This is a genomic window from Ornithinimicrobium murale (assembly GCF_003352835.1).
In the GTDB taxonomy this organism is placed as follows: domain Bacteria; phylum Actinomycetota; class Actinomycetes; order Actinomycetales; family Dermatophilaceae; genus Ornithinicoccus; species Ornithinicoccus muralis.
On sequence record NZ_QLVD01000004.1, the window covers coordinates 1 to 57,671 of the forward strand.

Here is a 57,671-nt window from a genome sequence, read left to right on the forward strand (position 1 = left end):
CTGCACTCAGCGTTGGGCTACAAAAGTCCGTTGGAGTTCACCAACGAGTACAACCAAACCTACGCAATCGCCTCATAAGGCAAGCAAAGCTGCTGTCCGCCCAGAGCCCCTCAGACCAGTCGGGTCGGATGCCGTTGCTTGGGCACCCTGCCGATAGTCCGACCTGCCAATCCCTGCAAGCCCGCCCCCTGGGCAACTCCGCCTTGCGGTAGTGGCGGCGAGGCAGTAGACGTCCAACGCTTGAACGGTCACGTCCGAGAGCCGTACGCGGCGTCGAAGTGCCACTGCGGTGGCCTGCGCTGAGGCACACGGGAAGGAGGGCTGCGACCACCAACTGATGCTGGATGTCCTCGTTCCTTCTAGTGGCCACGGCGCCTCCCTGGCTGCCCGTGCCGATGTGACGGGCTGGGTGCCGCGGTAAGGAGCATCGGGCGCTCGACTGGGCGAAGGCCCGGAAGGTTCGCGTCTTCCTGCGCATGGCTGGGGCTCATGCAGCGATGCTGAAGGAGCCACTGACCGTTGGTGATGTTGGGCGCCGCGGGGTCAGGACTTCCGGCTGGGTGCTAGGTGCGGGGACCTAGGCGCGTGCGGCGCGCCTGGAGGGCGGAGTAGAGGCGGGGCAGCTTCGGCTCAATGAGGTCGAGGTCGTCGTGGTTCATCCGGTTGGTTTGTAGTGCCCAGTCGAGTTTGTCGAGTAGGTACAGCCACTCTCGTGCTGACCTGGGGGCGCTCTGGTCCGCCACTCTGACGACGCGCTCTTCGACGACCGTGCGTAGGACCTCGACCGGGCGGTCGACGACTTCCACCGCGGAGAGTCCTGATTCTGCGGCCCGCCTCTGCTCCCAGGCTCGGTGTCGGCAGGTGTCCGAGCACCACTTCGGTATCCGTCCGCGGCTGGGGATGGGGGTGGCCTGCTGGCACCATCCACAGGACACTGTTTGGCCTGGCAGGCGTCGACCGGGCACCCCGACATCACTGGTGGGGACGCCCTCGCGTGAGTTCATATGGACACCTCCGTTGCCGTGCTGGGGGCTGATCCTTATCGTAACAACGATATGTCCGAGCCGTCGATGCAAGAGGTGTGTCGGACTTGGGTGCTCGAGTTTCGGGGTGGGGACGTGGACGGTCAAGAGTGTCGGCGGAGCGGCTTCGGCGGTGAGGCGTGGCCGATGTCGCGGCGGGGTGGTGGTCGCGGGACTTGATCGGTGGTAGTCAGCGACACGAAGCTGGGTGTGCGTGCTCTGTCAGAGTCGTGGGGCACGATGGGTCCATGAGCGTTGATGGGGTAGACACGGCTGCATTGAGGAAGGCTCGGGGTGCCTTCTTCACGCCGTCTCAAGTCGCGTCGTACATCACCGCGTGGGCAGTGCGCTCGGCTGAGGACTCAGTGCTGGAGCCCTCTTGTGGTGAGGCGGCCTTCCTGGTGCCCGCGGTGCAGCGCCTCAGGTCGATGGGCGCTCCTCAGGAGTTGTCAGGGCAGGTCGTCGGAGCCGAGTTGCACGAGACTTCGGCGCGTCTGGCCGTCGCGGCGGTCGCCGCGGCCGGCGCAGAGGTCACAGTTCAGGTCGGCGACTTTTTGCTGTCAGAGCCGGTGCCGCGCTTTGACGTCGTCGTTGGGAACCCGCCCTACGTGCGATACCAAGACTTCACGGGGGAGTCCCGCGCTGCTGCGAAGCGTGCTGCTCTGCGGGCTGGAGTCGCGCTGTCCAACCTGGCATCCAGTTGGGCAGCTTTCTCGGTGCACTCGGCCTTGCATGTGAAGCCAGGAGGCCGACTGGGCCTGGTCCTGCCGGCGGAGATACTTAGCGTCAATTACGCGGCCCCGATTCGCGAATTCCTCATGCGCGAGTTTGGCAGTGTCCGTCTGGTCCTCTTCACCGAGCGTGTCTTTCCTGGGGTCAGCGAAGACGTAGTGCTCCTCTTGGCAGAGGGACGCGGCGCAGGGCCCACAGATCACTGCGAACTCCTCCATGCGCGTAATGCTGCAAGTTTGGTCGACCTCGTGGATGATGACATTCGGCGCTGGTCACCCGCCATTGGCGATCGCTGGTCCTTGGCTCTGGTTCATCCAGATGCTGGGACGGCATACAGGGAGATCGTGAGCCGAGATCACTTCGAGCCTCTCCAGAGGTGGGGTGAGACCACCCTTGGAATGGTCACCGGCAACAACGCCTTTTTCACGCTCACTACTGCCGAAGTGCGCGCTCGAGGGTTGACGGAATCTGACATTGAGCCCCTATCTCCTCCGGGGAGTCGGCACCTGCGCCGCGTACTGTCTTTGAGGGATCTTGAGGCGCTGGACGACTCACTGCCTACCTGGCTTTTCAGGCCCCACGGAGAGCCCTCTCGAGCGGCACGGGCATACATTCGTGAGGGAGAGAAGCGGAACGTTCACGCTGCCTACAAGTGCCGTGTGCGAACGCCGTGGTGGCGTGTTCCGTACCTAAAGCCTGCTGACCTTCTGCTGACATACATGAATGCCGACGCGCCTCGGCTAGCTGGGAATCCGGTGGTAGCTCACCATCTCAACTCGGTGCACGGTGTGTACCTCTCGAACGATCGACGCGTTCTGGGCCGTGACTTGCTGCCGCTAGCAGCTCTGAACTCGGTCACGCTGCTCGGCGCAGAACTTGTCGGGCGGTCGTATGGAGGCGGGGTGCTCAAGATGGAGCCGCGTGAGGCGGACGTGTGGCCGATGCCCTCCCTGGCTCACATTCGAGAGCACGAGAACCGTCTTCGTGCGTGCCGTCCGGAGGTCACCAGGCTCCTCTCTGCTGGAAGCATCTTCGACGCGGTCGCACTTGTCGACGAGGTCTTGTTGGCGCACGTCCCTGAGGATCTGCTCCAGGTCGTCCGTGACGGTCGTGCTGCCCTCCATGACCGTCGTAGCGCGCGATCACGGTCCAAGTAGCAACCGTCAGGGCGCGACTGCCCTCAACTTTCGCGCTTGGGTGTGGAAGTTGATGGGGGTGTTGTCCAGGATTCGGCAACACATAACAGCGAAGAACCGTCCTGGGTCCAGCGCTGGCGGGACCTCGTCACGGTAGATCTCGATGCGCGGGACGTCTTCCAGGCGGTCCAAGCGCTCGGTCGAATCAGTTGGCTCGTCATGCACATCATCGACCGCGCCAGCGGGGAGGGGGCCCGCGTCTTCGGGCTCTTCCGTGCCAGCAGCTTCGTCCTGCCCCCGCAGGTCCGGCATTACCAGCGCAACGGCGTCGTAGGCGTCGTCCTCGCGACCAAGCTTCTGCAGGAGGTCAATGAGCCAGGCTGCCGTATCAGGCTCCTTCACCAAAGCAATAGCATTAAGGCTGTAGAGGAAGCCCAGCGCAGCCTGCGGATGGCGCAGACGCAGGTTTTTCGCGTCGCCATAACTCTCCTCAACTCGGTTGGCAGCGTTCTTGCCGAAGGAGGAATCCATTCGCTTCGTCGAGATCATCAATTCGGGACCGGTTGCCCACGAGCTCATGACGACATCAACTTGCTTCACGTAGTTCTTGCCCAGCAGGTTGGCGCTCTTCGCTGCGCCTCGGACCTTCCCTGCGTTCACGCGCGCCTCAACCTGCGCACGGAGCTTGGCGGGCAGGCCAGCGACGAATTCCGTAATCTCGTGTGCGATGACACGCGGTTCACGATTGCGTGGCCAAACCTTGTCGGCGTCAAACCCGGCGCGTCGAAGTTCATAGGACACCCAGACATCGAGGGCAAGTGCTGGGACGCCGGATTGAGAGGTGGCTCCGAGCAGCACGGGCACGCCCAGCAGCAGTTCGAGCGTCTCGTAGTCGGGCGTGAACCGAACCTCATCGTTCGTACGGCTCCAAGGGTTGACCTCGCGCAACTGCGCCTGGCCGATGATCTGATCGAAGAGCTGCCAACCGCGTTCCCGTAACGACACCGCCATGCAGGACACGCTAACCGACCGCTGGGGGTCCCCAGGGAGGGTCGCCATCGCTGGCTGTGGATGAGCCAGTGCATGCGACGGCCAGGAGCGCGAATATAGCGAAGAAGTCGCCCACTGGTGAGTCCCAGGCGTGGCTTCAGGGGCTTTAGGAGGTGAACGGGCGCAACGAGCGTCTGTTGACCGAAGGAGCGGTGCACATGACGATCCAGCAACGCCGACGCGGGAGTCATTTGGCGCCCAGGGAGCTTCGTTCGCAAGCGAGTCGGATCGACGACGTGGTTCAGCCGGAGCCGGTGTTCCTCACCGTCCAAGAAGTTGCCGACTTGCTGCGTGTCAGCGCCGGGACCATCCGAGCCTGGGTGGCCAAGGGTGACGGGCCGCCCGCGATGCGGTTCGGCAAACAGATTCGATACCGACCCGAGCGGGTCATGGAGTGGGTTGAGCAGCAGGAGGGAAGGTAGCCGATGATTGACCGCCGCCAGTCACCCGTCACCGGGCGGGTGGTCTGGCGTGTGCGCTGGTATGAGGTGGAACCGGCGGGTGGGCGGCGTGAGCGGAGCCGCACGTTCCCCGCCAAGAGGGAGGCGCTGGACTTTGAGCGGGAGCGTGCCGGGGCCAGGCGCGCCGGCGTCGTCGCGTCTAGCCGCGTGCCTGTGGCAGAGGTGGCTGAACGCTATTTTGAGAACCTGAGCGGGACGGTGGAGTCCCGCACGATCCAGGGATACCGGCAGCTCTGGAGGACGCACGTGGGTCCCGCGTTCGGCCACGTCCCGGTCGATGAGATGACCTCTCCGCTCATCCAGAGGTTCGTCTCGGGCCTTTCCGCGCAACGGTCGCCAGCAACGACTCGGCACGCGCACCGAGTCCTGAGCCTCATCCTCGACCAGGCCATGGCGGAGCGGCGGCTCGCGGTCAACCCAGCACGTGGCGTGCGGCTGCCCAGCCTCACGGATCAGTGGGGCGACCACGTGCTGGCGGTCGACCAGGTCGAGGACTTGGCCGCCTCCGTGCGACATCACGCCACCCTCGTTCGTGTCGCTGCCTACTGTGGGCTGCGCTGGGGAGAGGTAGCGGCGCTGCAGGTTGGCGACATCGACCTCAAGAACCGGCGGATCAGCGTCGAGCGTGCCCAGGTTGAGGTTTCTGGACGCGTCGAGGTCAAGGCGCCCAAGTCAAGACACGGGCGGCGGAGGGTGCCGATCCCCGGGCGTCTGGTGGACGAGTTGCGCATTCAGGCCGCCGGGCGGTCGGCGACGGCTCTGCTGTTCACGTCGCCGGAGGGAGAGAGGCTGCGGGCCTCGAACTGGAAACGCTGGTCGGGGTGGACCGATGCGGTGCGGGCCATGGGAGGTGGCATCAGGTTCCACGACCTGAGACACACGTGTGCCAGCCTGCTTATCCAGGCCGGGGCAACGCCAGTGGAGGTGCAGCGCATCCTGGGGCACAGCACGCCCGCCACGACGCTCAACCTCTACACGCACCTGCTGCCCGACGCGCTCGATGGCGCTGCCGCCAAGCTCGACGGCTACCTCGACGGTCGGCTGTGACGGCCTACGTGACGGCCTGCGGACCGAGATCCTAGCTGCTGGCGCACTCGCCAAGGCTGGTGAACACTGTGCCTGACCAGCAACGATTCAAAAGTGGGCCCCGTGGGATTCGAACCCACAACCTACGGATTAAAAGTCCGGAGCTCTAACCGTTGAGCTAGAGGCCCAAGCGCCATCGGTGTCGGTGGCGCATCGGGGAGCCAGTCTACGTGCGGCAGGAGGTGCTGCGCCCAACCCCGCGCTCCGGCGACCCAGAGGGCGGCGCAGGGACGTGCAGGACCGGTCATCGGACCGGTCCTGCACGTGCTCGACGGTGCTCAGCCCTGGTGTGGCAGGTGCACGTCCACCCAGACCAGGCGGTGGTCGCTGGAGGGGAACGGGTAGGTGCCGGTCAGCGCCGACAGCGGATCGCTCGACACGGGCCAGAAGACGCCGGAGTCCTGGATGCGCAGGCTCTTGCTGGGCAGCACGTAGTCGACGCGGATGTTGCCGGGGGGCTCAGCGAAGTCGGCGGTGTCGAACTGTGGGTCGCCGACGTGCTCAAGGTTGATGCCGCCCTGCAGCTCGCTCGCCTCGACGGCACCCTGGCTGGCCGGTGGGTTGGTGGCGTTGACCCGGGGGTGCTCCAGCAGCTGGTTGATCGCGCCGTCGTAGGAGTCGCCGTCCAGCGGGTCGGCGTTCTGGTCGCCGGCGATGACGAACCGCGCGCCCGGCCGGAGACCGCCGCTCCCGTCGTTGTCGTCGTAGATGTAGGACGAGTCCTGCGGCGACCCGACGTAGTCGGCCCAGAACCGGATCTCATCGTGGTTGCGCCGGCCGTTGCGGTCCTCCGGTCCGTCGAAGGTGGGGGGCGTCGGGTGGCTCACCAGGAAGTGCACCGTCTTGTGCTTGCCGACCCGGATCGGCACGTCCCAGTGGGACTTACTCGACAGGCGCAGAATCTCCTGCTCCTCGGGGGAGTAGAACCCGGTCGGCATCAGGTTCCCGGGCATGTCCTGCCAACGGAAGTTCTGGAAGGTGCGCACGCCATCGGTGTCGATGGGGTACTTGGAGTAGACGACCATGCCGTACTGCCCCGGGAAGAGCCCGAAACCGAAGGCGTCGTCGCCACCACCGACCACGCCGTCATTGTTGAGGTCATGACCTGACGGGACGCCGGTGTTGGACGGCGCCACGTAGTAGTAGGGGTAGTCGACGGGCGCGGCACCGTTCTGCCCGACCGCCAGGTAGTTGTCGCGGAACAGCTCGGCCGCCTGCCCGCCCTCGACGTAGTCGAACTCGTTGACCAACAGGACGTCGGGGTCGTTGCGCTGGATGATCTCGGCGATCACCTGCGCCTGCACGTTGTCCGGGGTGGACAGGTCGGCGAGCAGCTGCCCCTCGGCTCCTCGGTTGAGCGAGGCGTTGAAGGTCGAGAAGCGGACGTCCATGTCGGGCCTCCCGGGCTGGGACGCGGCCGCCGGGGCGGTGGTCGGTGTGGTCGGAGCCGCGGTCGCGGGCAGGAGCGCCGCACCGGAGGTGAGGGTGGCAGTCGCCAGGCCGACCACGGCGAGACGCTGCATGCGGTGAGCAGTCATGCAGGGCAGGTTAGACCCAGCCGTATGCCGTGTCACGCGTTCCGCGTGAACGTGCGGTGAACCCTCACAGGCCTGCGAGGGAGCCCTTCATGCCCTGGGCGGCACGGTCCCCGAGTCGCTTCAGCGCCACGGCGAGCAGCGGTGTGAGGAGGCGGACCCAGCCGCGGAACTCGAACCGGGCCGTGTAGTCGACGGTGGAGCCGCCTCTGGCGTCGGGCGTCACGGTCATCGTGTCGTGCGCCACGAGCGAGGCGTTCTCGCCGCGCAGCACGATCCGGCCCGCCGGGTCGAGCTCGACCACGGTGTAGACCACCTCGGTGGTCCGGCCCAGAAAGCTGCTGGTGTTGCGGTACCTGGTGCCCACCCCGCCGTCGCCGCTCTCGCGCACGGTGCGGACCGTCCCGGGGTCCCACTGCGTGGTCGTCTCGAAGTCGCTGAGGTAGGTGAAGACGAGCCGTGCGTCCTGTTCGGTGGCAATCCGTCGCTCGATCTGCATCGAAGCACTCCTGTCGCTTGCACTCGTGGCATGGTTGACCATAGTCTAGACAAACATTAGACACAACGGTTGGACGGAGCACGGATGGACAGCAGGACGCCGCGGGTTGCGGTCATCGGGGCCGGGATCTCTGGTCTCACGGCGGCTTATGTGCTGCGCGAGAGTCACACGGTGACCCTGTTCGAGGCGGACGACCGGCTCGGGGGCCACGCCCACACGCACGACGTGCCGACCGGCGACGGGGGAGCGGTCCCGGTCGACAGCGGCTTCATCGTCCATAACGAGCGCACCTACCCCACGCTGCTGCGGCTGTTCCGTGAACTCGATGTGCCCACCCGTCGGACCGAGATGTCGATGAGCATCACCTGCGACGGCTGCGGCCTGTCCTACGCAGGTGGCCGTGGCCTGCCCGGGTTGGTCGGCGGCCTCGGTCTGCGCGGCCGCGACGACGTCCGGCACGCCGCTGCACTGGCCCCTGTGTTGCGGCAGGTGCCGCGCTTCTACCGCGCCGCCCGCAGGCTGCTGGACACACCCGCCTCGACCTGGGACCCGACGCTGGCGCAGTTCCTGCACCGGCATCTGTTCAGTGATCACTTCGTGCGCCACTTCGCCGTCCCGCTCGTCAGCTGCGTCTGGTCCGCGGGCGACCTGGACGCCGAGGTCTATCCCGCCCGTCACCTGTTCACCTTCCTGGAGCACCACGGGATGCTGCGGATCAGCGGCTCCCCGACCTGGAAGACGGTCGTGGGCGGCTCGCGGACCTACGTCGACCGGGTCGCCGCCCAGCTGCCCGATGTCCGCCGGGGCTGCGCCGTGCGGGCCGTGGAGCGGCACGAGGACGCCGTGGTCGTGACCTCCTCCGGTGGCCGGCGCGAGACCTACGACCGGGTCATCGTGGCCACCCACGCCGACCAGGCCCTCGACCTGCTCGCCGACGCCGAGCCCGCGGAGAAGGAGGCGCTCGGCGCCATCGGCTACTCGGTCAACCAGACGCTGCTCCACACCGACGTCTCAGCGCTGCCGGCCCCGCGGGTCCGGGCGTCCTGGAACTACCGGATGAGCGGGTGCCAGGTCCCGGCGCCGGCCGTGCGGGTGAACTACTGGATGAACCGTCTGCACGGACTGGAGCCCGCCCTCGAGGACCACGTCGTCACCCTCAACGCTGGGGCGGAGATCGCGCCGGAGCGGGTGGTCGCCCGGATGACCTACGCCCACCCCGTCTTCACCCGTGAGTCGGTGGCCGCGGCGGCCGTGCTCCGGGAGGCCGGCGGTCCGCGCCTGGCGTTCGCGGGTGCCCACCTCGGCTGGGGCTTCCACGAGGACGGCGCGCGCTCCGGGCTGGCCGCCGCCCGCCGCGTGGGTGGGCGGTGGTGAGTCCAGTGGTGGAGACCAGCGCCGCGACTCAGGACACCACCGGGGCGGCCCGGGGCCGGCAGCGCGTCGCGCCGCCGCCGCTGCCCGCTCTGGTCGTCGGCACGGTGACGCACCGGAGGCTGCGACCGATCGGCCACCGCGTCGACCACCGGCACTACTCCTGGCTGGTTGACCTCGACCACCTGCCCGACCTGCCCTGGCCGCTGCGGTCGCTGGCCTCGTTCCGACCCGAGGACCATTTGGACGCAGGGCGCCTGGGGGGCGGCATCCGTGGTGACCTGGTGCGCTTCCTGTCGCGCCGCGGCGTCGCGGTCGAGCCCGGGGACCGGTTGCTCATGCTGGCCCACCCCCGCAGCATGGGGCACGGTTTCAACCCGTTGAGCGTGCACTGGTGCCTCACGGCAGACGACGAGGTGCGTGCGGTCGTGCTCGAGGTGCACAACACCTATGGGCAGCGGCACGCCTACCTGCTGCACCCCGACGCTCGGGGCAGCGTCCGGGTTGGCAAGGAGTTCTACGTCTCCCCCTTCAACGACAGCTCCGGGTCGTATGCCGTGCGGCTGCGCCTGGACGAGCGGGTGGCGGTCTCGGTCCGGCTGGAGCGCGAGTCTCAGGTGGTGCTCACCGCGACGCTGGCCGGGCGCACCAGGCCCGGGACGGTGCCGCACCTGCTCTGGACGGCCCTGACCCTTCCGCTGATGACCCACCGGGTCTCCGCCCTGATCCGCGCGCACGGCATCTGGCTGTGGCTTCGCGGGCTCCCGGTGCGGCCCCGGCCAAACCACGAGGACCTGACCCGATGACCACGACCGATGCTTCATCCCGCCTCCACCTGCCCGGTGTCGACGACCCGACCTGCCTGAGCCGCAGGGGTGGTGGTGTCTGCCGGCGCGCGCACCTCGCCCGCCTCGTGCTGGTGATGGCCGCGCGCCGGGCCGGCGTGGACCTGCTGTGGCCCGACGGCTCTCCCGTCGGGGGCGGCGAGCCGACCCCCGGTCGACCGGCCCTCGAGGTCGTCCGACCCCGTGACTTCCTGGAGCGCGTCGCCCACGACCCGAAGATCGGCATCGGTGAGGCGTATATGGCCGGTGACTGGCGCGCAGCACCAGGCACCGACCTGGCCTCGGCCATGGTGCCGTTCGCGGAGCGCATCGAGGCGTTCCTGCCCCCGTGGCTGCACCGGCTGCGCTTCGTGGTCGACCGGCGTCCACCGTTGACGGACAACAGCCCGACCGGTGCCCGGCGGCACATCGAGGCGCACTATGACCTGTCCAACGACATGTTCGCCACCTTCCTGGACTCCTCCATGAGCTACAGCTCAGCGCGGTTCGACCCGGCTCGCCCGCGCGCCGGGCAGGACCTGCAGGAGGCCCAGCTGCGCAAGATCGACGCCGTGCTCGACGCGGCGCGGGTCGGACCCGGCAGCCACGTGCTGGAGATCGGCACCGGCTGGGGCAGCCTGGCGGTCCGCGCGGCCCAGCGGGGCGCGCGAGTCGTGACCCTCACCCTGTCCGCAGAGCAGGCGTCGCTGGCCCAGGACCGGGTCAACCATGCCGGCATGACCGACCGGGTCAGCATCCGGCTCCAGGACTACCGAGAGGTGGACGGCAGCTATGACGCCATCGTGTCGGTGGAGATGGTCGAGGCGGTGGGCGAAGCGTACTGGCCGGCCTACTTCCGAGCCGTCGACGAGCGGCTCGCTCCCGGTGGCATCGCGGCAATCCAGGCCATCCTGATGAGCCACCAGCGGCTGCGCACCACGCGCCGCTCCTACGGCTGGATCAACAAGCACGTCTTCCCTGGTGGCATTATTCCGTCGATGGAGGCCATCGAGGCAGTCACCCTGGAACACACCGACCTGCGGGTCCGGTCCGTCGAGCGCTTCGGCGCGGACTACGCCGAGACGCTGCGACGCTGGCGCGAGCGCTTCCTGGCCGAGTGGGACAGCATCGAGGACCGCGGCTTCGACGCGGTGTTCCGGCGCCGATGGGAGTTCTACCTGGCCTTCTGTCAGGCTGGGTTCACCGGAGGGGCCATCGACGTGGGCCTGATCAGGCTGGAACGCCCGTGAGGGCCCTGGTCACCGGAGCCACCGGTTACATCGGCGGCCTGCTCGTCCCAGAGCTGCTCGAGGCCGGCTGGCAGGTGCGGGTGCTCACACGTGACGCGGCGCGTCTCGACGACGCCTGGCGGGGTCGCGTCGAGGTCGTCGAGGGAGACGCCACCTCCACCGACGATCTCGACCGGGCGCTCGCGGAGGAGGGCGCCGAGCCGCTCGACGTGGCCTACTACCTCGTGCACAGCATGGACGGGGACGGTGACTTCGCGGACCGGGACCGACAGCTCGCCACGGACTTCGGGGCGGCGGCCGCGCGCGGTGGCGTGCGACGCATCGTCTACCTCTCCGGGCTGCACCCGGACGGCGAGCTGTCCGCGCACCTGGCCTCGCGGGTGGAGGTGGGCCGGATCCTCCTGGACAGCGGCGTGCCGACGGCCGTGCTGCAGGCCGCGACGGTCATCGGGGACGGCTCGGTGTCCTTCGCGATGCTGCGTCATCTCACCACGCGGCTGCCCGTCATGGTGGCGCCGAAGTGGTTGCGCAACCTGATCCAGCCGATCGCCGTCGAGGACGTGCTGCACTACCTCCTCGCCACGGCCGGGCTCCCGCCGGACGTGAGCCGGACCTTCGACATCGGTGGGCCGGACGTCCTGACCTACGAGGAGATGATGCAGGTCTTCGCGGAGGAGACCGGCCAGCGCCGCAGGGTCATCGTCACCGTGCCGGTGCTGACGCCCCGCCTGGCAAGCCACTGGGTCGGTCTCGTCACGCCCGTCGACGCCGGGGTCGCCAAGCCGCTCGTCGGCTCGCTCGTGCATGAGGTGGTGTGCCACGAGGACGACCTGGTGGAGCTGGTCGGGCCACCCCCCAGCGGTCTCACGCCCTACCGGGAGGCGGTGCACGCCGCCATGAGGGGTGTCGCGCCCGACACCGCGTTACGACGTCTCGGTGAGGTGGCGACCGCGGTGACGGCCGCCGCCATCACCGGCAGCCTGGGGACCGATCCCGGCAGCCGCTGGTATCGCGCACTGGACAAGCCAGCGTGGCAGCCTCCCAGCATTGCCTTCCCGCTGGTGTGGTCGGCGCTCTATGCCGATCTCGCCGCGGTCTCGACGGCGACGCTGGTCGACCTCGACCAGCAGGGCGCTGCAGATCCCGGTCCCGCGAGCGCCGACGGCACCACGTCCGCGGCCAGGGCCGTGGGTTACGAGCGTGCCCTGTGGCTCAACCTCGCCCTGAACGCGACCTGGGGCCTGAGCTTCTTCCGGGCCCGGCGCCCGGCTCTGGCGGCGGTGCACAGCGCGGTGCTCACGGTCAGTGCGGCGGACCTGGCCCGACGAGCGGGTGCGGTGCAGACCCGACGTGGCTGGCAGCTGGCGCCGTATGCCGCATGGTGCGGTTTCGCGACCGCACTGTCGGGGTCCCTGGCCCGCCGGAACCGGTGAGGCCGTTCACGCGGCCCGGTGCACCATCGTGGAACCGGCCGACGACGCGGACCGCGCACGGTCGGACCGCGCACGGTCGGACTGCGCACGGTCGGACTGCGCACGGCCCCTCAGGGGGCGATCCCCTGCTCTCCCCGGGGACTCACGCGCAAGGCCGCGTCGACGGGGTCGCCGGTCAGGAGTGTGGCCCCCAGCCGCTCGGCGACCGGGGTGGTGGCCCCGGCCCCGGCGACCACGAGGTGGGCGGACCGCAGCGCCTGCGCAGCACTCTCGCTGAGCTGGTCGAGGTGGTCGGCGGTGTCGACGAGCGGTTGGGTCTGCACGGCAGACAGGACGACGAGCTCCGGGCCGAGAGTCTCCACGGCCGAGGCGAGGGTGGCCACGGGTGTGTCGGCGCCGAGGTAGCGCACCCGCCACCCAGCGCGTCCGAGCACCACGCCGAAGGCCAGGAGGCCCAGCTCGTGCTGCTCGCCCGGGGGGCAGGCCAACACCGCCAGCGGCCCCGTGCCGGCATCCCAGGCAAGGGCCAGGCTGGCGAGGCGGTGGCGCACCACATGGCTCGCGAAGTGCTCCTGCGCCACCGTGAACGACCCGCTCGCCCAACGCTCGCCCGTCTCGTGGAGCACGGGGAGGATCACCTCCTGCAGCGCCTCCTCGACCCCCAGCTGCTCCAGCGCGGCGTCGAGCACGGCGTGGGCCGCACCGTCATCGAACGCGCCGATGGAGGACAGCAGCCGCTCGCGGAGGGCGGGGGCCGCGCCGCCGCGCGCCCCGTGCGCGACCGAGCGCGTCGACGTCGGGTCGTCGGAGGCTTGGCGGGATGCGGAGAGGGCCGCGGCGGCGGCCTGCGCGGTGGCCAGACCGGTGGTGCGCAATCGGACGGTCTCGCGGACCCGCCACTCGTCCGAGGGCCCGTAGAGGCGGTAGCCGCCGGTGGAGCGGATCGGTGTGAGCAACCCGTAGCGGCGTTCCCACACGCGCAGCACGTGCGCGCTGACACCGGTGCGCGCAGCCAGCTCCCCGATGCGCATCGTCGCGGGGGCTGTGGTCACCCTGGCAGCGTACAACGTAAGACAAAGCATGCACAGGGGCACGGCAGCTCGTCCGTCACCCGGTCGGTCAGTCACCAGGTGCAGCGCAGGCCAGGCGCCGTCCTCGAGGTGTCCCCCGCAGGGGCGGACCGGTGACGGCCGGAGGCAGCAGGAGGCCGACGGCGCGGGCGCACGAGCTCCGGCGCTTCCTGCAGGCCGCCCTGCTGCGTCCGGTGCCACGAGACCACAGGGAGCCCGACCGTGCCTTTCGGCGGCGCCGGGTGGTGTGCACGGTCACCCTCGTCGTGGGTGCGGTGGTGCTCGGCCTCGGGCTCAACGCGCCGCCCGGTGACCCGCTCTTCCTCGTGCTCACCGCCGTGCTCGCCCTCGTCTGGCTCGGGGGAGCCCTGGCCGCGGGGCCCTTGCACCTGGGCAGGGCATGGACGCGCCGGGGCGGTCTGGTCCGGCCGGTGGTGCAGTCGCTGGCGCTGGGCCTCCTGGCCGTCGCAGTGTTCTGCGCCGGGGCCGTGCTCGTGGCCCAGGTGCCACCGCTGCGTGAGGCGGTCAACGAGGTGCTCGACCACGCTCGGTATGCCTCCCTCCCGCTCGTCGCCCTGATCACCCTGGTCAACGGGCTGGCCGAGGAGATGTTCTTCCGCGGGGCGCTGTATGCAGCGGTCGGCGCCGGGCGACAGGTGCTCGTCACGACCGGGCTGTATGTCCTGGTCACCGCCGCGACCGGCAACCTCATGCTCGTCGTCGCGGCCGCCGTCCTCGGTCTGCTCGTCGGCGCACAGCGTCGGGTCACCGGTGGCGTGCTGGGGCCGGCCCTGACCCACGTCGTCTGGTCCCTGTCGCTGCTCTTCCTGCTCCCGCCGCTGCTCGCGGCCCTGTCCTAGGAGAGACATGAGATCACCTGCTCGCCACGTCGGCTCGATAGTCGACACCGCGCTGGACCGGCTGGTGGTGCCGGGCTACACCCGGGTCGGCCACGCCGTGCGGCGCCGCCTGCCGGGCTGGCCGAGGGACCCGGACCCGGATGCCCTCGTCGGGCGGCACGTGGCGGTCACCGGTGCCACCTCGGGGCTCGGCGCGGCGACCGCGCAGGGAGCCCTGCTGCTGGGCGCACACGTCCACCTCGTCGTCCGCGACACGGCCAAGGGCGAGCAGGTGGCCGCCGGGCTCGGGGCTCCGGGTCGCACCACGGTCTGGCACTGCGACGTGGCCGACCTCGACAGCGTGCGGGCCTTCACCACCGCCTTCCGGGCAGAGGTGCCCAGGCTCGACGGGCTCGCGCACAACGCCGGCGCCCTGCCGGCCACGCGCACCGAGTCGGCACAGGGACACGAGCTGACCATGGCGCTCCACGTCCTGGGGCCGGTGGCGATGACCGAGGCCCTGCTGCCGGTGCTGTCCGGAGGGGCGCCGGTCGTCCTGGTCACCTCGGGAGGGATGTACGGCCAGCGTCTGCGCGCCGACGACCCCGACTACCACCAGGGGTCCTACTCCGGCACAGCCGCCTACGCGCGCAGCAAGCGTGCCCAGGTCGAGCTGCTGCCGTTGCTGCGGCGGCGCTGGGCCGGGAGTGACCCTGGTCCCGTCGTGCACGCCGTCCATCCCGGCTGGGCGAGCTCGCCCGGGTTGTCCGCAGCGCTCCCGGGCTTCACCCGGCTCACGACCCCGCTGCTGCGCACCCCGGAGGCTGGCGCAGACACCACGGTCTGGCTGCTGACGCGGCCGGGGCTGCAGGGTGGTCGGCTGTGGCACGACCGCCGCCCACGGCCGACACACCTGGTGCGCGCGACCCGGTCCGGGCCGGACGAGGCGGCGGAGCTGTGGGCCTGGGTCCTCGGTGCCGCCGGCCTGCCCGGTGCTGGCAGCAACCCCTGAGGGCGCAGCAACGCCTGAGGGCGCAGCCAACCCCTGAGGGCGCAGCCAACCCCTGAGGGCGCAGCAACGCCTGAGGGCGCCGTCGCGGCGATTCTGGCCACGCGAGGCGCCCCGAACCTGCAGCTGCGGGACGAGGCCCCCCCGTCAATGCGCGGTGAATTCTTCGTCTGGATTGGGTAGCCCACGTGCGCGAGGCCTGAAGTCACAGGCCTGTAGTTCCGGGACCCCTCTTGTCACACCAATCACTCCTGCCTCATATTGGTAGGGTCCCTCACCTCAGGAGCCACCTCGTGCGACCCACCCTTGCCGCTTCGCTTGCCCTGGCGCTGAGCCTCACGCTGCTGCCAGGCGCCGCGCTCGCCACCACCACCCCGGAGCCCACGGCTCCGCAGGAGGACACCGACGCATCGGCGGTGATCCAGGACGGGCAGGAGGGGGAGCAGATGAGCGAACCCGTGCCCGACGAGCACCTGGACAACAAGTACGGCGTGACGACCAGCGACCCGGAGGTCGTCCCGCCGGCGACGGTCACCCAGCTCACCTCGCTGCCCACGCCCGAGCCCGATGCCGAGGTCTACCCGGTGCCCGCCAGCGGGGAGTACTCAGTCACCGGCGGCGGCTGGGGCCACCGGCACGGCATGTCGCAGTACGGCGCGCACGGCGCTGGTGTGCAGGGCCTGAGCCACGGGGAGATCCTGGACTTCTACTATCCGGGCACGCAACTGGAGTCCTGGGAGACCGACGTCATCCAGATCGGCATCACCATCGACAACGACGGCGTCACCCGGGTGGACCACCGGCCCGGCCTGGTCGTCAGCCACGGCCCCGGCGCCACGGCATACCCCCTGCCCGAACGGGACCAGTGGCGTGTGCAGGCGTCCTCCAGCAACGCGAACAGCTGTGTCCTGCAGGCACGCGACAACGACGGCAACTGGACGGCCTATCAGCCCCAGGGCATGCCGACCGGCTGCCCGGTGACCTTCTCCTCCCCGCAGGAGAAGACGGTCGACCTCTACCTGCCCGGCGGGGAACGTCGGATCTACCGCGGCCAGATCACTGCCACCCACCACGGGAAGAAGGAGCTGACCACCGTCAACCGGCTGCCGATGCAGCACTACCTGTGGTCGGTCGTCTCCGCGGAGATGCCGGCCTCCTTCCACCAGCAGGCGCTGCGGACCCAGGCCGTCGCGGCCCGCACCTACGCCCAGCGCGGCGTGGGCGGGACCGGCTACTACGACACCTGTGACACGACCTACTGCCAGATGTACAAGGGACGCGGTTATCGCACCAGCGGTGGCGGCATCGAGTCCTATGAGTACGCGCCGAACAAGGAGGCGGTGAACGCCACCCAGGCAGAGGTGCTCACCTTCGACTTCCCGTGGGGTGAGGGGCTGGCGACGACGATGTACTCCTCGTCCACCGGCGGCTACACCATCCCGATCAACAAGGATCACCCCTATCTCGCGGCGCAGGTCGATCCCTACGACGACACCTCGAACAACGCGCGGCACCGGTGGGACGCCACCCTGTCGGCCAACGACCTGGAGCGGCGCTTCAAGATCCACGAGGTCACCCGGGTGCAGGTGCTCGAGCGGGACGGCCACGGCGCGTGGGGTGGCCGGATCGTCTCGGCCAAGGTCGAGGGTTTCAACGCGGCCGGGAACTACGTCTACCAGACCCCCACCGGCGTCAGTCTCTATCTCGCGAACGCCTGGCCGTTCAACTCCGACGGGCTGTCCACCGACTACTTCACGTTCAACGACCCGGGGCAGGCCCCGCCGCCGGACCCCGGGGAGGTCACCCGGATCTCCGGCACCGACCGCTATGCCACGGCGGCGGAGGTCGCCGAGCAGTGGAGCCCCGGCGTCAGCGTCGTCTACGTCGTCAACGGCGAGCAGTTCCCGGACGCGCTGGCTGCAGCCGCCCGGGCGGGCATCTACGACGCCCCGGTGCTGTTGAGCCAGCCCAACCACCTACCCCTCGCTACGAAGCAGGCACTGACCCGGCTGAAGCCCGGTCGACTGGTCATCGTCGGCGGTGAGAAGGCGGTCAGCAAGGGCGTTGAACAGGAACTGCTGGGCTACATCCCCGGTGACGACCTCCAGCGCGTCGGCGGAGCCAACCGCTACGCGACCGCCGCGGACCTCGCCTCCTACTACGGCAGCGGGCAGTCCCGCGTCTTCCTGGTCAGCGGTGAGGACTTCCCTGACGCGCTCGCCGCAGCGGCGCTCGCCGGCAAGCAGCACACGCCGCTGCTGCTGACCCACCGGGACCGGATCGACCGGGCCACCCTCGCGCAGCTGGACCGCCTCGACCCGGGCGAGATCGTCGTCCTCGGTGGGGACCTGGTGATCTCCGATGCCGTCGCCCAGCAGGCAGCGGGGTATGCCACCAGCGGCACCTACCGCCGGCTGGCCGGCACCAGCCGCTTCGACACCGCCCTCGCCGTCGCCCAGGAGTTTGACAGCTCGCTGAACTCGGCGCTGGTCACGTCGGGTCAGGCGTTCCCGGACGCGTTGGTCGGTGCCGCGCTCGCCGGTCGACGCGGCGTGCCGGTCGTGCTGACCAAACCGGAATCCCTCGTCGAACCCGCGCAAGCTGCGCTGGAGCACGTGTCGCCGCGGGACATCGACGTGCTCGGGGGCGCCAGGGCCGTGAGCGACGCCACGTTCAAGAAGCTGGCGGACTACCTCCGCTAGGGCCCACATGGTGGGAGAATCCGCCCATGACTGAGATGCACACAGCCGTGCCGCCGGTGCCGACGCGAACCCTGGTCGAGACCAACGGGATCGACATCATCAAGGAGGCTGAGCGCACCGCCAAGCCTTCCGACCTGTTCTGGCCGTGGTTCGCCGCCAACGTGTCGGTCTTCGGCATGAGCTATGCCGCCTTCGTCTACGGCTTCGGCGTGAGCTTCTGGCAGGGCTTCCTGGTCACCGTCGTCGGCGTGACCTTCTCCTTCCTGTTGTGCGGCATCATCGCCATCGCCGGCAAGCGAGGATCGGTGCCGACCATGGTGCTGTCCCGGTCAGCCTTCGGGGTCAACGGCCAGAAGGTGCCCGGCATCTTCTCCTGGCTGATCTCGATGGGCTGGGAGACCTTCCTGGCGATCATGGCCACGCTGGCCACCGCCACGGTCTTCAACGAGCTCGGCTGGAGCAGCGGCACCACGACGAAGGTGATCGCCTGCGCCGTGATCGCCGCCCTCATCGTGCTCGGCTCGGTTGCCGGCTATCACACCATCATCCGGATGCAGTCGGTGCTGACCTGGGTGACCGGTCTGGCCACCGTCGGCTACATCGCCATCACCTTCCGCGACATCGACCTCTCGGCTGCGACCGCCCTGCCCGCGGGGTCCAACCAGGCCCTGATCGGTGCCCTGGTCATGGTGATGACCGGCTTCGGGCTGGGCTGGATCAACATCGCTGCAGACTGGTCCCGCTATCAGCGGCGGGACGCCTCCGGAGGCAAGATCGTCTTCTGGAACACCTTGGGCGGAGCGCTCGCCCCCGTCCTGCTGGTCTGCTACGGACTGGCGCTCGCAGGCTCCAACCCGGCCCTGACCGACGGCATCGCGAACGACCCGATCGGCACCCTGGCCACCATCCTGCCGACGTGGTTCCTCATCCCGTTCTGGATCGCTGCTGTGCTCGCCCTGGTCAGCGGCGCCGTGCTCGGCATCTACTCCTCCGGTCTGACGCTGCTGAGCCTGGGCGTCAACGTCCCCCGCCCCATCGCCGCACTCATCGACGGCACCATCCTGACGATCGGCACGATCTATGTCGTCTTCTTCGCGGAGTCCTTCCTCGCGCCCTTCCAGAGCTTCCTGATCACCCTCGGGGTGCCGATCGCGGCCTGGGCCGGGATCCTGATCGCCGACATCATGCTGCGGCGCCGGAACTATGACGAGGCCAGCCTGTTCGACGGTCGCGGCCGCTACGGCAACTGGAACTGGACCTCCATCGCGATCATGGTGGTCGCCTCTGTCGTCGGGTGGGGGCTGGTGATCAACAACTTCGCCGACGCCGCCTCGTGGAACAACTGGCAGGGCTACCTGCTCGGCCCACTGGGGCTCGGTGGGCGCGAGGGTGACTGGGCCTGGGCCAACCTGGGTGTCCTCATCTCGCTGGTCATCGGCTTCGTCGGCTACGCCGCTCTCCAGTCCGGCGCGGTGCGTCGCCAGGAGACGGCGCCCGTCGCGCCGTCCTCCCGCGAGGACGTCGCACAGGAGCCGGTGGCGTGAGCAGTATGCCGACAGCCGGCTCCGCACACGAGCGCGGCGAGGCCTCGGACGCCTCCCCAGAGAAGATGGGCCGCCCGAAGTCGGGGCCGACCGACGTCCAGGCCTCGGCCGACACCGACCCGTGGCTGGTGATCGTCGACCCGCAGGTCATCTTCGCCGATCCAGACTCGCAGTGGGGCGCACCGCGCTTCCAGGAGATCGTCGAGCCGCTGCGCCGGCTGACCACGGCTTTCGGTGACCGGGTCATCGTGACCCGCTGGGTGCCGCCAGCCCAGAAGCAGGGCTCCTGGATCCCCTACTTCGAGCAGTTCTCCTTTGCCGATCAGCCGGCTGACCACCACCTCTTCGATCTGGTGCCGGCGGCCGTGGAACTGGCCGCTCCGCACACGATCTCCGAGCCGACGTTCGGCAAGTGGGGCGAGCAGCTGCGCCTGCTCACCGGGCCCACACCGCACCTGGTCCTGACGGGGGTCGCGACCGACTGCTGCGTCCTGTCCACCGCGCTCCCGGCCGTCGATGCCGGCGCGCAGGTGAGCGTCATCTCCGACGCGTGCGCAGGCTCGGACGACGACAACCACCAGCGCGCCCTCGACGCCATGGCGCTCTATGCACCCCAGCTGTTCGTGGTGACCAGCGAGCAGTTCCTGGAGGGGCGCGCGCAGAACTAGGTCGCCGAGCGTCCTGGTTGGGTGCCATCGTGGGGTCATGACACCTGCGAGCCACAAGGACGTCCTGCACCGCTACCTCAAGAGTGCCCGGGACGCTCTGTTGTGGAAGCTCGACGGGCTGGGGGAGTATGACCTGCGCCGGCCGATGACGCCGACCGGCACCAACCTGCTGGGGCTCGTCAAGCACGTGGCGAGCGTGACCGACGGTTACCTGGGCAGCGTGATGGGCCGACCGTCTGGGATCCAGCTGCCCTGGTATGCCGAGGACGAGACCGACGAGGTCCCCAATGCCGACCTGTGGGTCCCGCCGGAGGAGTCCACCGCGTTCATCGTCGACCTGCACCACCGCGTCGCCGCCCACGCCGATGCGACCATCGAGGCGCTCGACCTGGACGCCGTGGGCCACGTGCCGTGGTGGGGCGACCGCGGGGAGGTCACGCTGCAGTGGATCCTGGTGCACGTCACCACCGAGACCAACCGCCACGCGGGCCACGCCGACATCATCCGCGAGCTGATCGACGGCGAGGTCGGGCACCGGCAGCAGGTCGACAACATGTGGGCCGGAGAGGGCGAGGACTACTGGCCGAGGCTGCGCCAGCAGATCGAGGACGCCGCGCGCGCTGCCGAAGGCGCCGGCCCTGCCGCTGGCTAGTCCGGGGTGCCGCAACCTGGCAGCCCAGCGGTTCCCATGGCTAGTCGCCCGGGGCCAGCCAGCCGCGCCGCTCGGCCTGGCGGCCCAGCTGGATGCGAGTGTGGACACCGCAGGCGTCCATCAAGGTGGCGACCCGTCGCTGCACGGTGCGGACCGAGAGCCCCAGCTGGCTGCCGACCGCCTGGTCAGTCAGCCCGGACAACAGCAGGTGCAAGACGCGCAGATCCACGTCGTCGAGCCCGTCGCGGGCCGCGGCGTCCGTGCGGCGGGTGTCGAGCGGATGAGCGGTGCTCCAGCAGTGGTCAAACAGTGCGAGGAGCCCGTCGAGCAGCCCGCTGGGGTGCACCAGCAGAGCACCGACCGGTCCGCGTGACTCCTCCTGGGCGGCCGCCATCGGGACGAGTGCCAGCTCGCGATCCACGATGATCAGGCGCAGGGCGAGGTGCTCCGCAACCCGCACCTGTTCTCCGCGGGACATCGCACCCTGGGCGTTCTCGAAGACGCCCGGCTGCTCCAGCGCCTCACGCTCCATGACAATCCGATAGGTCACGCCTCGCTCGGCGGCCCGGTCCTCCTCGAGGTTTTCAGCAGCTGAGACAACGGCGACGCCGCTGCGGATCAACCCTTGGACCTGCGTGCGTGCGGACCGCTGCATCTGCGCGAACCGCTGGGCGACGGCCTCTGCGCCGGTGACGACGTCGATCACGTCCGTGACCGTGCGTTGCGCCGCGGCACCACGGTACTGCTCCGTCAGGGCGTCCAGCTCCGAGCGAGCCCGGTTGATGTCGTCCTGCCGCTCTCGAACGAGCGATCCCAACGCAACCATCGGGGGCGAGGCGACGAACTGGTCGGCCCCGGAGGTCGACGTCGCCACGAGCCCTTTCGCGCCCAGGGCGTCCAGCGCGGGGCGGACCACCGCGACATCGAGATCCAGCGCAGTGGCCAGCTCGGTGGACGTCGCAGAGGGCAGGCCGACCAGGCGTCGGTAGGCGGCCTCTTCAACCGGATCAAGTCCTAGCACGTCGAGCATCCTGTCCTCCTTCCGTCACGTATGGGGCCCAATACTACGGCGGGTTCACGTCATGGCGTGTAACCGTCGTTGAGATTGATGCGATGGGGTGGCAGATTTATGACGTCACTTCCCTGCTACGAGCGAGGACCCTTCATGACCCACCGACCACGCGCGAGGACAGCGCTGTCCGGCGTCGTCGCCGCCGCCCTCGTGGCGACGGCTGCGGCCGGCGCCGCATCCGCCGCCCCGGACCACGAGCAGCCCGGGGCCACCGCGCAGACCGCGGAGACCACTCGACCAGCGAGCGAGGCGGCGCCGACCCCGTCAGCCGCCGGCACGACGCATCGCCTCACCCTGCTCACGGGTGACACCGTCACCGTCACGGAACAGCCCGACGGCAAGGTCACCGTGGACGTCGACCCAGCAGCCGGAACCGCGGGCGGCTACCAGACGCTGACCGTCGACGGGCAGCTGCACGTCGTCCCCGAGGCCGCGCGTCCTTTCCTGGCCGCCGGCACGCTGGACCGTGACCTGTTCAACGTGACCGCCCTCATCGAGCAGGGCATCGGCGCCGACGGCCCGGGGACCACACCGGTCATCGTGCAGTTCCGCGAGGGTGTCTCCTCGGCCACGGCGGCCGCGCCGCTGGGCACGCCCACCGCGACGCTGGAGAGCCTGAACGCCGTGGCCCTGCAGGGTGAGCCCGACGCGGCCCGCGAGCTGTGGCAGTCACTCACTGGCGCCGAGGGTCAGCTGGCCCCCGGGATCAGCGCGGTCCACCTCGACGGCATGGTCGAGGCCTCCCTGGCCGACAGCGTGCCGCAGGTCGGTGCCCCCGAGGCCTGGGACCGCGGCATCGATGGCACCGGCGTGACCGTCGCGGTCCTGGACAGTGGCGTCGACCTGACGCACCCGGACCTGGCCGACGTGGTCGTTGAGTCCACCAGCTTCGTGCCCGGCGAGGAGGTCACCGACGTGCACGGCCACGGCACCCACGTGGCCTCCACCGTGGCCGGATCCGGCGCCGCCTCTGACGGCACCCAGGTGGGAGTGGCACCCGGTGCCGACCTGGTCATCGGCAAGGTGCTCGCCGACGACGGCTTCGGTCAGGAGTCCTGGATCATCGACGCCATGGAGTGGGCCGCCGAGGAGGCCGACGTCGTCAACATGAGTCTGGGCACCACCGAGGCTAGTGACGGCACGGACCCGATGGCCCAGGCCCTGCAGACGATCAGCGAGGAGACCGACACCCTCTTCGTGGTCGCTGCCGGCAACACCGGCACCGTCAGCGGGATCGGCTCGCCGGGCGCCGCCGAGGTGGCCCTAACCGTAGGAGCAGTCGACGGTGCGGACGCCCGGACCTGGTTCACCAGCATGGGTCCTCGGCTGGGTGACGGTCTGGTCAAGCCCGACCTGTCCGCCCCCGGTGCCGACGTCCTGGCAGCACGCTCGCAGGCCAGCGCCGGCGAGGGCTGGTACACCCCCATGGACGGCACGTCGATGGCGTCACCGCACATCGCCGGTGCAGCCGCCCTGCTGCTCCAGGACAACCCCGACCTGTCCCGCGAGGAGCTCAAGAACCGGTTGATGTCCTCCTCCGCGCCGCTGTCGGAGGGGCCGTTCCGCCTCGGCGCCGGGCGACTGGATGTCCCCGCTGCCCTGGACGCCACGGTGACGGCGACCGGGTCGGTCTCCTTCGGCTACTTCGACTGGCCGCACGAGGGCGACGAGCCCGCCGTCCGCGAGGTCACCTACACCAACACCGGTGACAGCGACGTCACGCTCGACCTCCGGGTGGAGGGCGGAGACGACCTGGGCGAGCCCCTGCCCGAGGGGCTGACCGAGCTGTCGGCCACCGAGCTCACCGTCCCAGCCGGTGAGACCGCCAGTGTCGGGGTCACCCTCGACCCGGCGGTCGCGCCGTCCGGCAGCACGCTGTCCGGCTTTGTCATCGCCTCCGTGGACGGGGCCGACGTGGCCCGCACCGGCTGGGGCACCATCAAGGAGGAGGAGCGCTACGACCTGACGCTGCGCGCCACCGACCTCGACGGTTCCCCGGCGACCGCCTACGTGATGGTGCAGGGCCGCACCGACCAGTGGCCCGCCCAGATCGAGGTTCAGGGAGAGTCCACCCTGCGCCTGCCGGCAGGCACCTATGCCGCGATGTCCTTCATGGACGTCAACGCCTCCCCGGACGAGCCCGGCGTCGCGCTCCTGGGCGACCCGCAGATCGATCTGACGCAGGACACCGTCATCGAGCTGGACGCCCGGGACGCCTCGGAGATCACCCTCGATGTGCCGGAGGACGGTGTGGAGCCGGCGCACCGCCGCATGGAGTTCAGCATCGGCGCCGGCACCCCGCTCGTGGGGTCCTACATGATCCCGATCTACACCGACCGCCTCTACGCCGCACCGATGGAGGACATCACCGACGGTGACTTCGAGTTCCTCACCCGGTGGCGTCTGCGGACCCCGTTCATCAGCATCACCGAGGACGGGACCGCCCTCGACGTCACGGGCCTGGTGGGCAGCGAGCTGCCGACCGAGGAGCTGACTCTCGAGGCTGTCTATGCCGGCACGGGCACCGCGGCGGACCTGGCAGAGGTCGACACCAACGGCAAGGCGGTCGTGATCACCCGGGACCAGTCCCTGCAGTCGGAGGTCGTCGCTGCCCGCGTCGCGGACAGCGGTGCTGCCCTGCTGGTCATGGTCAACGACGAGCCCGGCGAGTTCGCCACCTCGGTCGGCTACGACCCGGTGCTGCCCATCCCCGCGGGAAGCCTCAGCGGTGTCGAGGGCGAGGCGCTGACCTCGCGTATCGCTGCGGGGAGCGTGCAGCTCACCGTCGGTGGCGGCGCGGACAGCCCCGTCCTCTACGACCTGGTCGATCCGCACGTCGCGGGGATCCCCGGCGACCTGGCCTACGCCCCAGGTGAGGACGACCTCGCGCGGATCGACTCGGCATACCACGGCTCACAGGACCGTGACGCTGGTGAGTTCCGCTATGACTTCCGCCCGCACACCGTCGCCGGCGTCGGTTTCCCACAGGTGATGAACGTCCCCTTCGAGCGGGTCGAGTGGGTCTCCGCGCAGGAGGGCACCTCCTGGTACCAGGACGCGACTGTCGTTGAGGGCAACTGGCAGGAGCGCGGCATCCGGCAGGGCTACGAGCCGGGCAGCACCACCAGCGAGTCCTGGTTCGCCGCTGTCGTCCAGCCCCGCATCGGTGAGGGCTACTGGGGCCCGAACCGGCAGGGCGACATGCTGCAGGTCAACCTGCCCAGCTGGGCCGGTGACGAGCCCACGCACACCGGTGGGATGGGCCACTTCACGGGTGAGGATGACCAGACGATCCGTTGGTACCAGGGTGAGACCCTCCTGGAGGAGTCGGTGGGCTGGCAGAGCTCCTGGATCGACAGCGTCCCGGCCGAGCGCACGCAGTTCCGCGTCACCAACGACGTGGGCCGTGACGCATCCTGGGGCACCAGTCCGTCGAGCAGCACGGAGTGGACCTTCTGGAGCGAGCTCCCGGAGGACTGGACCAACCTGCTGCCGTTCGTGCAGGTCGACTTCGAGGTCGAGACGGACCTCGGCGGCACGGCGGTGACGGCTCCCGAGGACACGATCGGGCTGACCGCCTGGCACCTGCCGGGAACGGCCGGTGCCGGTGAGATCGCCTCCGGCACCCTGGAGATCTCCTACGACCACGGCGCCACCTGGGAGGAGCTGTTGCTCACCGGTGAGCCGGGTGACTGGAGCGCGGCGGTGACCTACCCGGAGGGTGCGGAGACGGCATCGCTGCGCGCGACGGCCGAGGACTCCGAGGGCAACTCGATCAGCCAGGAGGTCATCGACGCCTACCTGATCCCCGAGTTCGAGCCTGAGCCGGAGCCTGAGCCGGTAGAGGTGGCCCGGGTTGCCGGCGACAACCGCTACGAGACGGCGGCCCTGATCGCCGGGGAGTACCCCGACGGTGTCGACACGGTCTACGTCATGACCGGTGAGACCTTCGCCGATGCGCTGACCGGTGCCGCACCGGCCAGTGAGGGGCGCATCCCCGGCACGGTGAACATGTTCACCGCCGACGGGTCACCCGCTCCGGCACTGTTGGTCAAGTCCGACCTGGTGCCGAGCGCCACTCGGGCGGCCCTGGACGCGATCGACCCCGAGCACCTGGTCATCCTGGGTGGCGAGGAGGCGATCTCGGCCGAGGTCGAGACCGAGCTCGCGACCTGGGGCGAGACCGACCGGGTGGCCGGACAGAACCGCTACGAGACGGCCACGCTGCTCGCGCAGATGTATCCTGCCGGGCTCGACCGGGTCTACGTGGCCAGCGGTGAGGACCGTTCGTTCGCCGACTCGCTGGCCGGTTCCGCGCTGGCCGGTCACGAGGGCGTGCCGGTTCTGCTCACCCGCAGCGACCACGTCCCGGCGACGCTCGCGACCGAGCTGGACCGTCTGGGCGCCGGTGAGGTCGTGGTCCTCGGTGGCCCGCTCGCGGTCTCCGACGAGGTCATGGACGAGCTCGGGGCGGAGCGCCGGCTCGCCGGTGAGGACCGCTACGACACCGCGGCGGTCATCTCGGCGCAGCACCCGGCCGGAGCGGAGAGTGCCTTCGTCGCGACCGGTGAGCTGTGGCCCGACGCGCTGACCGGTTCGGCACTGGCCGCCCACCTGGGCGTTCCCGTCACCCTGACCAAGACCGACCACCTCCCCCACGTCACCGCTGACGAGCTCGCACGGCTCACGCCGGGCAGCGTCACGGTGCTGGGTGGTCCGGTCGCAGTCGCCGAGCAGGTCATCGACGCGCTGACCGAACTGCTCAACGGCGAGTAGTCCACCCTCCTGACCGGCTGTCGTGGTCGGTCAGGAGCCGGGCCAGGAGGTCCCGTCCCGCACCCGGGGAGGGGCCTCCTGCCGTCTCGCCGCGGATCGGTCAGAGAGGCTGGATCGACAGCCCGAGCTCAGCGAACTGCTCTGCGGGGCGGTGATAGCCACGGACCAGATGGTGGATGCCGCCGATCTCGGACGGTCCGTCGGCGATCGCGGCCGCGATCACCGAGGAGAAGCCGGCCCGGACGTCGGGCACCTCGACCCGGGCGCCGCGGAGCGCCGTGACGCCCTTGACGACGGCCGAGTGGATGGCGTTGGTGTCGTGGAAACGGCAGGTGTCCCCGCCCAGGCACGTGGGGAACAGCTCGATCTCCGCGCCCATCTTCTGCAGGGCGGGCACATAGACCAGCCGGTCCTCATAGACGGTCTCGTGCAGCACGGACATCCCGCGCGCCTGGGTGAAGAGCACCATCAGCGGTGTCTGCCAGTCGGTCATGAAGCCGGGGTGGGTGTCCGTGTGCACGGCGGCGGGCCGCAGGCCCTCCGGTGCGCTGGCCTGCACATAGTCATCGGTGATGTCGAAGCGGGCGCCCATCGCCTGCAGGGTGGTGATCGCCGAGACCAGACGGTCCTGGGCGCAGCCGTGCACCCGCACCTCGCCGCCGGTGACCAGGCCGGCCACCAGATAGCTGAACGCCTCGTTGCGGTCCCCTTCGAGTCGCACCTGTGCGGCACTCAGCCGGTCGACGCCGTCGATGGTGAACTTACGGCCCGGGGAGAGTGCGATGCGGGCTCCCATGCGCTGCAGGAACAGGGCCAGCTCGATGACCTCGGGCTCGGTCGCGGCGTTGCGCAGAACGGTGCGCCCCTCGGCGAGGGCGGCCGTGAGCAGGACGGTCTCGGTCGCGCCGACGCTCGGGTAGGGGAGCGCGAGCCGGGTGCCTCGAAGCCGGATCGCCCGGGCGGCGATACCGTCCTCGCGGTGCTCGATCTCTGCCCCGAACGCGGTGAGCGCATCGACGTGGAAGTCGACGGGGCGCCGGCCGATCCGATCACCGCCCACGAGCGGGACGAAGGCCTCGCCGGTGAGGTGCAGGAGGGGGCCGAGCAGCAGGATCGGGATGCGGTTGAGGCCGCTGAAGGACAGCGGGACGTCCGCGGTCACGTTGCCGCCTGGCTGGATGGTGATGGCGCCGGCCTGCTGGTCGTGGTCCACGTCGACGCCTAGCGATCGCAGGATGTCGCTGGTGATCGCCACATCGCCGACCTCGGGGACATTGCTGATCCTGCTCGGGCCGTCGCCCAGGATCGCGGCGACCATGTGCTTGGTCACGGCGTTCTTGGAGCCCCGCACGTGGACGTCGCCGCGGAGGGGGCCGGAGGGGGTCACTGACCAGGTGGTTGCGGACACATCCCCCAGGCTACGCAGGCGCGGTCTTCTGGGTCGGGTGCCCACCCGGGCACGGGGGCTCCCACCCACGCACGCGGCCGGATGACGTCCGCACCGAGACGGCACACGGCATACGCGATGATGGAGGAGATGACCACTCCCAGCACGCTCACCGACCTGCTCCCCCCAGAGGGCACCAACCCCGACCCGGATGCGCTCTACGCGAGCTTCGCCGGGTGGGCCCAGGAGCGCGGGACGGCGCTCTACCCGCACCAGGAGGAGGCGGTCATCGAGCTGCTGTCCGGGGCGAACGTCATCCTCGCCACCCCCACCGGGTCGGGCAAGAGCCTGGTGGCGACCGCAGCGCACTTCCAGGCGCTCGCCGAGGACCGGGTGAGCTTCTACACGGCGCCCATCAAGGCGTTGGTCAGCGAGAAGTTCTTCGCCCTCTGCCAGATCTTCGGGGCCGATAACGTGGGCATGCTCACCGGTGACGCCGCGGTCAACGCGGACGCGCCGATCATCTGCTGCACCGCTGAGATCCTGGCCAACGTCGCGCTGCGGGAAGGCGGGCAGGCGGACGTCGGCCTGGTCATCATGGATGAGTTCCACTTCTACGCCGAGCCAGACCGCGGGTGGGCCTGGCAGGTGCCGCTCCTGGAGCTGCCGGACGCCCAGTTCCTCCTCATGTCCGCCACGCTCGGGGACGTCACCCGGTTCGTCGACGACATCTCGCGCCGGACGGGCCGCGAGACAGCAGTCGTGGCCGGTGCAGAGCGTCCGGTGCCCCTGAGCTTCAGCTGGGCGATCACCCCCATCACCGAGACCATCACCGAGCTGCTGGAGACCCACCAGGCGCCGGTCTACATCGTCCACTTCACCCAGAAGGACGCCCTGGAGCGCGCCCAGTCCCTCATGTCGCTCAAGATCGCGACGCGGGAGGAGAAGGATGCGATCGCCGAGCGGATCGGGGCCTTCCGGTTCACGGCCGGCTTCGGCCGGACCCTGTCCAAGCTGGTGCGCAACGGCATCGGCGTGCACCATGCCGGGATGCTGCCGCGCTATCGACGGCTGGTCGAGCAGCTCGCCCAGGACGGCCTGCTCAAGGTCATCTGCGGCACCGACACCCTGGGTGTCGGGATCAACGTCCCGATCCGCACCGTCCTGTTCACCGGCCTGACGAAGTTCGACGGGACGCGGCAGCGCGTCCTGCGAGCCCGGGAGTTCCACCAGATCGCGGGTCGTGCGGGGCGGGCCGGCTTCGACACCAGTGGCTATGTGGTCGTGCAGGCTCCGGAGCACCACGTGGACAACCTCCGAGCGCTGGCCAAGGCGGGCGATGACCCCAAGAAGCAGCGCAAGGTGCAGCGCAAGAAGCCCCCGGAAGGCTTCGTCAACTGGACCGAGGACACCTACGACAAGCTCGTCAACGGCGAGCCGGAGGCGCTCGTCTCACGCATGCGGGTCGATCACTCGATGATCCTCAATGTCGTTGCGCGTCAAGGAGACCCGTTCGTCAACCTCCGCAGGTTGCTGCGCGACAACCACGAGGACCCACGCAACCAGTCCCGACTCTCCCGCAAGGCGATCACGCTGGCCCGCAGCCTGCTGGACAGTGGTGTGCTGGAACGGCTTCCAGAGCCACAGGAGTCCGGGCGGCAGGTCATCCTCTCGGCCGGCGTGCAGGAGAACTTCGCCCTCAACCAACCTCTTGCCCCCTTTGCCGTCGCGGCCCTGGAGGTGCTCGATCGGGAGGACCCGGCATACGCCCTGGATGTCGTCTCGGTGATCGAGGCCGTGCTCGAGGACCCACGGCAGGTGCTCTATGCCCAGCAGTCGAAGGCCAAGGGTGAGGCCGTCGCAGAGATGAAGGCCGACGGCATCGAGTACGAGCAGCGGATGGAGGCGCTGGAGGACGTCACCTGGCCGATGCCGCTGGTCGAGCTGCTCGAGGGCACCCTGGAGATCTATCGCCAGGCGCACCCGTGGGTCAGCGAGGACGCGCTCAGCCCCAAGTCCGTCGTGCGCGACATGTATGAGCGCGCCATGAGCTTCACCGAGTTCGTCGGCTTCTACCAGCTCACCCGCTCCGAGGGCATCGTGCTGCGCTACCTCACCGACGCCTATCGCACCCTGCGCAACACCGTGCCGGACAGCGCCAAGACCGAGGAGCTGGAGGACCTGATCCACTGGCTCGGTGAGACCATCCGGCAGACCGACTCCAGCCTGCTCGACGAGTGGGAGGCGCTCACCGACCCGGACCTGGTGGCCGCTGCGGCCGCCCGAGCGGCAGAGGGCGTGCCGCTGCTGCCCTCGCGACCGATCACGGGCAACGAGCGAGCATTCCGCGTCATGGTGCGCAACGCGGTCTTCCGCAGGGTCGAGCTCGCCGCCCGAGATGTCTACAACGACCTGGCGGAGCTCGAGCGGGCGGTCGCCGGGCTCACCGACCCTCCTCGCGAGCCCCTGATGAGTGCCGACGACTGGGACCGCGCGCTGGAGGCCTACTGGGACGAGCACGACGACATCGGGCTGGGCCCGGATGCGCGGGGCCCGGCCATGCTCGCGATCACGCCCGTCGTCGGACCCCAGCCGGGGGTGCGGGAGGTGCCCGGCGTGGCCTCCAGCGGTCCAGTGGACGTCCGGCTCTGGGAGGTCCGACAGACCCTCGCAGACCCGGCCGGAGACCACGACTGGGTCATCGAGGCGATCTGCGACCTGGACGCCTCCGACGAGGTGGGGGAGCCGGTGCTGTTGGCCAGCGCGATGCGGCGGCTGTAACGGTCGCGCCTCGGGACGCGCAGTCAGCCGGCCGCGCTTTTGTGTGCCAAGGCACTCCTTTGCGCGGCCACGCACAGGCGGTGCGCTCGGCATACCGCGATCACCCCGAGGTGCTCGGGCGGATCGCGAAGTGACCGCGCTTTTGTGCGCCAAGGCACTCCTTTGCGCGGCCATCCCTAAGCCGTCCGGGTGCTCGGCCAGGCCGTGCCGGAGTGCGGTCCAGCCCTCCGTCGGGTTGCTGGTCCACCTGGGCACGGCGAACTCGTGCAGGAGCGTGACGACCGTTCCGCCCGGTTCTCCCTCGCCGTGGTCTCCGATCTCGTCGGCATCGGTGAAGGTGACGGACACCCGGTCATCGAGAGACACGCCACCTGCTGGACCAGCGTGATCGCGGGCTACGGCCGGGGCTACGCGTAGAGGCGCTCCAGGTTGCCCAGGACATGCTGCCAACCCTGGCGGTAGGACTCGACACCATCGGCTTCAGCGACGTGGTGGGTGATGGTCACCAGCGTTCCTCCGTCCTGTTCGGCCAGGTCCACCCGGACCAGCTCCTCCGGTCCGGCGGTCTCGCCGTCCAGCCAGACCCACGTCAGCTCGATCAGGTCTGGCTCGCGCAGCGCCCGGAAGGTGCCACGCACACCGATCCCGGCCGCCACCGATTGCACCAGATAGTCGCCGCCCACCCGGCCGTCCACGGTGTAGGTGGTGTCGCCGATGGTGACCCACCACCACCGGGACAGGCCTTCGGGAGTCAGCCATGCGGCATACACCTGTGGTGGTGGGGCCGGGACGTGCTGGGTGATGACGAGCTCATGGGTCATGGCGTCTCCTTGCTGGGTGGGGTGAAGGACCGGGCCAGGTTGCCGAGCTGGGAGGCCCAGAAGGTGCGGGCGCGGTGCAGCCACTCCTCGGCATCCTGCAACCGCTCTGGTTGGAGGGTGACGGTCACGGTGCGGCCTGTCTTGGAGCGGTTGACCAGGCCGGCCGACTCCAGCACCGCGAGGTGCTTGAGCGTCCCCGGAAGCGAGATCGGCAGGTGTGCCGCCAGCTCCGAGACGGTCCGGTCACGCTGGGCGAGCAGGGTGAGGATCAGCGCCCGCCGCGGGTCACCCAGTGCGGCGAACACCTCGGTCCCCGCCTCGCCCCAGAGGCTTTCCTCTTGGTTAACCACGAGGTTAACTGTATGCCGTGTGTCGGGTTTGGGCAAGAGTCGCCCGGGGTGCGGGGTGTGGTGTGCACCGCGACCGGCCAGTAAGTTTGCGGCATGCCGAATCTCTCCGCCCTGCTCGAGGGCTCTGCTGCCACCTATCCCACCCGCGAGGCACTGGTGCTGGGCGACACCCGGCTCAGTTATGCCCAGGTCGACGGTGCGGCGAACCAGGTGGCCAACTTCCTGGTCGCCAACGGCATCGGTCCCGGCGACAAGGTGGCCCTGACCTGTCCGAACCTGCCGTTCTTCCCGATCGTCTACTACGGCATCCTCAAGGCCGGCGCCACGGTCGTCCCGCTCAACGTGCTGCTCAAGGCGCGAGAGGTCGCCTACCACCTGGCGGACTCCGACGCGAAGGCCTACTTCTGCTTCGAGGGCACCCCCGACCTGCCGATGGCGCAGGAGGGAGCCGCAGCCTTCGAGCAGACTCCGGCGTGCGAGCAGCTCGTGGTCATCACGGCGGACCCGGCGGCACCCTCGCCGGTGGAGGGGGCGACCACGCTGGGGGCGGCGATGGCTGACCAGGCGCCGACCTTCCAGACGCGTGAGGTTGCTGATGACGACACGGCCGTCATCCTCTACACCTCCGGCACGACCGGTCAGCCGAAGGGGGCCGAGCTGACCCACGCCAACATGACCTCCAACGCGCTGGTGGGTGCACCGCTGTTCAAGGCGGACGCCGAGACCCCGGACACCTATCTGTGCGTCCTGCCGCTGTTCCACTCCTTCGGGCAGACCGTGATCCAGAACGGTGCCTTCGCCTTCGGTGGCACCGTGGTGCTGCTGCCGCGCTTCGAGGCCCAGGCCGCCCTCGGGCTCATGCTCAACGAGCGGGTCACCTTCTTCGCCGGGGTCCCGACCATGTACTGGGGGCTCCTCGGGGCGCTCGACGACTCGGTCGACGTCAGCTCGATCGCGCAGAACCTCCGGGTCGCCGCGGCGGGCGGCTCAGCCCTGCCGGGCGAGGTGCACAAGGCGTTCCGCGAGCGGTTCGGTGTCACGATCCTGGAGGGCTACGGGCTCTCGGAGACCTCACCGGTCGCCTCCTTCTCGGTCTTCGGCGAGGAGCCGAGGGTCGGCTCGGTCGGCGTGCCGATCCCGGACGTCGAGATGCGGCTGATCAACCCGGACTGGTCCGAGGTGGACCGCTCCTCGGACCCGGACGCGGTCGGCGAGATCGCGATCAAGGGACCAAACATCATGAAGGGCTACTACGACCGTCCCGACGCCACGGCAGAGGCGATCCACGACGGCTGGTTCCGCAGCGGCGACCTGGGGCGCATGGACGCCGATGGCTACTACTACATCGTTGACCGGTCCAAGGACATGATCATCCGCGGCGGCTACAACGTCTATCCGCGCGAGATCGAGGAGATCCTGATGACGCATCCGGCCGTCTCGCTGGCCGCCGTCATCGGCGTGCCGCACGAGAGCCTGGGTGAGGAGATCAAGGCCTTCGTGATCCCCGAGAAGGGCGCGGAGGTCACTGGCGAGGAGCTCCTGGCCTGGGGCAAGGAGCAGTTTGCCGCGTTCAAGTATCCGCGCGAGGTCGAGATCGTGCCGAACCTGCCGATGACAGCCACCGGCAAGATCCTCAAGCGCGAGCTCGGCTAGGCCGGTCCGGCGGGCCACCGTGCGCTCGGTGGGGGTGGATCTCGGGTCACCGTGCGCTCGGTGGGGGTGGATCTCAGGTCACCGTGCGCTCGGTGGGGGTGGATCTCGGGTCACCGTGCGCTCGGTGGGGGTGGTTCTCGGGTCACCGTGCGCTCGGTGGGGTGGGAGTCGTCCAGGTGGCTGGCCAGGCGATAGATGTCCTCGCGGTCGGACGCCCGACGTATGCCGAGGGGTGGCGGGCTTCATCTCGTCCTGACAGGCTCGGGGTGAGCCCCGTCAAGCAACAGGGAGGCGACGATGAGCGCAGTGCCGGAGACCACGAACGCACCGTTGGATGACGCCCACCTCGAGGCGATCGACACCTGGTGGCGCGCGGCCAACTATCTCGCGGTCGGGCAGATCTATCTCATGGACAACGCTCTGCTCGAGCGACCGCTGGCCGCCGAGGACATCAAGCCCCGACTGCTGGGTCACTGGGGGACCAGTCCCGGGCAGAACTTCCTCTACGCCCACCTGAACCACCAGATCATCCAGCGTGACCTGGACATGATCTATCTCAGTGGACCCGGCCACGGCGGCCCGTCATTGGTCGCGGCCGCGTGGCTGGAGGGCACCTACTCCGAGGTCTACTCCCACGTCGGGCCGGACGCCCGCGGCCTCAACACACTCTTCCGCCAGTTCTCCTTCCCCGGTGGCATCCCCAGCCACGTCGCCCCCGAGACGCCCGGGTCGATCCACGAGGGCGGCGAGCTCGGCTATGTCCTGTCCCACGCCTATGGCGCGGTCTTTGACAACCCCGACCTGGTCGCGGTGGCGGTGATCGGTGACGGCGAGGCCGAGACCGGCCCGTTGGCGACCGCCTGGCACAGCAACAAGTTCCTGCACCCGACCGTGGACGGCACCGTGCTGCCGATCCTGCACCTCAACGGCTACAAGATCGCCAACCCGACCCTCCTGGACCGGATCCCGCACGAGGAGCTGGAGGCCCTGCTGATCGGCTACGGCCACAAGCCCTACTTCTTCGAGGGCGGCTTCGACGACGAGGACCCAGCGGCCGTCCACCAGCGCTTCGCCGGCCTCCTCGCGGAGGTGCTCGAGGAGATCGCGAGGATCCGGACCGAGGCGAGCGACGGCATACAGCAGGGTCAACCCGTGGAGCGGCCCCGCTGGCCGATGATCGTCTTTCGCACACCGAAGGGGTGGACCGGGCCGGAGGAGGTCGACGGGCTGCCGGTCGAGGGCACCTGGCGCAGCCATCAGGTGCCGATGGCCTCGGTGCGGGGCGACGCCGAGCACACCCGGGCGCTCGAGGACTGGATGCGCAGCTATCGCCCCGAGGAGCTGTTCGGCGACGACGGGCGCATCGTCGAGGCCATCGCCCGCAATAACCCCAGCGGCCACCGCCGGATGAGCGCCAACCCGCACACCAACGGCGGGCTGCTCACCCGCGACTTGGACCTGCCGGACTGGCGGGAGTATGCCGTGCACGTCCCCTCCCCGGGTGGGGGCAGTGCCGAGGCGACGCGCGTGCTCGGCGACTGGCTGGCCCAGGTGGTGGACCGCAACCGTGCGACCTTCCGGGTCTTCGGCCCCGATGAGACTCACTCCAACCGGCTGGGGGCGGCGGTGGACGCGGGTGGCAAGACCTGGCTGGCCGAGGTCGTGGACGCCGACGTCGACCTGTCGGCGACCGGCCGGGTGATGGAGGTGCTGTCCGAGCACCAGTGCCAGGGTTGGCTGGAGGGGTACCTGTTGACCGGACGGCACGGCGTCCTCAATAGTTATGAGGCGTTCGTGCACATCGTCGACTCGATGTTCAACCAGCATGCCAAGTGGCTCGATGCGACGCACGACATTCCGTGGCGGGTGCCGATGCCGTCGCTGAACTATCTGCTGTCCTCGCACGTGTGGCGCCAGGACCACAACGGCTTCTCCCACCAGGACCCGGGTTTCCTGGACGTGGTGATGAACAAGACCCCCGACGTGATCCGGGTCTATCTGCCGCCGGATGCCAACACCCTGCTGTCGACCTACGACCACGTGCTGCGCAGCAAGAACTACGTCAACGTGGTGGTGGCCGGCAAGCAGCCCGGGCCCCAGTGGCTGTCCGCTCAGGAGGCGGCGCTGCACTGCGCCCGGGGGATCGGCATCTGGGACTGGGCCGGTTCGGAGGTCGCGGGCGAGGTGCCCGACGTGGTGCTGGGCTGTGCCGGCGACATTCCCACCCTGGAGGCGATCGCCGCGGCGAAGCTGCTGCGCGAGCGCCTGCCGGAGCTGGCGGTGCGCGTGGTCAACGTGGTCGACCTGCTGCGGCTGCAGGACGAGCGGGAGCACCCGCACGGTCTCAGCCACCGCGACTTCGACGCGCTGTTCACCGCGGACCGGCCGGTGATCTTCGCCTTCCACGGCTATCCGGCCCTGGTGCACAAGCTGACCTACCGCCGCACCAACCACGCCAACATCCACGTGCGCGGTTTCAAGGAGGAGGGCACCACCACCACGCCGTTCGACATGCTGATGATGAACGATCTGGACCGCTATCGCCTGGTGATGGACGTCATCGACCGGGTGCCCGGCCTGGCGGAGCGCGCTGCTGGTCTGCGGCAGGAGATGCAGGACCAGCGTGAGCTGGCGCGCGCCCACACCCGTGAGCACGGCGAGGACCTGCCCGAGGTGGCGCAGTGGGTGTTCAACGAGGACGACAACACCCAGGGGTCGGGCGCGCCCGGCAGCGACACCGGCGGAGACAACGACTGATCAGCTGGCCGCGCACTCCTGCAGGAGACCCACCGCGCGACGGGCCGCCGGAGTGCCGGCCACGGTGTCGCGCACCAGGACCCGGATCTCACGCACCGGGGTGGGGTCGACCAGATCCACCGCCACCACGTCGGTGGGCAGGTGCCGGCAGGCGAGCGTCGGCATGACGGTCACGCCCAGGCCATGGCCCACGAAGGCCAGGGCGGTGTGGAAGTCGTGCGTCTCGACCGCGAACCGGGGGGAGAAGCCGCAGGCGGCGGCAGCGTCGATCGCCAGCGACCGGCAGGGTGCGCCGGGGACGTCGTTGTCGACCCAGGGCTCGGTGGCGAGCTCGGCCATCGCGACCCGGTCGCGTCCGGCGAGGGGGTGACTCGTCGGCACGACGAGCAGGTAGGGATCCTCGAGCAGGGTGTGGGCGGTGTAACCCGAGGGTGGCACGGGGTGCAACCGGGCGACGGAGACCTCCAGGTCCGCCGCCGGTGCGTCGGCCGCGGGCGCCAGCTCGGCATGCTGCAGCACGAGCCGCACGTCGGGGAACTCCTGCTGGAGCGAGGCCACCACGCGCGGCATCCAGGCCGCGCCCACCGAGGCGAAGTAGCGCAGCACCAGGGTGCCGCTGCGGCCGGCCCGCAGGTCGTCCACGATGTCCTGCACACCGGAGAGCGCGCCCAGCACCTGGTCGCTCGCCGCGGCCAGCGTGCGACCGGCAGCCGTCGGCTCGATCCCGCGCCCGACCCGGTCCACCAGCGTCAGTCCGGTCTCTCGGGACAGGGCCGACAGGTGCTGGCTGACAGCGGAGGGGGTGTAGCCCAGCAGGGTCGCCGCACCGCTGACCGAGCCGGCGGACACCACGGAGCGCAGGATCCTGAGACGGTGCGCGTCGAGCATGACCACACGCTACAGCAACCCTTAACTGTTGTGAAGGAAGATTCGCTTGTGCTGATGGATTTGGCGGCTCACGATGGTGGGTATGACCACTGCACCAGCACGGCCCGAACCAGTCGGCGACTGCCCACCCGCCCCCACTGCCACGTCGGCCGCCACCGCGACCGACCCGTCCGTGCGCACGTCCCGCCCGGGAGTGCTCGCGGCCGTCGCCGTCGTCGCCACCATGGTGATGTGGGCCTCGGCCTTCGTGGCGATCCGGCACATCGGGCCGGACCTGTCTCCCGGGCCACTGGCCCTGATCCGGGTGGTGATCGCCACGCTGGTGATCCTGCCGCTCGCAGTGCGGGCCGGGCTGCAGGTCCCGCGGGGGCGGGCGTGGTGGGTGGTGGGCTCCTACGCCATCCTGTGGATGGCGCTGTACTCCGTGGTGATCAACTCCGCCGAGCACCACCTGGATGCGGGCACCACCGCGATGCTCGTCAACGTCGCGCCGATCCTGGTGACGCTCTGGGTGGGCCTGGTGCAGCGGGCCGGTTTCACCCGTCCCCTCGTGGGCGGGCTCGTGGTGGCGTTCACCGGTGTCAGCGTCATCGCCCTCGGCAACGACGGCGCCCAGCGGAGCCTGATCGGCATCGCGCTCGGGCTCCTGGCCGCGATCCTCTTCGCCACCGGGATCCTGCTCCAGAAGCACCTCCTGCGCAGCATGGATGCCCTCTCGGTCACCTGGTGGGGCATGGCGCTGGGGGCCGTGGCCCTGCTGCCCTTCGTCCCGACCGCCCTGGCCGAGGCCGGGTCGGCGCCAGCCTCGGCCCTGCTCAGCGCGCTCTACCTGGGGATCTTCCCGACGGCGCTCGCCTTCACCCTGTGGGCCTATGCACTGCGCAGGGTCGAGGCGGCACGCCTCAGCCTGAGCAGCTATCTGGTCCCCGCGTTCGCCGTGCTGCTCTCCTGGGTCCTGCTGGCCGAGGTCCCCACGGCGGCCGGGCTGGTGGGTGGCACGCTCTGCCTGGCCGGGGTGGCGATCAGCCGGATCCGCACCCGGGGGTGACGGGCGCCGAGGAGAAAAGCGCTTGCTGCCGCTAGCAGGCCGGTGCCACGGTGGTCGGACGGAATGACACTGACGTCCATCCGACAAGGGGAATCATGCGCACCATCGTCCTGGCCCTCTCGGCCGTTGCTGCCCTGCTGCTGGCCCCGGCCGCGGCAAGCTCGCTCGAGCCAGCCCATGCAGGCCCGCCCGGGCGGGTGCCGGTGTGTCTGGTCAGCAAGGGGGCGCCTGACCTGGAGCACACCATCGAGGTGCCGCCCGTCGTCGCCGAGGTGCTGACCCAGGTCACGCTGTCCTACTCGGGGCCGTGCGCCGAGTACGGCGAGTCGGCGCCCCGGGGAGACGGGACGCTCACGGCATACAGCCAAGTCTGGCAGGACGAGCCGCAGGCGATCGGCCTGGTCTTCCCCTCCGAGACCCTGGAGGGGCTGCCCTATGACCCGCCCACCGCCGGCCTGTGGTGCTTCGACAAGGACGGCAACGGGGAGGTCGACCCGATGACGGAGTGCGCGGGCGGTTACGAGGACGCGCTGCAGCTCGGCGAGGAGTTCCGCACGCAGGTGGACTCGCCGTTCACCTACGTGCTGAACAACTGGAACCCGCACGGGCACATGCCGCCCGGGATCTATGACAAGCCGCACTTTGACGTGCACTTCTACATGAATCCCAACGAGGAGCGGCTGGCGATCCGGCCCGGGCCCTGCGATGCGCTCGTCAACTGCGATGACTATGAGCTCGGCAAGAACCTGCCGGCGGAGCAGTTCCTGCACCCGGACTTCGCGGACCTGGACGCGATCGAGCCGGCGATGGGCAACCACCTGGCCGACCTCACTGCGCCGGAGCACAACGGGGAGCCGTTCACGCACACCTTCATCTACGGGACCTGGGACGGTGAGGTCACCTTCTACGAGCCGATGGTGACCCACGACTGGTATGCGGATCTGGCCAGCGGGAGCATCGGTGACAGCTGTCAGGCGATCAAGCAGCCGGAGGCGTTCGCCGAGTCGGGCTGGTACCCCACGGAGTACTGCCTGCGCTATCGCGAGAACCGCGACGAGTTGACCACCTCGCTGGAGTCCTTCGAGTTCCACGAGGCGAGCTGAGATCAGTGCTTGCGGTCGGACTCAGCCGCCATAAAGTAGGTCATCGGGCGGAAGGGCCTGACAGTTGCTCAAAATATCAGGCATGGCCCCGCCGACTTCGGCGGGGTCAAGCGCTGCATCAGCGAAGAACAGGGCCTGACTGGCCTCGTAGTTGGCCGCATAAGTTTCGAAGGTAGGCGGCTCGGGTGTTGGATAGCCTAGTGACTGCATGCAGGGGATCGTCTCCTCAACGAGCCAGTCGTAGTAGACCCTCAATTGGTCGGCACTGAGTGGAGTCACAAATTCTGCCGCCATGGGGTAGAGGGCTTTGCATGAGTACGAGACAAGAGCTGCTGCGTCGCTCTGCCCCGCAGGAACCTCGTAACCCCATCCCCCGCCATCCTTCACGACCGCGGGGAATCCATGGTCAGTCATGCAGTCGGCCATGATTTGATCAATTTCCTGAGGTGTCACAGCACGCTTGGGTGCAATTCGTGGCGGATCGGTGATGCCAGCGTCAGCCGCCAATTCGGCCATATCTGCGTGATAAGTGTCCGGGACGCCGGGCGGCAGACCATCCGTTTCGTGTGGCATTTCGGCGGACGTGGTATTTCGCGCTTGGCGCCCAGCGGTCGCCGTAGGAGACTGGGCCTCCTCGGTGGTTGCCCCTCGCGAGACGCTCGGTGATATCGGCTTGGTCGCGTTCCTAGTATGCACCTCGTCAGACTGGCAGCCCACAAGTGCGAGAGTGCTGAGCAGCCCCACGAGCCAGAGTTCAATCCCGCGCATGGCACTCACGCTCTAACTAATACGCGCAGTGGTTGCTCCAGGTGTTTATGGCGGTATTGGCGTACCATAGTGTGGATGCGCTACCGAAGGGGCTTTCTGGCGCATGAATGTATGAGTGTGCCTCGTTGTTGTACTCGCGACCATCCGTGCTGAAGAAAGTGTGCTTTTGGTACGAGGCCCCGTCTGCTCGGCTGTATGCCCCCACGGTGGTGGGTGAGTTGCAATGAACCACAGACCCACTGCGAGAATCTGCTATGCCTGCCAACGGAATTGCCACCACCAATGTCGCTGCGGAAACAGCTGCTGCAATCCAGGTCCTATAAGTTGCCATGCGAATCGACTCCTCGTTGAGTATATTCTGCGCTCACAACGCTACACCGCTTTGAGTTGGGGGCGCAAGGGTGCCTTGAAGCTTACCCAGAGGTGGACTACTGCTTCTCGTCGCGTGTCCGTGGCGTGTCGAACGAATGGGAGTAGCCCAGGTTGGGCGCGAGCCAGCGCTCGGCCTCCTCGAGCATCCAGCCCTTGCGGGCGGCGTAGTCACTGACCTGGTCCCGGCCCAGTTTGCCGACGGCGAAATAGACCGCCTCCGGGTGAGAGAGATAGAGCCCGGAGACCGCCGAGGTCGGCGTCATGGCGCACGACTCGGTGAGCTCGAGGCCGACCTCATCCGCGCCGAGCAGGCGGAACAGGGTGCGCTTCTCGGTGTGGTCGGGCTGGGCGGGGTAGCCCGGCGCGGGGCGGATGCCGTCGTAGCGTTCCTTGATCAGGTCGGTGACCTCGAGCTGCTCGTCGGCGGCATAACCCCACAGCTCGGTGCGGACCTTGCGGTGCAGCCACTCGGCGAACGCCTCGGCCAGCCGGTCCGAGAGCGCCTGCGCCAGGATCGCGGAGTAGTCGTCCAGGTCCTCCTTGAACTCCATCGCCAGCTCGTGCGCACCGTGGATGCCGACGGCGAAGCCTCCGAGGTGGTCGCCCTCGGGAGCCACGAAGTCGGCCAGCGCGGCATAGCGGTTGGTCCGCTGCTTCTGCTGCCGCAACGTGTGGAAGACCGTGGTGCGCCCATCCAGCTCGGTGATCTCGATGTCGTCCTGCCCGAGTCGGCGGGCGGGCCACAGAGCGACCACGCCGCGGGGCTTGAACAGCTGCTCCTCGACGATCCGGCGCAGCAGCTTCTGCCCGTCCGCGAACAGCGCGCGAGCCTGCTCACCCTGGCGCGGGTCGTCGAGCAGCTTGGGATAGGTGCCGCGCAGCTCCCAGGCGGAGAAGAAGGGGGTCCAGTCGATGATCTCGACCAGCTCCTCCAGCGACGGCTCCACCACGTGCCGTCCCAGCTGGCGCGGGGCGCCGTGCCCGGCCGACTCCACCGCGCGGGTGTCCGCGCGCGCGGTGGCGAGGTCCACCAGCGTCACCTTCTTGGCGCCGTGCCGCTCGCGCAGCTCGCCGTACTGCTGGCCCACCCGGTCGGCCAACTCGGACTCGCGGTTGATCGCGTCGCCGGCCACCCCGACGGCCCGGCTGGCGTCCACGACGTGGGCCACCGTGCCGCGGTAGGCCGGGTCGATCTTGACCGCGGTGTGGGCGGTGCTCGTGGTGGCACCGCCGACAAGCAGCGGCGTGGTCATCCCACGCCGGCTCATCTCGGTGGCCACCCCGACCATCTCGTCCAGGCTCGGCGTGATCAGCCCGGAGACCCCGATGACGTCGGCGCCCCACTCCGCAGCGGTGTCCAGCAGCGTCTCTGCCGGGACCATGACGCCCAGGTCGCGCACGTCATAGCCGTTGCAGGACAGCACGACCCCGACGATGTTCTTGCCGATGTCGTGCACGTCGCCCTTCACCGTGCACAGCAGGATCTTCCCCTTGGTGTGGCCCCCCGTCTCAGCGGCGGCCGCCTCGAGATAGGGCGTCAGGTGGGCCACGGCCCGCTTCATCACGCGCGCCGACTTCACCACCTGCGGCAGGAACATCTGGCCGCTGCCGAACAGGTCGCCGACGACGTCCATGCCGTCCATCAACGGACCCTCGATGACCAGCAGCGCCGAGCCGAGCTCCTGGTAGGCCTCCTCGGCGTCCTCCACAGCGAAGTCGGAGATGCCGTGCACCAAGGCGTGTCGCAGCCGCTCGGCGACCGGCTCCTGACGCCAGGCCGCCTTCTCGGGGGCGCCACCACCGCTCGAGGAGGTGCCCTTGTAGCGCTCCGCCAGCTCCAGCAGTCGGTCGGCGGCGTCGGGCCGCCGCGCCAGGATCACGTCCTCGACGGCCTCCCGCAGCTCCGGCTCGATCTCCTCGTAGATGCCGAGCATCCCCGCGTTGACGATGCCCATGTCCAGGCCCGCCTCGATCGCGTGGAACAGGAAGACCGCGTGCATCGCCTCGCGGACGGTGTTGTTGCCGCGGAAGCTGAAGGAGACGTTGCTGATGCCGCCGCTGACGAGGGCGCCGGGCAGGTTGGCCTTGATCCACCGGGTCGACTCGATGAAGTCGCGGGCATAGAGGTCGTGCTCGCTCATGCCCGTCGCGACGGTCAGCACGTTGGGGTCGAAGATGATGTCGTGCGGTGCGAAGCCGGCCTGCTCGGTCAGCAGCCGGTAGGCCCGCCCGCACACCTCCTGTCGCCGCTCCAGGGTGTCGGCCTGGCCGGTCTCGTCGAAGGCCATCACCACGACGGCCGCGCCGTAGCGCCGCACGATCGCTGCCCGGCGCAGGAACTCCTCCTCGCCGTCCTTGAGCGAGATGCTGTTGACCACACCCCGCCCTTGGAGGCAGCGCAGCCCGGCCTCGAGCACCTCCCACCGTGAGGAGTCGACCATGACCGGCACCCGGGAGATGTCCGGCTCGCCGGCCAGCAGGTTGAGGAAGTGCGTCATCGCCGCGACCCCGTCGAGCATGCCCTCGTCCAGGTTGACGTCGATCAGCTGCGCACCGGCCTCGACCTGCTGCCGCGCGATCTGCACCCCGGTGTCCCAGTCGCCCTCTGCCACAGCCTTCTTGAACTTCGGGGAGCCGGTGATGTTGGTGCGCTCGCCGACGTTGACGAAGTTGGTCTCGGGGGTGGCTGTGAACGGCTCGAGACCGGACAGACGCAGGTATGCCGACAGCTGGCCCGGGTGCCTCGGTGCCACTCCGCGGACCGCCCCTGCGATGGCCGCAATGTGCTCCGGGGTGGTGCCGCAGCAGCCGCCGACGATGTTGACCATGCCCTCCCGGGCATAGTCGCCGAGCACCTGCGCCATCTGCTCGGGCGTCTCGTCATAGCCACCGAAGGCGTTGGGCAGGCCCGCGTTGGGATGCACCGACACCAGACGCTGGGTCGCCCCGGCGACCTCGCGCAGGTGCGGTCGCAGCGCGGCCGGTCCCAGGGCGCAGTTCAAACCCACCGAGAGCAGGTCGAGGTGCTCGGTGTCCAAGGCGGTGGAGATCACGAAGGCCTCCGGGGTCTGCCCCGACAGGGTGCGGCCGGACGCGTCGGTGATCGTGCCGGAAAGCATCACCGGCACCCGCACCCCGAGCTCCTGCCCGACAGTGTCCGCCGCGCGCAGCGCGGCCTTGGCGTTGAGCGTGTCGAAGACCGTCTCGATCAGGAGCAGATCGGCCCCGCCGGCCAGGAGACCCCGGGCCTGCTCGGCATACGCCTCGTGCAGTTGGTCGTAGGTGACAGCCCGGAACTCCGGGCGCTCCACGTCAGGGGACAGGGACGCGGTGCGGTTGGTCGGGCCCATCGCTCCGGCGACCCAGCGGGGACGGCCGTCCCGCGCAGTGAACTCGTCGGCGACCTCGCGCGCCAGCCGGGCAGCAGCCTGGTTGAGCTCGGGCACCAGCGCCTGGGTGCCATAGTCGGCCTGCGCGATCGAGGTCGAGGTGAAGGTGTTGGTCGTGGCGATGTCCGCGCCCGCCTCGAAGTACTGCCGGTGCACGTCGGTGACGACGTCGGGCCGGGTCAGCTGCAGGAGATCGAAGTTGCCGCGATAGCTGCGGCCCTGCTCTGCCCCCTCGACCCGGAAGTCGTCCTCGGTGAGGTCGACCTGCTGCAGCAGGGAGCCCCAGGCTCCGTCAAGGACCAGGATCCGCTCGTGCGCCAGAGTGCGGAGCTCCGAGGCTGTGCTCTGTGGGACGGTCATGCTCACCTCTCGTGCCACGGCTGTGGACTTTCCAGCCAGCGGCTGGGCCTGGGGGACGGCATGACCGAGGATAGATCAGATGCGCGTGCAACTTTTTCCCCCGCCGCCAGCGTCTTGGCGGGTGTGAGGAACAGGAGATCCGGATGAGGCTCTTCGGCCGGTCGGCCGAGCAGGGCGAGATCGAGGCCTACGTCGAGGGCGCCATGCCCCGGCTGGTCGGGCTCGCCTATGCCATGACCGGGTCGAAGCCCGACGCCGAGGACCTGGTCCAGGACACCCTGGCGACCGTGGTGACCAAGTGGTCCCACGTCTCCGGGGCGGAGAACGTGGACGCCTATGTGCGGCGCACGATGGTCAACACGCTCATCTCCAAGAAGCGCCGCAGGTGGACCACCGAGGTCGTCTCGCACGATGCGGTCACCGCGGACCGGGCCCAACCTGTCGGCGCAGGGGTCGCGCAGCAGGTCACGGACCGGGACGCGGTGCTGGGATTGTTGCGCCAGCTGCCGGACCGGCAGCGGGCCGTGATGGCTCTGCGCTTCTATGAGGACCTGCCGGATGCGCAGATCGCCCAGGCCCTCGACTGCTCCGAGCAGGCCGTGCGCAGTGCGGCCCACAACGCGATGAAGACACTCCGCCGGCTGCTGCCGGCACACGAGGGACAGGGGGCCCGCTGATGTCGCAACACCAGCACCGTCCCGGTGCCGACGACGACATCTCGCAGATGTTGCGCGGTGCGCTGGGCGACGCAGACTTTGACTACGAGGCACTCGTGGGTGGGGTCCACCAGCGTGTCGGCCGGATCCGTCGTCGGCGGGCGGTCGCCACCGGTGTCGCTGTGGCCGTCCTGGGCCCGGCCCTGGTGGGCGGCGCCGCGCTGGTGGTGCCCGACCTGCTGGGGGAGGACTCCACCGTGGTCGGTCCCGCCGCGACCACCGATGTCGCGATGTCCACGACCGAGGGACCGACCGAGCCGACGACCGAGCCGACGGCGCAGGAGCCCCCGTGGCAGGCGGTCGAGCCGCCGATTCCCGAGGGCGGTGCGCAGCCCGAGAACGAGGACTTCCCCAACGCCTGGGAGATCCCGGACGCCCGCCCGACCGCTGTGGACGCCCTCGATGAGCTCGGGCCCCCGCAGTTGTTCATGAACTACCCGCGCACGGTCCCCGTGTCGGGCCTGATGGCGTGCGACCCCGGCAACCCGGGCGGGGTGGAGCCGCTGGCCGCTCAGCACGTCAGCTACTTCCAGCAGGACGCACGGGGCCCGGTCATCGACATCACGGTCACCGGGTGGGAGGACAGCGACGCCGCGCGGGACGGGCTCGTCGACGACGACTACACCTCCTGTGCCTGGGACGACCGGGCGGGCCAGGTGGAGGCCTGGCCGGGCCGCGAGGGTGATGAGGACTACCTCCTCGTCCCCGGGACGGAGCGCGGGCTGGTTGCTGCGGTCGTCCAGCAGGGTGACTACCTGGTCACGGTCACGGTGCGGGACGAGTCCGACCCGGAGGCGGTGACCGGGGTCGCCACCGAGATCGCCAGCAAGACGGCCGAGAACCTCGAGGCGCTCGACCCGGTCCATGGTCGGGACTGAGGGGAGGGACTGGCGATGAACACTGCGCTCGATGACTCCCCAGACCCCTGGGGTGAGGCACGGGTCGGCCAGCACCTGTGCCGCGCCGTCGGCCAGGTGGACTTCGACTACGCCGCGCTGGTGGAGGGCGTGCACCACCGGGCGGGGCGGATCCGGCGTCGCCGTGCTTTGACGACCGGGGCCATCACGGCAGTCGTCGCGCCGGCCCTGCTCGGTGGCTCGGCGATGGTGTTTCCTGGCCTGCTCCCCGGTGGCGTGGGCACCGTGACCCCTGCGGAGACGCCGCTCGCTGCTGTGGCCCAGGAGCCGACCAGCGCTGAGACGCCTGAGGCAGACCTCCCGCCGGAGGGGCACGTCCCGTCAGCAGCGCCCGCGGACCCGATGGAGACTCGTCAGAGCGCAGTCGCCGAGGAGCCGCCGTGGCAGGAGACGGCACCACCGCTGCCGGAGGGTGGAACGGGCGAGGCCGACCAGGACAACGCCTGGGACGTGCCCGACGCCCGCCCCACGGGTGTGGACCTCCTGGAGGCCCTGGGCACGCCGGTGTACGGCAGTGCCGCCCCACAGATCGTCCCGGTCTCTGGGGTCATGGCCTGCGACCTCGGACAGCGGCGGGGCTCGGATCCCGTGCCACTGGCGGGCCAGGCCTGGATGTACTACGACGACCAGGTCGCCGGTGAGGTCAGCATCCAGGTCACCGGCTGGGAGGACAGCACCGCAGCGCGCGACGACCTGCGCGAGGGCACGATGACCTACTGCGTTCACGACACGGACGGTGACTGGGAGCGGATCGCCTGGCCCGGGCACGAGGGCGATGAGGACTACCTGCTCTATCAGGCCGCGTCCAACGGCATCGACTACAGCTTTGCCGTGGTCCGTCAGGGTGACTACGTGATCGGTGTCACCGTCACTGACGACCACAGGGTCGCCAGCCTTGAGGTGGCCGCCGAGCTGGCCAGCAAGACAGCCGACAACATGCAGGCCCTGGACCCGGTCCACGGGCGCGACTGAGGGGCGACACATGATGGGGACACAACAACTCCGGACAGGGGGCAACCGGAGCCGGCGCGCTCTGGCGGCCGGTGGTGCGGTCGCCGTGCTCGGGGCCGCGCTCGTGGGCGGGACCGCTCTGGTGCTGCCGGACACACCGGTCTTCGGGGCCGACCCGGCCGTGTCGTCGGCGCCCGCGTCGATGACGGAGGAGCCAGAGACCGTCGAGCCCACGGTGCAGCCAGTCAGTGTGCCGGTCGCATCGGATCCGGCTGCACCCGCGGCAGAGCCGGCAGGGCTCGTGGCGGAGCCGGCGGCGCCCGCGGTCGACAGCGAGGCCCCGTGGCAGGACACGCCACCACCCCTGCCCGAGGGCGGGCTGCTGCCGGAGAACCCGGACTGGCCGAATGCCTGGGAGATCCCGGACGCCCGGCCCAGCGGGGTGGACCACCTGGACGCGTTCGGCGCACCGAGGCTGGCGATGAACTACCCCCGGATGGTGCCGCTGCCCGGTGTCATGGTCTGCAACACCGGGGCCGAGGACGTCGAGCCGCTGGCGGGGCAGAACTGGATGTACTACGAGGACGGCACCGACCTCGACAGTGGCGTCGTTGACATCGTCGTCACGGGGTGGGCGGACAGCGGCGCGGCACGCGATGCCCTGCGCGACGGCACGATGACCTTCTGTGTCCGCAACACGCCGGCCGGTTGGGTGCAGCACGAGTGGCCCGGGCACGAGGGCGACGACGACTACCTGCTCTACGAGACAGTGGCGGGAGCCGGGCACGCCCACTACATGGCGGTCGTCCGGCAGGGCGATTACCTGGTCGGCGTGACGGTCACCGACCCGACCGGTCCGGCGAGGGCGGAGGTCGCCGCCGAGATCGCGGACAAGACCGCTGACAACCTGGAAGCCCTGGACCCCGACCACGGGCGGGACTGACAGCGGCTGCTGCCAGACTCGGGGGGTGAGCCCCACCGACGTCACCGCGACCTACCGGCTGCAGCTGCACGCCGGGTTCACGCTCGAGCACGCCCGCGAGGTGGTTCCCTACCTGGCGGCTCTCGGTGTCTCCCACGTCTACCTCTCGCCGGTGCTGACCGCAGTTCCCGGCAGCCAGCACGGTTATGACGTGCTGGACCACGGGTCCATCGACTCGGAGCTGGGTGGCCGCGACGCGCTCGAGCGGCTGGCCGCAGACTGTCACAGGGCGGGGTTGGGTGTCGTCGTGGACAGCGTCCCCAACCACATGGCCCTCACCGCCCCCGAGTGGGCCAACCGCCAGGTGTGGGAGGTGCTCCGCAGGGGCCGGCAGGCGGCCACCGCGCACTGGTTCGACGTCGACTGGGACGCACTGGGCGGCCGATTCGGTTTGCCCATCCTGGGAGCGCCCCTGGAGCAGGTGCTGGCCGACGGGCAGCTCGTGCTCGACACCGGTCGGCCGGAGGAGGGCCCGGCCGCGGGTGAGTCGGTCATCCGCTACTTCGAGCACGTCCTGCCGGTGGCCGGTGGCACGACTGGTCCGTCCGCCGGGGCGCACTCCGACCGGGACCTCGCCGACGTGCTGAGCCGGCAGCACTTCCTGCTCGCACACTGGCGGGACGCGGAGGCCACCCTCAACTACCGCCGGTTCTTCGAGGTGGACTCGCTGATCGGCGTGCGTGTCGAGGAGTCGGACGTCTTCGAGGACACCCACCGGCTGCTCCTCGACCTGCACCACTCCGGCGTCATCGACGGTTTCCGCATCGACCACCCGGACGGCCTGACAGACCCCGAGGCCTACCTGCGCCGGCTCACCCGGCAGTGCCGGCCCGGGACACCGATCTGGGTCGAGAAGATCCTGGAGGGCCCGGAGCGTCTGCCGCAGACCTGGGAGTGTGCCGGAACCACCGGCTACGACGCGCAGGCGGTGCTGCAGCGAGCCCTGGTCCCCGAGCGCACCGCCGAGACCATCGACGCAGCCTGGTCCGCCACCGGCGGTCAGCCGTCGCTGGCGGCCGTGGTGGAGGAGGCCAAGCAGCAGGCCGTGGACACCCTGCTCACCCCCGAGACGGCCCGCCTGCTGCGGCGGGCCCACGAGGCTCTCCCCGACGAGGACAGCGTGGCGCTGGCGTCCGCTCTGCGCGCGCTGCTGGTCGCTGTCGACGTCTACCGCGCCTACGTCCGGCCCGGGCGCGACACGGCGCCCGAGGCGGAGGCCCACCTCGTGGGGGCCATCGAGCAGGCCGCTGGCACGAGCGGGCAGCCCGACGTCGTCCAGCGGCTGGGCGAGGTGCTGTTGCGCCCCGACGGCTCCGCGGACCGCGCAGCCGCCCGCGACCTGGCCGTGCGCTTCCAGCAGGTCACCGGGCCGGTGATGGCCAAGGGCATCGAGGACACCGCCTTCTATCGCTGGCACCGTCTCGTCGCGCTCAACGAGGTCGGTGCCGACCCGGCGGCGCCACCGGGCACGGAGTCGTTGACCACGTGGGCGCGGCACCAGGTCGACCACTGGCCACGTGGCATGACGACCTTGTCCACCCACGACACGAAGCGCAGCGAGGACGTGCGCGCCCGGCTGCTTGCCGTGGCGGCCGACGCAGCTGCGTGGCGGGAGTGCTCTGAAGCCTTCGCGGGCGCCGCGTCCGAGCACGGGGTGGACGGGCCGACGGCTCACCTGCTCTGGCAGACGGTCGTCGGTGCCGCAGGTGACCCGGAGGCGGGCCACGGCCTGGAGCAGGAGCGCCTGGAGGCCTACCTGGTCAAGGCGATGCGCGAGGGCAAGGAACACACCCACTGGATCGCCGTCGACCAGGCCTACGAGGAGCGGGTGCTGTCCCTGGCGCGCGCCGCACTGGCCGACGGTCCGTTGCGGGAGGTCACCGACCGCGCGCTGGTCGCCAACCGCGGTCGGGTGCGCGTCGTCATACTGGCTCAGAAGCTGCTGCAGCTCACCCTGCCCGGGGTGCCCGACACCTATCAGGGCTGCGAGCTGGTTGACCTGTCGCTGGTCGACCCGGACAACCGGCGCCCGGTCGACTTCGCGGACCGGGCGGCCCGGCTGGACCGGCTCGATGCCGGGGGGACGGCGGTCGACCTGTCGGACGAAAAGCTGCTGATCACGGCCGCCACACTGCGGTTGCGGCGGCAGCGGCCAGTCTCCTTTGCCGGTGACTTCACCCTGCTGGAGACGGGAACCTCCCTGCTGGGCTACCGGCGCGGTGAGGACGTGGTCGTCCTGGCCGGACGGGCCCCCGAGGCCGATGGCACGCTGCCCCCGACGCAGGTCGCCCTGCCCGCCGGTGTCTGGGTCGACCGGTTCACCGGCACCCGACACGAGGGCAGCGTCAGCACCGGGGCCGTCCTGGCCACGCTGCCCGTGGCGCTCCTGGCCCGGGAGGAGCACGATAGGGGGTAGCTCCCGACAGACCCGGGGCGCGAGGCAAGGAGCGCCGATGGACATGGAGGACTTCCCGGCCTACCTGAAGCAGGTGCGTGCCCATCGCGCCGAGCTGCGGGAAGCCGTCCTGCGCGTGGAGGCCACGCTCGCGTCCCCGATCGCCCGGGGATCCGCCTGGCGGACCCGCGTCGCGGTGGCGCTCGCTCAGCTCGCCCGCGACTTCGAGGACCATGTCCACCTCACGGAGCGTCCCGGTGGCCTCTACGACAGTGCCCGGTCGACGCAGCCCCGGCTTGCGGCGACCGCCCGGCACCTGGTCGCTGAGCACGCTGCGCTGCGGGAGGCCATCGACACGTGCCTGGCCGACTTCACCGAGGGGGAGGACGACGCCGACCTGGAGCACCTGCGGGAGCGGGCCACCCACCTGATCGGCCAGCTGGTGCGCCACCGCCAGCGCGGCGGCGACCTGGTCTATGAGGCCTACGCCGTCGACCTCGGCGGGGAAGGGTAGGGAGTCGCAGGACGACGACACAATGGCATCATCGGCCCTGTGACGGATCAGCCGACCGGGCAACCGAGACAGTATGCCGTGTGGGCACCCCACGCCACGCACGTCGAGGTGGTCATCGGCCCCCCACCCGACCGAGCGCATGGTGAGGCGGGAAATGACCCCCACCGAGCGCGCCGGATGGCGCCGGCGGAGCGGCCGGGCTGGTGGGTGGCGCCGGTCGAGGACACCGACGACGGCCGCTACGCCTTCCGGCTCGATGGCGGGGACCCGCGGCCCGACCCACGCTCGCTCTCCCAGCCCGACGGGGTCCATGCGACCTCCGCCCTGGTGGACCTCTCGGCATACCAGTGGGGTGACTCGGACTGGACCGGCCAGCGGCTGGAGGGCGCCGTGCTCTACGAGCTCCACCTCGGGACCTTCACCGCGGAAGGCACCCTGGCGGCCGCGACCGAACGACTCGACCATCTGGTCGACCTCGGCGTCACCATGGTCTCCTTGATGCCGGTCGCGGCCTTCCCGGGGCGGCACGGGTGGGGTTATGACGGGGTGGCGCTCTTCGCGGTCCATGAGCCCTATGGGGGTGCGGCAGCCCTGCAGGCCTTCGTCGACGCAGCCCACCGCCGGGGGCTCGCGGTCTGCCTGGACGTCGTCTACAACCACCTCGGGCCGAGCGGCAACTACCTGGCCCAGTTCGGGCCGTACTTCACCGACCGGCACCAGACGCCGTGGGGGTCGGCGGTCAACCTCGACGGGCCGGGCAGCGACGAGGTCCGCCGCTTCGTGCTGGACAACGCGCGGATGTGGCTGCAGGACTTCCACCTCGACGCGCTGCGGCTGGATGCCGTGCACGCTCTGCACGACGAGCGGGCCGAGCACATCCTGGAGTCGCTCGCGACGCTGGCCGACGAGATCGCCGAGGAGACCGGGGTGCCGCGGAGCCTGATCGCCGAGTCCGACCGCAACGACCCCGCGACGGTGAGCCCACGCGGACCCGGTGGCGCTGGCGGGCTGGGCCTGAGCGGGCAGTGGGCCGATGACATTCACCACGCCCTGCACGTGGCGTTGTCGGGGGAGACACAGGGCTACTACGCCGACTTCGATGGATCCGAGGCCCTGGAGAAGGTGCTGACCCGCACCCCGTTCTTCCACGACGGCAGCCACTCCACCTTCCGGGGGCGAGGTCACGGGCGACCGGTGGACCTGGAGACCACGCCTCCCTGGCGTTTCGTCGCGTCCCTGCAGACGCACGACCAGGTGGGCAACCGGGCGAGCGGAGACCGCCTGTGCCACACCCTGACGACTGGTCAGGCCGCGATCGGTGCCGCCCTGCTGCTCACCGCTCCCTACACGCCGATGCTGTTCATGGGCGAGGAGTGGGGCGCGAGCACGCCGTGGCAGTTCTTCACTGACCACTCCGAACCTGAGCTCGTCGAAGGCATCCGCACCGGTCGCGCGCGCGAGTTTGCCGAGCACGGATGGTCGGCAGCAGTCCCGGACCCTCAGGACGAGGGCACGGTGGTCAACTCCCAGCTGCGCTGGGACGAGCTGTCCCAGGAACCGCACGCCGCACTGCTCGCCTGGCACCGCACACTGCTCCGGCTCCGAGGTGAGCTGCCCGATCTGCTGTCCAGCCCGCTGGAGGAGTCCTCGCTGACCCGCGACGACGGCGTGCTGGTGCTGACTCGTGGGAAGGTGCAGCTCGTGGCCAACCTCGCTGTTGCCCCCGCCCGGGTGAGGCTGCCGGTCCAGCCCGGCACACGGCATACGGCGGCGCAGTTCGGCGGGGCCGCGGTGGAGGGGGAGACGGTCACCCTCCCTGCCCATTCGGTGGTTGTGCTGTCTGCTGCCGGCTGAGCACTGATCGGGATACCTGGTCGCGGGGCGTCGGCCGCGTACCCTGGGGCGCGTGAGGTTCCACAAACCGATCCCCCTGCCGCCCGAGTCGATCGAGGCCAGCACGCCCGCGCCCGATCAGCTGGAGGCCGCCGAGATGGCCCACCGCAGTGCCGCAGTCCTGGTGGACCGCGGCCGGGCCAGTGACGATCCTGAGCTGCTGCAGCGTCTGGTCGAGCTGCCCCGCACGGTCGGGTTGCAGACGCTGGCCGAGGTGTGGTCTGCGCGTCCGGCCCGCACGCTGCCCGGCGCACTGTGGCGGCTCTATGTGCTCGATGAGTGGGTGCAGCGGTCGCCGGAGGCGGTGGCCCAGGCGTTCTCGGCCGGTGCGACGCACGCCGAGGTCTATCGGGTCATCTCGGGGGTCGTCGAGCCACCGCGGCCGGAGGACCTGCAGGAGCTGACCCACCAGATCCTCAACGGCGTCTATGAGGGTGACCTCGACGTGGCCCTGGAGCGGGCGGCGGCCTTCTGCCACGTCACCGCGACCGGACTGGCCGTGCTGCACGAGGGTGACGCGGAGTCCGCTCGCTCCGAGGAGTTGCGGCGTGCCGCGCGCTTGCAGGAGACCGCAGCGGACCTGCAGGCCTGCGCGAAGCTCTGGCTGCGTGGCGACCTGCACTGAGCCGGCTCGCACGCGCCAACCCGTCGAACGAACCGACCAGCGGCGAATGACCTGCTGCGATCCTGGGGCGGCGATGAGTTCTCGCTGCCCAGGTAGTCGACACCCGCATGAGCACTGTTGAACCCGAGTCCGCTGTCGACCTGCGCCCCGCCGCCGAACTCATGGCCACGGTGGTCCGCGGCGTGCGGGATGATCAGCTCGACGGGCCCACGCCCTGCACCGACTACACGGTCGGTGACCTGCTGGACCACGTGAGCGGCCTGTCCCTCGCCTTTGCGCAGGCCGCCCGCAAGGAGGCATCTGGTCCCGGCCCCTCCGCCGACTCGAGTCGACTGCCTCCGGACTGGCGGGAGGTCGTCCCCGGGCGGGTGCTGGCGCTGGCCGAGGCCTGGCGGGACCCGGAGTCGTGGTCCGGCCAGACGGCGGCCGGGGGCCTGGAGATGGACGGAGCGACGGCAGGACTGGTCGCCCTCGACGAGCTCGTGCTGCACGGTTGGGACCTGGCGGTCGCCACCGGACAGCCCTTCGACCCCGACCGGGCGAGTGTGGAGGGCGCCCAGGCCTTCGCTGCACAGTTCTCGGGACCGGGCACCGAGCAGATGCGCCGCGGCCTGTTCGGCACGGAAGTGGCAGCTCCGGCAGACGCGACGAGACTGGAGACGTTGCTCGCGATGGCCGGGCGGGACCCACGCGACCCGGCGTTCGTGACCCGCTGACCTGCGACTCCGGGTCTTCCTCCACAGGCGGGGAACAGTTTCGGGGCGGGAACGGTTAGCCTTGACCGTGTGCCGGGCCGCGGCAGCCCCGGGCTCCAACATTCGCCGCTACGAGCGGCCACGCGCCGAGAGGCGCTCCCGGCCCGGCACATCAATCTCTTGAGCGTCGCGTGGCGGGACGCCCGGACTGAGCGTCGCGTGCGGGACGCCCGGACGCAGGCCGTCGGCACCGGTGGCGGCGTCAGCACGGCAGGCATCCACCGTGTGATCAGCGGGTGTCGCAGTGTGGAACACAAGGTTTCGGATCGCTCCCGCCCTCTGCGTAGCATGTGCCGTGCGGCGGCGTCCCGTCGCGCCGGCAGACCCATGGGAGCAGACGAGTGCGCCTTCGCGTGACCCCGAGGACAGCGCCCTTCGTGGATGCGCTCTCACAACTGGCGATCCTGGTGCACAAGGGCACCCTTGCCGTGCGGGACACCCTCGGGGTCGACCTGCTCGCGCGCGGGGCCGAGCTGGAGCGGCTGCGGGTCCTGCACCGCGAGGCAGAGCGGGCACGCACGGATCTGCTCGAGCTGGCGCGGGAAACCTTCGTGACGCCCTTCGACCGCGGCGACATCCACCAGTTGACGGTCGCCCTCGCCGAGGTGGTGCGCCATCTGGAGCGCGCCGTCGACAGCGGCATCAAACACCGCGTGGACGACCTGCCCGACTCGATGACGGCCCTGATCGACGTGTTGCTGCGCATGGCCGAGCTGACGGCGGAGGCGCTCCCGGGGCTGCGCGACCTGGAGGGCATCGCAGGCTTTCCCATCGAGATGCGCCGGCTCGGTGTGCGTGCGGACCTGGCCAGGCGTGAGGTGCTGACCGAGGCGCTGGCCGCCCGTGCCGACCCCCTGCGTGCCGTCCGCCTCACCCTCGTGGTGGAGGAGCTCACGACCGCGATCCGCGACCTGGAGCGGGCTGCGACGGTCGTCGAGGGCATCGTCGTCAAGGAGTCCTGAGGGTGGACTGGCTCCCGGTCGCGCTGGTCATCGCGCTGGCCCTGATCTTCGCCTTCACCAACGGTTTTCACGACGCCTCGAACTCCGTGGCGACGGCGATCGCCACCCGTGCCCTCAGCCCGCGCATCGCGGTCACCATGGCGGCAGCCCTGAACCTGATCGGCGCCTTCCTCGGGGAGGGCATCGCCCGCACGATCGGGGAGAGCATCATCGTGCCGTCGTCCGGCAACGAGGGCCTGATCCTGATCGCCGCAGCGCTGATCGGTGCCGTCGCCTGGAACCTGCTCACCTGGTGGTGGGGCATGCCGTCCTCGTCCACCCACGCCCTCATCGGCGGTCTGACGGGGGCCGCGCTGGCTGCCGGGTCGACGGTGCTGTGGGCGGGCATCTGGACCGACGTCGTCCTGCCGATGCTGGTGTCGCCACTCGCGGGGCTGGTCGTGGCCTATCTCGCGATGCGGCTGCTCATCCGGCTCGTCGGGCACAACCGGCGGCAGGGCGTGGACCGGGACATGCGCCGCGCGCAGGTAGCCTCAGCGGGCGCGATGGCCCTGGGCCACGGTCTGCAGGCCGCGGCCAAGACCATGGGTGTGGTCGTCCTCGCTCTGACCGCCTCGGGGCACGGGGGAGGGGCGGGCGTCCCCTGGGAGGTCATGGTGGCCTCCGCTGTGGCCCTGGCGGCCGGGACGTATGCCGGGGGCTGGCGGATCATGAGAACGCTGGGCAGGCGGATCATCACTCCCGCACCGGAGCCGGCCCAGGGGATGGTCGCCGAGGCCTCGGCCGCCATGGTGCTGTATCTCGCTGCGGTGGGCCACGCCCCCGTCTCGACGACGCACACGGTCACCTCGGCCATACTGGGCACGGGACTGACGGGCCGCGCCTCGGCCATCCGGTGGGGCGTGATCCGCCGGATCGTGCTCACCTGGGTGCTCACCTTCCCCGCAGCGGCCGGCCTGGCAGCCCTGTTGTGCTCAGCCGTCCTGGCGCTCTGACCTCGGGGAACGTGACTGAGAACACACCGGTGCATGGCAGATTCAAATGTCATTCACCTGGCGTTCACCCAGCACGCCCGATTGGGTCACGTCCTCTCCCTAGCCTTCAGCGAGGTTGGCAACGCCGCCAGCACGCAGACTGCGCGAACGCTGCAGGTCGCGTGCCACCTCACTCCTGACAGCAAGAGAGGCAACACCGTGAAGCTGAACCGCTTTGGTTCCACCGTCGCGATCGCGATGGCCGCGTCCCTGGTCCTGACCGCCTGCGGCGGCGACGAGGAGGGCGACGACACCACCAGCGCCGAGGAGACCACCGAGGAGGAGGCCGCTGAGGAGGAGGTCACCGAGGAGGAGGCCGACGACAGCGAGGCTCCGGCCGAGGATGGCGGGGAGACCGACGCTCCGGCAGCCGGTGGCGAGTACACCCCGGCCGAGGGCCTGTCCGGCAACCTGGTGGGCGCTGGCGCGTCCTCGCAGAGCGCCGCTGTCACTGCCTGGATTGCCGGCTACAACGGGGTCCAGCCCGACGTCGCAGTGCAGTACGACCCGGTGGGTTCCGGCTCCGGTCGTGACCAGCTCATCGCTGGCGCCACCGACTTCGCCGGCTCAGACGCCGCGCTGGATGAGGAAGAGGCTGAGGCTGTCAAGGAGGTCTGCGGGCCCGACGGTGCGATGCACCTGCCGCTGTACATCTCTCCGGTCGCCATTCCCTACAACCTGCCGGGTGTCGACGCGCTGAACCTCTCCCCGACCGTTCTGGCGCAGATCTTCAACCAGGAGATCACCACCTGGAATGACGAGGCCATCGCCGCGGACAACCCGGACGCGGACCTGCCGGACACCGACATCACCGTCGTGAACCGCTCGGATGAGTCGGGCACCACGGAGAACTTCATGGAGTACCTGACTGCTGCGGCTCCGGACGCATGGCCGCACGAGGTCAGCGGTGACTGGCCGGTCTCCGGTGGCGAGGCCGCCGCTCAGACCCAGGGTGTCATGCAGGTCGTGAACGCGACGGAGGGCGCCATCGGCTACGCCGACGCCTCCGCCGTCACGGGCCAGTCGGCTTCCATCGGTGTGGGTGACGAGTTCGTCCCCTTCTCCCCGGAGGCAGCTGCCAAGGTTGTTGACGCCTCCGATCCCGTCGAGGGCAGCGCCGAGGGCGACCTGGCCCTGGAGCTGGCACGCGACACCACGGAGTCGGGCGCCTACCCGATCGTCCTGGTCTCCTACCACGTCGTCTGCAAGTCCTATGACGACGCCAACCGCGCGGACCTGGTCAAGGACTACGTCGGCTACGTTGCCTCGGTCGACGGCCAGCAGGCGTCGGCGGACGCCGCCGGCTCGGCCCCGATCTCGGAGGACATGCGCAGCCAGGTCAACGCTTCCCTCGAGCTCATCCAGGGTGGCTGACCTGCTTCACTGTGAGTGATCGCGCCGGCGGTCGTCATCGATAACATCGACGACGACCGCCGACGTGGTGTGATCACCTGGATAAGCCAAAGCACCGCGTGAGGAAGAAGCACCGATGACAGCACCACCCGACGAGCCGCGGGGC

At 69.8% G+C, this 57,671-nt stretch carries 45 protein-coding genes and 1 tRNA gene (1 of these 46 running past the window's edge); 33 read left to right on the forward strand and 13 right to left on the reverse strand.

Features of this window, described 5'->3' with window-relative positions; translation table 11 throughout:
* Nucleotides 1-563 precede the first annotated feature (563 nt).
* Nucleotides 564-806 carry a hypothetical protein gene (locus tag DPQ65_RS01365; RefSeq protein WP_114905604.1) on the reverse strand — a complete coding sequence of 81 codons (243 nt, stop codon included), beginning with the start codon at nt 804-806 and terminating at the stop codon, nt 564-566.
* 464 nt (nt 807-1,270) lie between these two features.
* Here DPQ65_RS01365 and DPQ65_RS01370 point away from each other — a divergent pair, with 464 nt between their 5' ends.
* Nucleotides 1,271-2,911, forward strand: a complete 1,641-nt coding sequence (locus DPQ65_RS01370; protein WP_114905605.1) for an N-6 DNA methylase — start codon at nt 1,271-1,273, stop codon at nt 2,909-2,911.
* Nucleotides 2,912-2,917: 6 nt separating this feature from the next.
* On the opposite strand, the gene DPQ65_RS01375 is transcribed toward DPQ65_RS01370, so the two are convergent.
* Complete coding sequence (locus tag DPQ65_RS01375) at nt 2,918-3,901, reverse strand: hypothetical protein (RefSeq protein ID WP_114905606.1); 984 nt, start codon at nt 3,899-3,901, stop codon at nt 2,918-2,920.
* Nucleotides 3,902-4,176: 275 nt separating this feature from the next.
* On the opposite strand from DPQ65_RS01375, the gene DPQ65_RS01380 reads away from it, so the two are divergent.
* Both DPQ65_RS01380 and DPQ65_RS01385 read left to right on the forward strand, forming a co-directional pair.
* Nucleotides 4,177-4,362 (forward strand): helix-turn-helix domain-containing protein, encoded by a 186-nt coding sequence (locus DPQ65_RS01380; RefSeq protein WP_202862967.1) that lies wholly within the window; start codon nt 4,177-4,179, stop codon nt 4,360-4,362.
* 3 nt (nt 4,363-4,365) lie between these two features.
* A complete protein-coding gene (locus DPQ65_RS01385) occupies nt 4,366-5,448 on the forward strand; it encodes a tyrosine-type recombinase/integrase (protein ID WP_114905608.1) in 1,083 nt (360 codons plus the stop codon).
* A gap of 94 nt (nt 5,449-5,542) precedes the next feature.
* On the opposite strand, the gene DPQ65_RS01390 is transcribed toward DPQ65_RS01385, so the two are convergent.
* The 3 genes from DPQ65_RS01390 to DPQ65_RS01400 all read right to left on the reverse strand — a co-directional run bounded on the left by DPQ65_RS01390 (nt 5,543) and on the right by DPQ65_RS01400 (nt 7,521).
* Nucleotides 5,543-5,615, reverse strand: a tRNA-Lys gene (locus tag DPQ65_RS01390).
* Nucleotides 5,616-5,765: 150 nt separating this feature from the next.
* Nucleotides 5,766-7,025, reverse strand: coding sequence for an endonuclease/exonuclease/phosphatase family protein (locus tag DPQ65_RS01395; RefSeq protein ID WP_238146609.1), 1,260 nt, complete (start codon nt 7,023-7,025; stop codon nt 5,766-5,768).
* A 64-nt stretch (nt 7,026-7,089) separates the two neighbouring features.
* A complete protein-coding gene (locus DPQ65_RS01400) occupies nt 7,090-7,521 on the reverse strand; it encodes an SRPBCC family protein (protein ID WP_114905610.1) in 432 nt (143 codons plus the stop codon).
* Between the two features lie 84 nt (nt 7,522-7,605).
* On the opposite strand from DPQ65_RS01400, the gene DPQ65_RS01405 reads away from it, so the two are divergent.
* Genes DPQ65_RS01405 through DPQ65_RS01420 form a run of 4 tightly spaced genes read left to right on the forward strand, consistent with a single transcriptional unit; the run spans nt 7,606 to nt 12,399 of the window.
* Complete coding sequence (locus tag DPQ65_RS01405) at nt 7,606-8,895, forward strand: NAD(P)/FAD-dependent oxidoreductase (RefSeq protein ID WP_114905611.1); 1,290 nt, start codon at nt 7,606-7,608, stop codon at nt 8,893-8,895.
* Nucleotides 8,892-9,698 carry a DUF1365 domain-containing protein gene (locus tag DPQ65_RS01410; protein WP_238146610.1) on the forward strand — a complete coding sequence of 269 codons (807 nt, stop codon included), beginning with the start codon at nt 8,892-8,894 and terminating at the stop codon, nt 9,696-9,698. Before DPQ65_RS01405 ends, DPQ65_RS01410 begins: the two co-directional genes overlap by 4 nt.
* Nucleotides 9,695-10,966 carry an SAM-dependent methyltransferase gene (locus tag DPQ65_RS01415; protein ID WP_114905612.1) on the forward strand — a complete coding sequence of 424 codons (1,272 nt, stop codon included), beginning with the start codon at nt 9,695-9,697 and terminating at the stop codon, nt 10,964-10,966. Before DPQ65_RS01410 ends, DPQ65_RS01415 begins: the two co-directional genes overlap by 4 nt.
* Nucleotides 10,963-12,399, forward strand: coding sequence for a tryptophan-rich sensory protein (locus DPQ65_RS01420; protein ID WP_420330062.1), 1,437 nt, complete (start codon nt 10,963-10,965; stop codon nt 12,397-12,399). Before DPQ65_RS01415 ends, DPQ65_RS01420 begins: the two co-directional genes overlap by 4 nt.
* Nucleotides 12,400-12,509: 110 nt before the next feature.
* Here the strand turns inward: DPQ65_RS01420 and DPQ65_RS01425 are convergent, their stop codons facing one another.
* The gene (locus DPQ65_RS01425) at nt 12,510-13,451 is read right to left on the reverse strand and encodes a B12-binding domain-containing protein (RefSeq protein WP_162801953.1); all 942 of its coding nucleotides are present in this window, start codon (nt 13,449-13,451) and stop codon (nt 12,510-12,512) included.
* A gap of 131 nt (nt 13,452-13,582) precedes the next feature.
* Here DPQ65_RS01425 and DPQ65_RS01430 point away from each other — a divergent pair, with 131 nt between their 5' ends.
* The 6 genes from DPQ65_RS01430 to DPQ65_RS01455 all read left to right on the forward strand — a co-directional run bounded on the left by DPQ65_RS01430 (nt 13,583) and on the right by DPQ65_RS01455 (nt 20,883).
* Nucleotides 13,583-14,329 carry a CPBP family intramembrane glutamic endopeptidase gene (locus DPQ65_RS01430; RefSeq protein ID WP_114905614.1) on the forward strand — a complete coding sequence of 249 codons (747 nt, stop codon included), beginning with the start codon at nt 13,583-13,585 and terminating at the stop codon, nt 14,327-14,329.
* Between the two features lie 7 nt (nt 14,330-14,336).
* Entirely contained in the window at nt 14,337-15,320 is a 984-nt protein-coding gene (locus tag DPQ65_RS01435; RefSeq protein ID WP_114905615.1) for an SDR family NAD(P)-dependent oxidoreductase, read from the forward strand.
* 290 nt (nt 15,321-15,610) lie between these two features.
* Nucleotides 15,611-18,019 (forward strand): cell wall-binding repeat-containing protein, encoded by a 2,409-nt coding sequence (locus tag DPQ65_RS01440; RefSeq protein ID WP_114905616.1) that lies wholly within the window; start codon nt 15,611-15,613, stop codon nt 18,017-18,019.
* 26 nt (nt 18,020-18,045) lie between these two features.
* Nucleotides 18,046-19,563 (forward strand): purine-cytosine permease family protein, encoded by a 1,518-nt coding sequence (locus tag DPQ65_RS01445; RefSeq protein ID WP_238146611.1) that lies wholly within the window; start codon nt 18,046-18,048, stop codon nt 19,561-19,563.
* 5 nt (nt 19,564-19,568) lie between these two features.
* A complete protein-coding gene (locus DPQ65_RS01450) occupies nt 19,569-20,231 on the forward strand; it encodes a cysteine hydrolase family protein (RefSeq protein ID WP_337589669.1) in 663 nt (220 codons plus the stop codon).
* 37 nt (nt 20,232-20,268) lie between these two features.
* Complete coding sequence (locus DPQ65_RS01455; RefSeq protein WP_114905617.1) at nt 20,269-20,883, forward strand: DinB family protein; 615 nt, start codon at nt 20,269-20,271, stop codon at nt 20,881-20,883.
* Between the two features lie 40 nt (nt 20,884-20,923).
* On the opposite strand, the gene DPQ65_RS01460 is transcribed toward DPQ65_RS01455, so the two are convergent.
* Nucleotides 20,924-21,913, reverse strand: coding sequence for a hypothetical protein (locus DPQ65_RS01460; protein WP_114905618.1), 990 nt, complete (start codon nt 21,911-21,913; stop codon nt 20,924-20,926).
* Between the two features lie 135 nt (nt 21,914-22,048).
* On the opposite strand from DPQ65_RS01460, the gene DPQ65_RS01465 reads away from it, so the two are divergent.
* Nucleotides 22,049-26,731, forward strand: coding sequence for a S8 family serine peptidase (locus DPQ65_RS01465; RefSeq protein ID WP_162801954.1), 4,683 nt, complete (start codon nt 22,049-22,051; stop codon nt 26,729-26,731).
* 100 nt (nt 26,732-26,831) lie between these two features.
* Here DPQ65_RS01465 and murA read toward each other — a convergent pair whose 3' ends face one another.
* Entirely contained in the window at nt 26,832-28,139 is a 1,308-nt protein-coding gene (murA, locus tag DPQ65_RS01470) for a UDP-N-acetylglucosamine 1-carboxyvinyltransferase (protein ID WP_114905620.1), read from the reverse strand.
* Nucleotides 28,140-28,268: 129 nt separating this feature from the next.
* Between murA and DPQ65_RS01475 the strand changes: the two genes are divergently transcribed.
* Both DPQ65_RS01475 and DPQ65_RS15440 read left to right on the forward strand, forming a co-directional pair.
* On the forward strand, nt 28,269-30,899 hold the full coding sequence (locus DPQ65_RS01475) for a DEAD/DEAH box helicase (protein ID WP_114905725.1): 2,631 nt from the start codon (nt 28,269-28,271) through the stop codon (nt 30,897-30,899).
* Nucleotides 30,900-31,163: 264 nt separating this feature from the next.
* Nucleotides 31,164-31,316 (forward strand): hypothetical protein, encoded by a 153-nt coding sequence (locus DPQ65_RS15440; protein ID WP_162801955.1) that lies wholly within the window; start codon nt 31,164-31,166, stop codon nt 31,314-31,316.
* On the opposite strand, the gene DPQ65_RS01480 is transcribed toward DPQ65_RS15440, so the two are convergent.
* Nucleotides 31,307-31,720 (reverse strand): SRPBCC family protein, encoded by a 414-nt coding sequence (locus DPQ65_RS01480; protein WP_114905621.1) that lies wholly within the window; start codon nt 31,718-31,720, stop codon nt 31,307-31,309. The genes DPQ65_RS15440 and DPQ65_RS01480 overlap by 10 nt on opposite strands.
* Nucleotides 31,717-32,070 carry an ArsR/SmtB family transcription factor gene (locus tag DPQ65_RS01485; protein WP_114905622.1) on the reverse strand — a complete coding sequence of 118 codons (354 nt, stop codon included), beginning with the start codon at nt 32,068-32,070 and terminating at the stop codon, nt 31,717-31,719. The genes DPQ65_RS01480 and DPQ65_RS01485 overlap by 4 nt, the downstream gene beginning before the upstream one ends.
* Nucleotides 32,071-32,163: 93 nt before the next feature.
* Here DPQ65_RS01485 and DPQ65_RS01490 point away from each other — a divergent pair, with 93 nt between their 5' ends.
* Entirely contained in the window at nt 32,164-33,723 is a 1,560-nt protein-coding gene (locus DPQ65_RS01490) for a long-chain-fatty-acid--CoA ligase (RefSeq protein ID WP_114905623.1), read from the forward strand.
* A 297-nt stretch (nt 33,724-34,020) separates the two neighbouring features.
* A complete protein-coding gene (locus DPQ65_RS01495) occupies nt 34,021-36,480 on the forward strand; it encodes a phosphoketolase family protein (RefSeq protein ID WP_114905624.1) in 2,460 nt (819 codons plus the stop codon).
* On the opposite strand, the gene DPQ65_RS01500 is transcribed toward DPQ65_RS01495, so the two are convergent.
* The gene (locus tag DPQ65_RS01500; protein ID WP_114905726.1) at nt 36,481-37,368 is read right to left on the reverse strand and encodes a LysR family transcriptional regulator; all 888 of its coding nucleotides are present in this window, start codon (nt 37,366-37,368) and stop codon (nt 36,481-36,483) included.
* Nucleotides 37,369-37,450: 82 nt separating this feature from the next.
* Between DPQ65_RS01500 and DPQ65_RS01505 the strand changes: the two genes are divergently transcribed.
* Together DPQ65_RS01505 and DPQ65_RS01510 are read left to right on the forward strand one after the other, a co-directional pair.
* A complete protein-coding gene (locus DPQ65_RS01505; protein WP_114905625.1) occupies nt 37,451-38,416 on the forward strand; it encodes a DMT family transporter in 966 nt (321 codons plus the stop codon).
* Nucleotides 38,417-38,511: 95 nt separating this feature from the next.
* Nucleotides 38,512-39,519, forward strand: coding sequence for a hypothetical protein (locus tag DPQ65_RS01510; protein ID WP_114905626.1), 1,008 nt, complete (start codon nt 38,512-38,514; stop codon nt 39,517-39,519).
* A gap of 21 nt (nt 39,520-39,540) precedes the next feature.
* Here the strand turns inward: DPQ65_RS01510 and DPQ65_RS01515 are convergent, their stop codons facing one another.
* A complete protein-coding gene (locus DPQ65_RS01515) occupies nt 39,541-40,035 on the reverse strand; it encodes a hypothetical protein (RefSeq protein WP_162801956.1) in 495 nt (164 codons plus the stop codon).
* Between the two features lie 680 nt (nt 40,036-40,715).
* Entirely contained in the window at nt 40,716-44,408 is a 3,693-nt protein-coding gene (gene metH, locus DPQ65_RS01520) for a methionine synthase (RefSeq protein WP_114905628.1), read from the reverse strand.
* 143 nt (nt 44,409-44,551) lie between these two features.
* On the opposite strand from metH, the gene DPQ65_RS01525 reads away from it, so the two are divergent.
* The 13 genes from DPQ65_RS01525 to pstC form a co-directional block, all read left to right on the forward strand.
* Complete coding sequence (locus DPQ65_RS01525) at nt 44,552-45,085, forward strand: SigE family RNA polymerase sigma factor (RefSeq protein WP_114905629.1); 534 nt, start codon at nt 44,552-44,554, stop codon at nt 45,083-45,085.
* The gene (locus tag DPQ65_RS01530) at nt 45,085-46,002 is read left to right on the forward strand and encodes a hypothetical protein (RefSeq protein ID WP_114905630.1); all 918 of its coding nucleotides are present in this window, start codon (nt 45,085-45,087) and stop codon (nt 46,000-46,002) included. Before DPQ65_RS01525 ends, DPQ65_RS01530 begins: the two co-directional genes overlap by 1 nt.
* A gap of 15 nt (nt 46,003-46,017) precedes the next feature.
* Nucleotides 46,018-47,013, forward strand: a complete 996-nt coding sequence (locus tag DPQ65_RS01535; RefSeq protein ID WP_114905631.1) for a hypothetical protein — start codon at nt 46,018-46,020, stop codon at nt 47,011-47,013.
* Nucleotides 47,014-47,023: 10 nt separating this feature from the next.
* The gene (locus DPQ65_RS01540) at nt 47,024-47,935 is read left to right on the forward strand and encodes a hypothetical protein (protein ID WP_114905632.1); all 912 of its coding nucleotides are present in this window, start codon (nt 47,024-47,026) and stop codon (nt 47,933-47,935) included.
* Nucleotides 47,936-47,960: 25 nt separating this feature from the next.
* On the forward strand, nt 47,961-50,390 hold the full coding sequence (gene treY, locus DPQ65_RS01545) for a malto-oligosyltrehalose synthase (RefSeq protein WP_114905633.1): 2,430 nt from the start codon (nt 47,961-47,963) through the stop codon (nt 50,388-50,390).
* A gap of 37 nt (nt 50,391-50,427) precedes the next feature.
* Nucleotides 50,428-50,883 carry a hypothetical protein gene (locus DPQ65_RS01550; protein WP_114905634.1) on the forward strand — a complete coding sequence of 152 codons (456 nt, stop codon included), beginning with the start codon at nt 50,428-50,430 and terminating at the stop codon, nt 50,881-50,883.
* Nucleotides 50,884-50,961: 78 nt separating this feature from the next.
* A complete protein-coding gene (treZ, locus tag DPQ65_RS01555; protein WP_114905727.1) occupies nt 50,962-52,737 on the forward strand; it encodes a malto-oligosyltrehalose trehalohydrolase in 1,776 nt (591 codons plus the stop codon).
* Between the two features lie 52 nt (nt 52,738-52,789).
* Nucleotides 52,790-53,401, forward strand: a complete 612-nt coding sequence (locus DPQ65_RS01560) for a hypothetical protein (protein WP_238146612.1) — start codon at nt 52,790-52,792, stop codon at nt 53,399-53,401.
* Nucleotides 53,402-53,508: 107 nt separating this feature from the next.
* Nucleotides 53,509-54,117: a TIGR03086 family metal-binding protein gene (locus DPQ65_RS01565; RefSeq protein ID WP_114905636.1), complete on the forward strand. Its 609-nt coding sequence runs from the start codon at nt 53,509-53,511 to the stop codon at nt 54,115-54,117.
* A gap of 392 nt (nt 54,118-54,509) precedes the next feature.
* Nucleotides 54,510-55,118, forward strand: coding sequence for a DUF47 domain-containing protein (locus DPQ65_RS01570; RefSeq protein ID WP_162801957.1), 609 nt, complete (start codon nt 54,510-54,512; stop codon nt 55,116-55,118).
* A gap of 2 nt (nt 55,119-55,120) precedes the next feature.
* Nucleotides 55,121-56,113 (forward strand): inorganic phosphate transporter, encoded by a 993-nt coding sequence (locus tag DPQ65_RS01575; protein ID WP_114905638.1) that lies wholly within the window; start codon nt 55,121-55,123, stop codon nt 56,111-56,113.
* A 33-nt stretch (nt 56,114-56,146) separates the two neighbouring features.
* Nucleotides 56,147-57,526, forward strand: coding sequence for a phosphate ABC transporter substrate-binding protein PstS (pstS, locus tag DPQ65_RS01580; protein ID WP_238146613.1), 1,380 nt, complete (start codon nt 56,147-56,149; stop codon nt 57,524-57,526).
* Nucleotides 57,527-57,641: 115 nt separating this feature from the next.
* Nucleotides 57,642-57,671, forward strand: the start of a protein-coding gene (pstC, locus tag DPQ65_RS01585; RefSeq protein ID WP_114905639.1) for a phosphate ABC transporter permease subunit PstC. The gene runs 981 nt beyond the window's last position; 30 of the gene's 1,011 nt are visible here — the first part of the coding sequence; it begins with the start codon at nt 57,642-57,644; its stop codon lies off the right edge, out of view.

Bases quoted from the DNA above. Each gene is read 5' to 3' on its own strand.
- DPQ65_RS01370 (WP_114905605.1), top strand. From the start codon at position 1,271: ATGAGCGTTGATGGGGTAGACACGGCTGCATTGAGGAAGGCTCGGGGT.
- DPQ65_RS01375 (WP_114905606.1), bottom strand. From the start codon at position 3,901: ATGGCGGTGTCGTTACGGGAACGCGGTTGGCAGCTCTTCGATCAGATC.
- DPQ65_RS01385 (WP_114905608.1), top strand. From the start codon at position 4,366: ATGATTGACCGCCGCCAGTCACCCGTCACCGGGCGGGTGGTCTGGCGT.
- DPQ65_RS01395 (WP_238146609.1), bottom strand. From the start codon at position 7,025: ATGACTGCTCACCGCATGCAGCGTCTCGCCGTGGTCGGCCTGGCGACT.
- DPQ65_RS01400 (WP_114905610.1), bottom strand. From the start codon at position 7,521: ATGCAGATCGAGCGACGGATTGCCACCGAACAGGACGCACGGCTCGTC.
- DPQ65_RS01405 (WP_114905611.1), top strand. From the start codon at position 7,606: ATGGACAGCAGGACGCCGCGGGTTGCGGTCATCGGGGCCGGGATCTCT.
- DPQ65_RS01415 (WP_114905612.1), top strand. From the start codon at position 9,695: ATGACCACGACCGATGCTTCATCCCGCCTCCACCTGCCCGGTGTCGAC.
- DPQ65_RS01435 (WP_114905615.1), top strand. From the start codon at position 14,337: ATGAGATCACCTGCTCGCCACGTCGGCTCGATAGTCGACACCGCGCTG.
- DPQ65_RS01445 (WP_238146611.1), top strand. From the start codon at position 18,046: ATGACTGAGATGCACACAGCCGTGCCGCCGGTGCCGACGCGAACCCTG.
- DPQ65_RS01450 (WP_337589669.1), top strand. From the start codon at position 19,569: ATGCCGACAGCCGGCTCCGCACACGAGCGCGGCGAGGCCTCGGACGCC.
- DPQ65_RS01455 (WP_114905617.1), top strand. From the start codon at position 20,269: ATGACACCTGCGAGCCACAAGGACGTCCTGCACCGCTACCTCAAGAGT.
- DPQ65_RS01460 (WP_114905618.1), bottom strand. From the start codon at position 21,913: ATGCTCGACGTGCTAGGACTTGATCCGGTTGAAGAGGCCGCCTACCGA.
- DPQ65_RS01465 (WP_162801954.1), top strand. From the start codon at position 22,049: ATGACCCACCGACCACGCGCGAGGACAGCGCTGTCCGGCGTCGTCGCC.
- DPQ65_RS01475 (WP_114905725.1), top strand. From the start codon at position 28,269: ATGACCACTCCCAGCACGCTCACCGACCTGCTCCCCCCAGAGGGCACC.
- DPQ65_RS01480 (WP_114905621.1), bottom strand. From the start codon at position 31,720: ATGACCCATGAGCTCGTCATCACCCAGCACGTCCCGGCCCCACCACCA.
- DPQ65_RS01490 (WP_114905623.1), top strand. From the start codon at position 32,164: ATGCCGAATCTCTCCGCCCTGCTCGAGGGCTCTGCTGCCACCTATCCC.
- DPQ65_RS01495 (WP_114905624.1), top strand. From the start codon at position 34,021: ATGAGCGCAGTGCCGGAGACCACGAACGCACCGTTGGATGACGCCCAC.
- DPQ65_RS01500 (WP_114905726.1), bottom strand. From the start codon at position 37,368: ATGCTCGACGCGCACCGTCTCAGGATCCTGCGCTCCGTGGTGTCCGCC.
- DPQ65_RS01505 (WP_114905625.1), top strand. From the start codon at position 37,451: ATGACCACTGCACCAGCACGGCCCGAACCAGTCGGCGACTGCCCACCC.
- DPQ65_RS01510 (WP_114905626.1), top strand. From the start codon at position 38,512: ATGCGCACCATCGTCCTGGCCCTCTCGGCCGTTGCTGCCCTGCTGCTG.
- DPQ65_RS01515 (WP_162801956.1), bottom strand. From the start codon at position 40,035: ATGGCCGAATTGGCGGCTGACGCTGGCATCACCGATCCGCCACGAATT.
- metH (WP_114905628.1), bottom strand. From the start codon at position 44,408: ATGACCGTCCCACAGAGCACAGCCTCGGAGCTCCGCACTCTGGCGCAC.
- DPQ65_RS01525 (WP_114905629.1), top strand. From the start codon at position 44,552: ATGAGGCTCTTCGGCCGGTCGGCCGAGCAGGGCGAGATCGAGGCCTAC.
- DPQ65_RS01530 (WP_114905630.1), top strand. From the start codon at position 45,085: ATGTCGCAACACCAGCACCGTCCCGGTGCCGACGACGACATCTCGCAG.
- DPQ65_RS01535 (WP_114905631.1), top strand. From the start codon at position 46,018: ATGAACACTGCGCTCGATGACTCCCCAGACCCCTGGGGTGAGGCACGG.
- DPQ65_RS01540 (WP_114905632.1), top strand. From the start codon at position 47,024: ATGATGGGGACACAACAACTCCGGACAGGGGGCAACCGGAGCCGGCGC.
- DPQ65_RS01550 (WP_114905634.1), top strand. From the start codon at position 50,428: ATGGACATGGAGGACTTCCCGGCCTACCTGAAGCAGGTGCGTGCCCAT.
- DPQ65_RS01565 (WP_114905636.1), top strand. From the start codon at position 53,509: ATGAGCACTGTTGAACCCGAGTCCGCTGTCGACCTGCGCCCCGCCGCC.
- pstS (WP_238146613.1), top strand. From the start codon at position 56,147: ATGGCAGATTCAAATGTCATTCACCTGGCGTTCACCCAGCACGCCCGA.